The sequence below is a fragment of the Gallibacterium salpingitidis genome, assembly GCF_001678495.1.
Taxonomy (GTDB): Bacteria; Pseudomonadota; Gammaproteobacteria; order Enterobacterales; family Pasteurellaceae; genus Gallibacterium; species Gallibacterium salpingitidis.
In genome coordinates this window covers 1-48,432 of sequence record NZ_JTJL01000060.1, presented here as the reverse complement: position 1 = coordinate 48,432, position 48,432 = coordinate 1, and the positions used below count along the sequence as shown (strand labels likewise).

General features: G+C 39.5%; 38 protein-coding genes, 1 other RNA gene, 2 pseudogenes and 1 riboswitch. Of the genes and pseudogenes, 20 read left to right on the top strand and 21 right to left on the bottom strand.

Going from position 1 to position 48,432, the window contains the following annotated elements:
- Window positions 1-337: 337 nt before the first annotated feature.
- Window positions 338-430 (top strand): annotated as a pseudogene (locus tag QS62_RS12235) (ESPR domain-containing protein); the annotation flags it as partial.
- Between the two features lie 2,679 nt (window positions 431-3,109).
- On the top strand, window positions 3,110-8,944 hold the full coding sequence (locus tag QS62_RS10405) for an autotransporter outer membrane beta-barrel domain-containing protein (protein ID WP_231923708.1): 5,835 nt from the start codon (window positions 3,110-3,112) through the stop codon (window positions 8,942-8,944).
- A gap of 442 nt (window positions 8,945-9,386) precedes the next feature.
- Here QS62_RS10405 and sodC read toward each other — a convergent pair whose 3' ends face one another.
- Entirely contained in the window at window positions 9,387-9,917 is a 531-nt protein-coding gene (gene sodC, locus QS62_RS10395; protein ID WP_066109858.1) for a superoxide dismutase family protein, read from the bottom strand.
- 191 nt (window positions 9,918-10,108) lie between these two features.
- Between sodC and QS62_RS10390 the strand changes: the two genes are divergently transcribed.
- Entirely contained in the window at window positions 10,109-10,939 is an 831-nt protein-coding gene (locus QS62_RS10390) for a DNA ligase (RefSeq protein ID WP_066109855.1), read from the top strand.
- On the opposite strand, the gene yqfB is transcribed toward QS62_RS10390, so the two are convergent.
- Together yqfB and QS62_RS10380 are read right to left on the bottom strand one after the other, a co-directional pair.
- Window positions 10,906-11,232, bottom strand: a complete 327-nt coding sequence (gene yqfB / locus QS62_RS10385; RefSeq protein WP_066109853.1) for a N(4)-acetylcytidine aminohydrolase — start codon at window positions 11,230-11,232, stop codon at window positions 10,906-10,908. The two genes, QS62_RS10390 and yqfB, sit on opposite strands and share 34 nt — an antisense overlap.
- A gap of 3 nt (window positions 11,233-11,235) precedes the next feature.
- Entirely contained in the window at window positions 11,236-11,889 is a 654-nt protein-coding gene (locus QS62_RS10380) for a trimeric intracellular cation channel family protein (protein ID WP_066109850.1), read from the bottom strand.
- Between the two features lie 367 nt (window positions 11,890-12,256).
- Here QS62_RS10380 and QS62_RS10375 point away from each other — a divergent pair, with 367 nt between their 5' ends.
- The 3 genes from QS62_RS10375 to QS62_RS10365 all read left to right on the top strand — a co-directional run bounded on the left by QS62_RS10375 (window position 12,257) and on the right by QS62_RS10365 (window position 14,358).
- On the top strand, window positions 12,257-13,519 hold the full coding sequence (locus QS62_RS10375) for an NRAMP family divalent metal transporter (protein ID WP_066109847.1): 1,263 nt from the start codon (window positions 12,257-12,259) through the stop codon (window positions 13,517-13,519).
- Window positions 13,520-13,590: 71 nt separating this feature from the next.
- A complete protein-coding gene (locus tag QS62_RS10370; protein ID WP_066109844.1) occupies window positions 13,591-14,067 on the top strand; it encodes a low molecular weight protein-tyrosine-phosphatase in 477 nt (158 codons plus the stop codon).
- A gap of 69 nt (window positions 14,068-14,136) precedes the next feature.
- Window positions 14,137-14,358 (top strand): YdcH family protein, encoded by a 222-nt coding sequence (locus QS62_RS10365; RefSeq protein ID WP_066109841.1) that lies wholly within the window; start codon window positions 14,137-14,139, stop codon window positions 14,356-14,358.
- A 108-nt stretch (window positions 14,359-14,466) separates the two neighbouring features.
- Here QS62_RS10365 and dctM read toward each other — a convergent pair whose 3' ends face one another.
- The 3 genes from dctM to QS62_RS10350 all read right to left on the bottom strand — a co-directional run bounded on the left by dctM (window position 14,467) and on the right by QS62_RS10350 (window position 17,454).
- The gene (gene dctM, locus QS62_RS10360) at window positions 14,467-15,750 is read right to left on the bottom strand and encodes a C4-dicarboxylate TRAP transporter large permease protein DctM (RefSeq protein ID WP_066109838.1); all 1,284 of its coding nucleotides are present in this window, start codon (window positions 15,748-15,750) and stop codon (window positions 14,467-14,469) included.
- A 15-nt stretch (window positions 15,751-15,765) separates the two neighbouring features.
- Entirely contained in the window at window positions 15,766-16,389 is a 624-nt protein-coding gene (locus QS62_RS10355) for a TRAP transporter small permease (protein ID WP_066109835.1), read from the bottom strand.
- A 66-nt stretch (window positions 16,390-16,455) separates the two neighbouring features.
- On the bottom strand, window positions 16,456-17,454 hold the full coding sequence (locus QS62_RS10350; RefSeq protein ID WP_066109833.1) for a TRAP transporter substrate-binding protein: 999 nt from the start codon (window positions 17,452-17,454) through the stop codon (window positions 16,456-16,458).
- Between the two features lie 302 nt (window positions 17,455-17,756).
- Here QS62_RS10350 and QS62_RS10345 point away from each other — a divergent pair, with 302 nt between their 5' ends.
- Entirely contained in the window at window positions 17,757-18,224 is a 468-nt protein-coding gene (locus tag QS62_RS10345; RefSeq protein ID WP_066109830.1) for a nucleoside deaminase, read from the top strand.
- 58 nt (window positions 18,225-18,282) lie between these two features.
- Here QS62_RS10345 and QS62_RS11900 read toward each other — a convergent pair whose 3' ends face one another.
- From QS62_RS11900 to metJ, 4 genes are all read right to left on the bottom strand, one after another.
- Window positions 18,283-18,429: a FeoB-associated Cys-rich membrane protein gene (locus QS62_RS11900; RefSeq protein ID WP_082966186.1), complete on the bottom strand. Its 147-nt coding sequence runs from the start codon at window positions 18,427-18,429 to the stop codon at window positions 18,283-18,285.
- Window positions 18,426-20,297 carry a ferrous iron transport protein B gene (gene feoB / locus QS62_RS10340; RefSeq protein ID WP_066109824.1) on the bottom strand — a complete coding sequence of 624 codons (1,872 nt, stop codon included), beginning with the start codon at window positions 20,295-20,297 and terminating at the stop codon, window positions 18,426-18,428. Before feoB ends, QS62_RS11900 begins: the two co-directional genes overlap by 4 nt.
- A 9-nt stretch (window positions 20,298-20,306) precedes the next feature.
- Window positions 20,307-20,567 (bottom strand): FeoA family protein, encoded by a 261-nt coding sequence (locus tag QS62_RS10335; protein ID WP_066109821.1) that lies wholly within the window; start codon window positions 20,565-20,567, stop codon window positions 20,307-20,309.
- A 227-nt stretch (window positions 20,568-20,794) separates the two neighbouring features.
- Complete coding sequence (metJ, locus tag QS62_RS10330) at window positions 20,795-21,112, bottom strand: met regulon transcriptional regulator MetJ (RefSeq protein WP_066109817.1); 318 nt, start codon at window positions 21,110-21,112, stop codon at window positions 20,795-20,797.
- A 179-nt stretch (window positions 21,113-21,291) separates the two neighbouring features.
- Between metJ and metL the strand changes: the two genes are divergently transcribed.
- A complete protein-coding gene (gene metL, locus QS62_RS10325; RefSeq protein WP_156550121.1) occupies window positions 21,292-23,721 on the top strand; it encodes a bifunctional aspartate kinase/homoserine dehydrogenase II in 2,430 nt (809 codons plus the stop codon).
- A gap of 173 nt (window positions 23,722-23,894) precedes the next feature.
- Window positions 23,895-23,993, top strand: a riboswitch (glycine riboswitch).
- A gap of 91 nt (window positions 23,994-24,084) precedes the next feature.
- Window positions 24,085-25,479, top strand: coding sequence for an alanine/glycine:cation symporter family protein (locus QS62_RS10320; protein WP_066109810.1), 1,395 nt, complete (start codon window positions 24,085-24,087; stop codon window positions 25,477-25,479).
- Window positions 25,480-25,529: 50 nt separating this feature from the next.
- Here QS62_RS10320 and mnmE read toward each other — a convergent pair whose 3' ends face one another.
- The 5 genes from mnmE to rpmH form a co-directional block, all read right to left on the bottom strand.
- On the bottom strand, window positions 25,530-26,894 hold the full coding sequence (mnmE, locus tag QS62_RS10315; protein WP_066109869.1) for a tRNA uridine-5-carboxymethylaminomethyl(34) synthesis GTPase MnmE: 1,365 nt from the start codon (window positions 26,892-26,894) through the stop codon (window positions 25,530-25,532).
- Window positions 26,895-26,962: 68 nt separating this feature from the next.
- Complete coding sequence (yidC, locus tag QS62_RS10310; RefSeq protein ID WP_066109807.1) at window positions 26,963-28,588, bottom strand: membrane protein insertase YidC; 1,626 nt, start codon at window positions 28,586-28,588, stop codon at window positions 26,963-26,965.
- Complete coding sequence (yidD, locus tag QS62_RS10305; RefSeq protein WP_066109804.1) at window positions 28,588-28,854, bottom strand: membrane protein insertion efficiency factor YidD; 267 nt, start codon at window positions 28,852-28,854, stop codon at window positions 28,588-28,590. The genes yidC and yidD overlap by 1 nt, the downstream gene beginning before the upstream one ends.
- The gene (gene rnpA, locus QS62_RS10300) at window positions 28,818-29,177 is read right to left on the bottom strand and encodes a ribonuclease P protein component (RefSeq protein WP_082966185.1); all 360 of its coding nucleotides are present in this window, start codon (window positions 29,175-29,177) and stop codon (window positions 28,818-28,820) included. Before rnpA ends, yidD begins: the two co-directional genes overlap by 37 nt.
- 15 nt (window positions 29,178-29,192) lie before the next feature.
- Window positions 29,193-29,327 (bottom strand): 50S ribosomal protein L34, encoded by a 135-nt coding sequence (gene rpmH / locus QS62_RS10295; RefSeq protein WP_013745661.1) that lies wholly within the window; start codon window positions 29,325-29,327, stop codon window positions 29,193-29,195.
- A gap of 338 nt (window positions 29,328-29,665) precedes the next feature.
- On the opposite strand from rpmH, the gene dnaA reads away from it, so the two are divergent.
- The 3 genes from dnaA to recF are packed head-to-tail and all read left to right on the top strand — an operon-like array spanning window position 29,666 to window position 33,219.
- Window positions 29,666-31,027, top strand: coding sequence for a chromosomal replication initiator protein DnaA (gene dnaA / locus QS62_RS10290; protein ID WP_066109799.1), 1,362 nt, complete (start codon window positions 29,666-29,668; stop codon window positions 31,025-31,027).
- A gap of 9 nt (window positions 31,028-31,036) precedes the next feature.
- On the top strand, window positions 31,037-32,137 hold the full coding sequence (gene dnaN / locus QS62_RS10285) for a DNA polymerase III subunit beta (protein WP_066109796.1): 1,101 nt from the start codon (window positions 31,037-31,039) through the stop codon (window positions 32,135-32,137).
- Window positions 32,138-32,139: 2 nt separating this feature from the next.
- On the top strand, window positions 32,140-33,219 hold the full coding sequence (gene recF / locus QS62_RS10280) for a DNA replication/repair protein RecF (RefSeq protein WP_066109792.1): 1,080 nt from the start codon (window positions 32,140-32,142) through the stop codon (window positions 33,217-33,219).
- Window positions 33,220-33,263: 44 nt separating this feature from the next.
- On the opposite strand, the gene rluC is transcribed toward recF, so the two are convergent.
- Window positions 33,264-34,244 carry a 23S rRNA pseudouridine(955/2504/2580) synthase RluC gene (gene rluC / locus QS62_RS10275; protein ID WP_066109788.1) on the bottom strand — a complete coding sequence of 327 codons (981 nt, stop codon included), beginning with the start codon at window positions 34,242-34,244 and terminating at the stop codon, window positions 33,264-33,266.
- A gap of 465 nt (window positions 34,245-34,709) precedes the next feature.
- Between rluC and rne the strand changes: the two genes are divergently transcribed.
- Window positions 34,710-37,700 (top strand): ribonuclease E, encoded by a 2,991-nt coding sequence (gene rne, locus QS62_RS10270; protein WP_066109786.1) that lies wholly within the window; start codon window positions 34,710-34,712, stop codon window positions 37,698-37,700.
- A gap of 48 nt (window positions 37,701-37,748) precedes the next feature.
- Here the strand turns inward: rne and QS62_RS10265 are convergent, their stop codons facing one another.
- The 3 genes from QS62_RS10265 to QS62_RS10255 all read right to left on the bottom strand — a co-directional run bounded on the left by QS62_RS10265 (window position 37,749) and on the right by QS62_RS10255 (window position 38,933).
- Complete coding sequence (locus QS62_RS10265) at window positions 37,749-38,366, bottom strand: 5-formyltetrahydrofolate cyclo-ligase (protein ID WP_082966184.1); 618 nt, start codon at window positions 38,364-38,366, stop codon at window positions 37,749-37,751.
- Between the two features lie 14 nt (window positions 38,367-38,380).
- Window positions 38,381-38,561, bottom strand: a non-coding RNA gene (ssrS, locus tag QS62_RS10260) — 6S RNA.
- Window positions 38,562-38,630: 69 nt separating this feature from the next.
- Window positions 38,631-38,933 carry a cell division protein ZapA gene (locus QS62_RS10255; protein WP_066109783.1) on the bottom strand — a complete coding sequence of 101 codons (303 nt, stop codon included), beginning with the start codon at window positions 38,931-38,933 and terminating at the stop codon, window positions 38,631-38,633.
- 140 nt (window positions 38,934-39,073) lie between these two features.
- On the opposite strand from QS62_RS10255, the gene QS62_RS10250 reads away from it, so the two are divergent.
- The 6 genes and pseudogenes from QS62_RS10250 (at window position 39,074) to udp (ending at window position 44,791) form a co-directional block, all read left to right on the top strand.
- Window positions 39,074-39,622 (top strand): UPF0149 family protein, encoded by a 549-nt coding sequence (locus tag QS62_RS10250; protein WP_066109780.1) that lies wholly within the window; start codon window positions 39,074-39,076, stop codon window positions 39,620-39,622.
- 15 nt (window positions 39,623-39,637) lie between these two features.
- Window positions 39,638-40,972: a Xaa-Pro aminopeptidase gene (gene pepP / locus QS62_RS10245; RefSeq protein WP_066109776.1), complete on the top strand. Its 1,335-nt coding sequence runs from the start codon at window positions 39,638-39,640 to the stop codon at window positions 40,970-40,972.
- 2 nt (window positions 40,973-40,974) lie between these two features.
- A complete protein-coding gene (gene ubiH / locus QS62_RS10240; protein WP_066109773.1) occupies window positions 40,975-42,165 on the top strand; it encodes a 2-octaprenyl-6-methoxyphenyl hydroxylase in 1,191 nt (396 codons plus the stop codon).
- A complete protein-coding gene (locus QS62_RS10235) occupies window positions 42,165-43,388 on the top strand; it encodes an FAD-dependent monooxygenase (protein WP_066109769.1) in 1,224 nt (407 codons plus the stop codon). The genes ubiH and QS62_RS10235 overlap by 1 nt, the downstream gene beginning before the upstream one ends.
- A gap of 177 nt (window positions 43,389-43,565) precedes the next feature.
- Window positions 43,566-44,018: a transcriptional regulator AsnC gene (asnC, locus tag QS62_RS10230; RefSeq protein WP_156536760.1), complete on the top strand. Its 453-nt coding sequence runs from the start codon at window positions 43,566-43,568 to the stop codon at window positions 44,016-44,018.
- Between the two features lie 16 nt (window positions 44,019-44,034).
- Window positions 44,035-44,791 (top strand): annotated as a pseudogene (udp, locus tag QS62_RS10225) (uridine phosphorylase).
- A gap of 75 nt (window positions 44,792-44,866) precedes the next feature.
- Here udp and QS62_RS10220 read toward each other — a convergent pair.
- Complete coding sequence (locus QS62_RS10220; RefSeq protein WP_066109761.1) at window positions 44,867-46,039, bottom strand: MFS transporter; 1,173 nt, start codon at window positions 46,037-46,039, stop codon at window positions 44,867-44,869.
- A 110-nt stretch (window positions 46,040-46,149) separates the two neighbouring features.
- On the opposite strand from QS62_RS10220, the gene yafC reads away from it, so the two are divergent.
- Window positions 46,150-47,040 (top strand): DNA-binding transcriptional regulator YafC, encoded by an 891-nt coding sequence (gene yafC, locus QS62_RS10215; protein WP_066109758.1) that lies wholly within the window; start codon window positions 46,150-46,152, stop codon window positions 47,038-47,040.
- A 22-nt stretch (window positions 47,041-47,062) separates the two neighbouring features.
- On the opposite strand, the gene dkgB is transcribed toward yafC, so the two are convergent.
- Window positions 47,063-47,866 (bottom strand): 2,5-didehydrogluconate reductase DkgB, encoded by an 804-nt coding sequence (dkgB, locus tag QS62_RS10210; protein ID WP_066109755.1) that lies wholly within the window; start codon window positions 47,864-47,866, stop codon window positions 47,063-47,065.
- Between the last annotated feature and the right edge of the window lie 566 nt (window positions 47,867-48,432).

Sequence of the window (48,432 nt, the reverse complement as noted above, 5' to 3'; positions counted from 1 at the left end):
TATTCTGGGCTAAATGTTCTTCTCATTAAATTGTCCTCTTTTTGTGATAGTTTACTACCTATTGAGGACTGCGGAATTAGTCTACCACTACACTCATATTTTTCATCATTTCGAGATAAATCGTTCATCAATACCATTCTTTTGGTTTCAAATTATTTGTATTTATTAATAATTACCTCATCTTCTTTGTCTTATCTTTTTGGGTGAAGCAACAAAGACAATAGCTATGTTACAAAATATAGTTGAGATTTTTGTAATAACTCACAGTTTTTTTGATTAGATTAGGATATTATGAAAAATTGTATTAAATGTGTAAACTAACTATGAGGATATAACCATGAACCACGCCTACAAACTCATCTGGAACACGACTTTAAACCTCTGGCAATGCGCCTCAGAAATCACGCGTTCACGCGGTAAATCAGGCTCTGCTAAGGGCTTAGTTGACCAAAAAGTTACCCCCCCCCCCCGCATTGCGCTAAACCGCACCAGTAAACGCTTACGGGCAATCTCGCTTATTCTCGCCACCCTCTTCCCTCTCCCCCTTTGGGCAGCTTGTACCGATGGTGCAGATTACACCGTCTCATCTGATGCAGGCACCACGACTTACACTTTCACACGAGACTGCAAGGGTGATAATGAGGCCCCAGTGCTATCACTATCGAGTGATACAACTATTAATGCAGAAAATCGTACTATTACTGGTGGGACGAAACCAGAGGATGCAAATCCGTGGTTTAATGAGGAGGTTGGCGGTGGCAATGCCATCCAAGTATCTGGCGGCACTATCCGCATCACAGGGAATCTGCAAGGAGGAAAAGGGCAAGGTATCTGGTCTGGGGTGATAGGCAATATTGGAGGCAGTGCCTTAGTCATATCAGCTGGCAGCGTTCAACTGACAGGGAATCTCAAAGGAGGGACTGGTGGGGATTGTACCCGTCTCTACTGTCGCTTAGGTGAGGGAGGCAGAGGAGGTACAGCGCTTGTCATGACAGGAGGGTCACTGACAATTAATGGAAATATCTGGCGTGGTGATGGTGGGGCGAACGGATACACTGGCTCCGCCATGTCCCTAAACAACAGTCAAGTAACCGTACAAGGCAATATTGAGGGTTCTATTAATGCTACGAATAGCTCTATCACTCTAAAAAGCGATAGTTCTTTCAGGGAAGGAGATGTTTTCATCGATGGCGGTTCATTTACATCAGAGGGAAATACCTCCATCGACACCAATCTCGTACTCAACAATGGGGGTAGTTTTACGCTTAATGCAGGTGATACCTTTACGGGCAATCTTGTCGTTAATACGGACACCACATTCACGGCCAATGAAGGCTCTACCCTTAATTTTAATGTGTTGACCGTTAAGGACGGAGGAAATTTCATTCAATCAACATCTAACCCTGTCACCATTAGAGGTCATATTGACCTCACCGATACCGACTTTACTTTAAAAAAAGGTAGCCGAGCCACTGACAACAGAAATCTTTCCGTTAATGGCAAAACATTTACTATCGAAGATGGTGTAGAACTTACATTCAATGACATTACGCTAGCTAACACTACCTTTACAAATCCCAATCCCATTATTATTAACGGCAATATTAACCTCACCAACACCGCTTTCATCTTAAAAAATGTTGACACATGGGCAATTAATAAAAATCTTTCCGTTGATGGCAAAACATTTACCATAGAAAACGATGTAAATGGACTGACATTCAATGACCTTACACTAGCCAACACCATCTTTACGAACCCTAACCCTGTCACCATTAATGGCAATATCAACCTCACCAATACCGACTTTGCGTTAAAAAATGTTGACACATGGGCTAACAATAAAAATCTCACACTAAACGGCGGATCATTTACCAACGAAGCAGGAAATCCTCTTACCGTTAACAATCTTACGCTAGTCAATAACCCAACAGTCACGAATATGCGTCCCCTGACCATCAATGGTGATATTGACCTCACCAACACCGATTTCACCTTAAAAAATGTTGACACATGGGCAACTAATAAAAATCTCTCCGTTAATGGTGGAACTTTTACCATTGAAAACGGTGTCAATGGACTGACATTCAATGACCTCACACTAATCGACACAACCTTTACAACCCCTAATACCATCGTCGCCGATTATATTCATCTGATTAATACTAACTTTACCTTAAAAGAAGGTAGTCAAATCAAAGACCGAATCGTCAGTAATGGAGGTCAAGTTCATCTATCAGGTAATTTAACGCGGACAAACCAAAAGGGCGAGTTTCACTGGGATGAACAAACTCCCTTTATTGATTTAACCAATGCCTCTGGCTCTACCATAGCAGGGACAATAACTGGCTATAGCGCTGGGAATCATCAAGAATCACGGCCTGCTATCCAGTTAACAGACAGTGATAATGTCGTTATTAAAGCGACTATCCATGCTGGCGATGGTAAAGAGTACGCGGATGGCCCCAACAGATACGGAAGTAAAGGCAATGATGGATTAAACATTATCCATAGTTCTGGTATTCAATTCTCGGGCTCTATTAATGCAGGTAATGGAGGAAGTGCTTGGCACAGACTAGGTCTCGGTGGGCATGGCATTATCTTAGACCAAAGCCAAATCACTATTGATGGTCTCATACAAGCAGGCAACTCTGGAAACAACCCTCGATCCGATAGAAATAGAACTTACGGTGACGGAGGAAGTGGTGTTCTTCTTAAAAATGGCAGTACTCTCGTCATAGGAAAACCTTCAACCATTATTGGAGGAAAAAGAGCCACTGGATATAATATTCAGCCTAATGTTGTTGACGGTTCAGCGCTCAAATTCGAAGGCAGTGGTAATACATTAGAACTGCATACAAGCAGCAACAATATTACGCTAAGCAGTCCAAGGGATGACATTATCTACGGTGATAGCACTGAAAACACCCTCGTACTCGGAGGTGATGATAATAACGAGACATTTGACCTCAATCTATTAGGCACAGGTAAGCTATACGATGTCTTTAATACCGTCAATAAAACAGGCTCTGGTATTTGGACGCTTAGTAATAACTTCGAGGGTGAACGCGGCATTACAGCGATTAACCTTAACCAAGGTACGCTAGCATTGGATAATACGGCTCAGATGAATGCTTCTTTAACCCTTAAAGTCGCTGCTAATACGATATTAGGCTTGGATAAAGAGGCGGTGATTGGGGATAACGTCGTACTAGACTTAGCCGACTCTTTTACCCTAAAAACCAATGCCCCTACCCTAGATGCTGCTGGTGCAGCTGGATGGTGGGACAAGGTATTTACTCAAATCGGCGACAAAAGTAATATCAACCTCTATACTGTAGGCACTTTTGATGCCAATACAGATGACGATGCACACAATATCGCTGTCTTCAAAAGCTGGCGTGTTGGCGAGAACAGTACGGCGGATAGCCTAGACAGTTTAGGCGCAAGCACTCATATTGATGCGGATAAGTCTCTAACGATTAATAATTTTGACATCAATGCGCTAGGTGATAAGACTATTGATGGCGAAGGTACTGTGAAACTCGGTGGAGAACTGGATCTTAGCAACCAGACTGTGGACAAGTGGTCGAAGATTTCTGCTCAAGCAGCGTTGACAAAAACTTCTCGCTTAGTCACTAGTGACAGCAATTTACAGTCACTCAATAAATTGGCTACCGCGTTGAACTTCTCTGACAAAGAAAACGCCACTGTAAAAACCACAGCAGAAAACTTTGCGGCTAATAATAGCGATTCCAAAGTCTCTGACTTTAGCACATGGGAAGTAGGTGGTACTGGCAGTACCGTCACAGGCGCTGACTTAGGCAAAAACACCAAGGTACTTGAGGGTGGTGGTTTAACCGTAACCAATTTAACCCTAGGTGCCAACGATGACGAACAGACCATCATCAATACCGCAGGTGGTACGCTAACGCTTGCTGGCGAGGTCAATTTAGATAAAGGGGTGTTAAAAACGACTGCTGATGATAATACCTCTTTTGCAGCAAACACTACCCTCACCACAGAGGCGAGTGATACCGAGGCTGTCACTGCATTAGCCAATAAGATTGCTCATATCGCAAATAAGAGTGGCGCAACATTAATCACTAGCCATGCCGTTGATGCAGGTCATCTTGCCGATGGTTTTGGGTCATGGAATATTAACGGTGCTGGCAATACAACAGCCACTGCCCTTGCCGATGAGAACACCATCGCATCAGGAGCTAATCTGATTGCCAATGTTGATGAAATCACCACTGGGCAGTCTATTACCAATAACGGTACATTAACCTTGGGTGGAAAAGACACCGAGGTTAACGGCATTATCTCTGCTGGCGAAAGCGATACGAATAAACTCGTTAAAACTGGTAGTGACACCACCGTCACCATTAACAGTGCCAATAACTTCAGCGCCGTAAACATTAACGCAGGCACACTTAAACTCACCGATGACGGCAGTCTCAATAGTGGTGCAACCTCCAATACGCTCGATGTCGTTGTTGCCCAAGATGCTGCTCTTGAGATGAATGTTACTGATTCTCCTCGTACTCTCGACTTCCAAGTCTCAGGTAAGGGTGGACTTACTAAGTCTGGTGCAGGCACACTGGTGGTCGTGGGCGAAGCAAAACACTACGAAGGCACTACCGATGTGCAAGCAGGTACGCTACAAATTGGTCAAGATGAAAGCACCACTGGCGCTATCGGTAAAGGTAACCTCAATATCGCTAATGGTGCACAGGTAAATGTGAAAAAAGGCTCTAGCTTTGTTCTCAATGACAATTCTACGCTTCAAATCGATGGAACTGGGGTATTAAGCTTTGAGGCAGGCTCTCGTCTAGAGATGAACAGCACGCTCAGTAAAATGGGTAAGTTCAGCGATGCTAATGTCCAAGGTCTCGACCAAGCCACCCTCTTCTCGCGTAAAGATGTACAAGCATCCGATTTCGATACCGTCAAACGTATGGGTACTTGGGAAATTGAGACAGATATTGATTTACCGCAATCACTCAATGGGTTTGACAACTACGGCGATGTGCTTGACACCATTGTCGTGACCAAGGATTCCAAAGCCTACTTAGATCAAGGCAATGCACTAGAAGTGGGTGCTGGTAAAACCTTAACCATCAATGGTAAGTTTGATAATGCAGGTGACATCACCAATCAGGGAATACTCACTATCGGTGAAGTAGGCAATGCAGATGCACAGTGGACAAATAGCGGCACGCTTACCCTTGCCGATGGCTCTGCAATGACGGTAAATGGTGTACTCAACAACAGTGGAACATTGACTTTAGGCACTGGAGCAAACACTACCATTGCTGGTACCGTGGTTAATAGTCATGTCACCACCTTTGGTGCAGGTTCTAGTGCGGTATTTAACGGTACACTAGAAAACAGTGGCACTTTATCATTGGATAAAGACGCTAACTTCACTAAAGGCAATAATGCTACGCTAACTTTCAAGCAAGGCAGTGTCCTCGAAACCAATGCGAGTAACGATAACACTGCTCTCACTACCCTACTCGGTGCGATTACCGATACTGACAAGATGAACACTACCCTACTCACCACGGGTACGGCAGACGATAGCTTTAACGGTAGTGAAGAAACCGCTAAATTCGGTACATGGCAAGTCGGTGGTACCACCACAGTCGATAGAAATGAGTATCTTTCGCATAATACCGAAGTTTTAGCCAACGCAAAACTCACAGCGAACAGTCTCACCCTAAACGGAAAAGAACTTAAAAATACTGATGGCGCACTCGTCTTTACTGGCGATACCAACCTTGATAATGGAGTATTAAAGCTTTTAGGTGGCACTACACGTTTTGATGATGGAGCTATCCTCACCACTGAGAAAGCCAGTGGTACGGCCTTATTAGGTAATCCAGAAAGCATTAACAAGATTGCCAACAGTGATAAAGCCATACTAAGCACAGAGGGTACTTCGTTTGATGCTAATGATGGCTTTGCGGCGAAGTTCGGTGCATGGGAAGTGGCGAGTAAAGATAGTCAGGTTAGTGGCGAAGATAACCTAGCCAACATCACCAAAGTGGTGAAAGATGGTGAGTTAACGGTCACTGATCTTCAATTGGAAAATAAAACACTGGAAAACACAGGTGGTCAATTAACGTTTGCGGGCAATATTAATCTTGACAACGGTACGGTGAATTTAAGCGGTGGTACAACATCTTTCGGTACAGCCGTATTAACGACGGCAGCAGAAAGCGGTACTGCCTTATTGGGTAAAAACAGTCTGCTAAGTACAATTGAGGCTAGTAATACGGCTACATTGCGTACTACAGGCGCGTTTAAGGCCGATGATGGCAGTGCTAGTACTGAGGGATTTGTCACGAAATTCGATAAATGGCAAGTGGCTGGTCAAGATAGCACCGCCGATGGCATTGCGAATCTAGCTAATACGACAGAGGTGCTTGATAATGGTAAGTTGACGGTGACTGGGCTTACGTTAGTGGATAAACACCTGAAGAATAGCGGTGGTAAGCTCGTCTTCGCGGGTGAAACTAACTTAGATAACGGTACCCTAGAAGCTAGTAGCGGCGTTATTCAATTCGCCAGCGATGTCATCTTAAGCACCGCCAAAGGTAGTGGCAGCGAGATTCAAAACGGGCTTATCGCCAGTGATAAAGTGGGCGGAAAAGAGGCAGTAACCCTACGCACCACAGGTTCATTTACCGCCAACGACGGTTTTACCCATCAGTTCAAGCACTGGGCTATCGCAGGTGACGCACTGGCGGTAGGGGCTGAAAACTTAGCATTAAGTGATACACTAGTGGAAGGTGTATTGGAAGCAGCCGACTTGGCGCTAGGTGCTGAACAGTCTTTAACGACGAAAGGCGATGCAATGCTTATCTTAAGTGGTACGACAAACCTTGATAAAGGCACGTTGAACCTAGCCAAAGAGACCGCGAATTTCTCTAGTGCACCTGGTACCGTCTTAGAGACAGAACAAACTTCTGGTGATGCCCTCTTCGCCCGTGTTGCTGATATTGGCTTAAAAGACCAAATCACCTTGCACTCACTTAAGGCGATAGCGGCGAATAAACTTGCAGGTGAGTTTAAACAGTGGGAAGTCAAAGGCGCTGGTGAGAATACTGCATCAGCCCTCGCCATTGAGAAAACCACGATTGATGCGGGTGCTAAACTCACTACCGATGTCGCAGCAATTAAATCTACTCAACGTGTTGAAAATAATGGTGAATTACAGCTAACCGCCTTAACCCGCTTATTAGCTAACACTATTACTGGCACAGGTAATGTGATTAAACAAGGCGCCAATACCTTGACTTACGCCACTGGTGCGCATACCTATACAGGTAATACTGAGGTAGCCACAGGTACACTTGCTCTAGAGAAAGGCGTAGGGATGAGCGGTGCGGTACATGTACAAAGTGGGGCTACGCTTGGTTTAAGTTTAGTAGAGTCTGAACAAGTAAACGCTCAACCTAGCACTACCCCTCAGCCACGTTTCCGCGCCTTATTGCGTGCCGCTGAGCCAGCACCTGTCACTGCGCCACAACCTCTTGTACTTCCTGCTGGGGTGACTCAACAAGTCGCAGGTTTAACGGTGGATAATGGCGGTACCGTTTCTGTGGTGGTCAATGGTCTAGACAACCATTCACACTTACATAGCACGGGCGATATTACCCTTGCCCCAGATAGTCGCTTAGTGATTAATGCCGCTGATTATGTGGATAATGCAGGAACAGTGGAAAATGTGTTCACGACTGACACCCAGATTAACGGTCAGTTTGGTCAGTATGAGGATAACAGTGCATTATTCCTCTTTAAACCAGAGTACAGCGCCAAAGCGATACATTTAGCTGTTTCACCGAATGTGAAAGTAGAACAAATCGTTGAGGCAGCAGGTGACAATCTCGTAGTACCAATTGCCAAGATATTGGATCAGGCATTTACCAAAGACGCTGAGAGTGCATTAGCCCGCCGTTTCTATGCGTTACAGATGAATGGGCAAGTGGCGCGCACCGTGGTGGATATGCAGCCACTCCTCGCAGGTACAGGTAATCGAGTATTAGCCGAAGCCAGTGATTTGATGCAACGTTATGTCCCAACCGACCGTTGTAGCGCTGGTGAGGGTGATCGCTCTGCTTGGGTACATGGTCTTGGTAACTGGAGTATGCAAAAAGGTGATAAAGGCTTATCAGGCTATAAAGCTTCTCACTATGGTATCGCTTTAGGCGGTGATGTTTGCGTTAATAACAGCACCAAGGTGGGCTTAAGCGCCGCCTATGTGAATACCAAAGCGAATGAACGCAGCACCTCTGCTTCACAAACACTCAAAGCCGATACATGGCAAGTGGGTGTTTATGCCAACCATGCGTTGAATCAACGTGTGGATGTCGATGCACAAGTGGCGGTAGGACGTGCCAATATCAAGGGTAAGCGTCAACTCAGCCAATTTGGCTTAACGGCTAAAGGTGATACCCATGCGGGTATTCTACGAACAGGTGTCGGCTTGAATCTACACTATGCAGTGGGTAATACAGCGTTAATTCCTTATGCCCGTGTGGATTATACGCAAGTCAACACCAAGGGCTATACTGAGAAAGGTGCTGAGGAGTTTAACTTGAAAGTCGATAAACAACGCACACAAGCTTTAATGGCGGGTGTGGGCTTGAAAGTGAAACATACTGTGAAAGACAGCTTGAATCTCAATGCGAAACTAGGTGTGGTGTATGATATGTTGCACAAGGGGAATGGGGTGACAGCGGCGTTGACGAGCTTGCCAGGACAAGCGTTTACTGTGAAGAATACGAAGTTAGGACGCACGGTAGGTGAAGTGGGCTTGGGAGTTGGTTATCAGGTATCTAAGAGTACGTCGCTTTCTGCGGATGTACAAGCCTTGTTCGGTAAGGGACGCACCGATACCAGTGCGCAACTTGGTGTGAAGGTGAGTTTCTAGTTCTACGTCGTGCCAGAGGCATTTCCAGAAACTGAGGCATAGGTGCGGTATCTTTCTTTGATGCCGCACCTTTACTTGTGTGCTCGGCATGAGCGCGTTCTAATGGGGGAAAGTCCCGAGTGTGGGGCACCAAGCACATAGCTAGGCGCCAACGAGCCTTGATACAACTCGGCGTGTCTAAAGAGAAGGCATGGGAATGGGCGAATATGAGAAAAGGCTACTGGCGAATAGCGGGAAGTCACGTTCTTACAACAACGTTCACCAATGGGTTCTTAAGGTCACTAGGATGGTTATGTCTTGGAGCTGCGCTAAGAGCGACTTTCAAGGGAGTTTAACTGATAACCGCCCACTACGGAACCGTACGGTGGGTGGTGTGGGAGGTCGGTCAGGAAAATAATCCCTGACCTCCTACCCGATCAAATTTCTTGTTGTATCGGTAATCTTATTTAATTACGCCACATGCCATACGTGCACCGCCACCACCAAGCGCTACAGGATGATCTGAGTGATTATCTCCGCCAGCGTGGATCATAAGCGCTTTGTTTTTAATCTCATCTAAAGATTTTAAACGCGGAGCTAATACAGGATTTGTTGCCGTACCGTCATGATTTACCGTTAATGCTGGTAAATCACCTAAATGCGCATCATCTTGCCATGGATAACCATGTTTCTTAGTTTGTTTCGGATCCCAATGTCCGCCAGCCGCCAAACCAGCGACCTTTTTACCATCCTTTTCTTTAGCATCACAGCTAGCATTTTCATGAATGTGGAATCCATGCAGACCAGGAGTTAAACCATTGAGTTTAGGAGTAAAAACTAATCCATACGGTGATTCCGTTACATCAACTGTACCGATAGCTTTGTTACCATTAACAGGATCTAACTGCTCTACATTAATTGTTAATACACTATTTGCACTGACAGCTGCGCTGAAAATACCACAGAGAGATAACATTAATAATGATTTTTTCATCTTTGATCACCTCAAATTATTTAATGAATTAGAAAGAAAACAGCTTGTTTAAGCTATCACTAAATCGTGTTTTTGGATATGTAAGGCGTTTAGTTAATTTTATTTCTTCGAGTTAGCTCACATTTTTATCTAGAAATCACAGTCAATTTCTTCTCAATTTATTATGTTGCATTGGCTTGGGGAGGAGTGTTATGCGTTATTGTTATTATCTATTATGTTATTTCATTGCGATTACTACAGTAATGGCAAAAGATACGATGATGTTATTACAGGAGTATCGGGATCAAGACGTAGCTGGTTGGGTAATGAGTGAAAAGTTGGATGGTGTAAGAGGTTATTGGACAGGTAAACAATTATTAACTCGACAAGATAACCCTTTACACCCACCAGCTTATTTTATTGAACAATTCCCACCTTTTGCGATTGATGGTGAGTTATTTAGTGAGCGTGGAAAATTTGAAGAGATTTCCAGCATTACTCGTAGTTCTGGCGATAAAGGTTGGCATAAATTGAAATTATATGTCTTTGATGTACCGCAGGCAGAAGGAAATCTATTCCAGCGTTTACAAGTGTTGCAAGATTATCTAACGACGCATCCGTCGCCCTATATTGAGATTATTACGCAATTACCGATTAAGCATAAGCAAGATATCGAACAGTTTTTAGATCAGGTAGATAAATTAGGTGGTGAAGGGATTGTAGTACGTAATCCTAATGCACGTTATGTTGTTGGTCGTAGTAGCCAAATCTTGAAATTAAAACGTTATCAAGATGAAGAGTGCACAGTTATTGCACATCATAAAGGCAAAGGGCAATTTCATAATGTAATGGGATCACTGACTTGTGAGAATCATCGCGGTACTTTTAAAATTGGTTCTGGTTTTTTGTTGGCAGATCGTGCAAATCCGCCAGCAATTGGCAGTGTCATTACCTATAAATATCGCGGGGAAACTGCCAAAGGTAAGCCTAAATTTGCCACTTATTGGCGTCAGCGTTCTGTTTCATCAGCAGTGACTAATTGATAGTGAATGACATAAAGTTGATCGGTATTTGGATAAATATTACGGATAACTTGTTGTAACTCTGGCAAGGTCATATTTTCTTGTGCCGCATGGTGTTCATTCAGTTCTTGAAACATAATCGGGGTAATCGCCAAAATTTTGATTTTGGCGAACCATTGATGTTGTTCATAGGTGAAAACATCAATGATGCTACCAATAATGAAATCTTTTTCACTGGCATCACGAATGGTAATGGTCTTACTGCCATTTAAAATATTGGTTTTAAAACATTGATAAAAAGTGATTTCGTTCATTATCTATTTTTTCCTCTTCGGTAATTTATCTACCCAAGACCAATTTTTATCCTCTTGATAGTCGAATACAGGTAAACCTAGACCAAAACGAATAGCTAGTAAGCGAGAAATAAATCCAGCAGCAAGAGTAATTAAAATCACAATATCTTGTGGAATATGAGTTTGTTGTAAACCAATATAAATTGCTGTTGCTAGAAAGGCGATACTGGCATAAAGCTCTTTTTGAAACACTAAAGGAATACGGTTACAAAGTAAATCACGCAAGACACCACCGAATGCGCCAGTGATAATTGCTGCTACGGAGGCAATAATAAAGCCATGCCCCATATCTAAAGCGACCTGGGCACCAAGAATGGAAAATACAATTAAACCTAAGGCATCAAGAATTAAGAACACTGCTTTTAGGTAACGCATGAGTGGCGCAATAATAATAGTGAGTACTGCTGCACCAGCTACAATAGCAATGTATTCAGGATGTTTTACCCAGCCTAAAGGATAGTGCCCTAATAGAACGTCACGTACTGAACCACCGCCAATAGCAGTAACGGAAGCAATAATAATAACGCCAAAAATATCCATTTTTTCGCGGCCAGCAGCAAGGGCCCCGGTAATAGCTTCAGCAGTAATACCAATTAAATAAAGAATTGTGAGTAACATAAAAATTGAGCTTAATTTGGTGAAGTGGAGATTGTACTTGAAACTTTAGCAATTAGTGAAACTTTTTTGTCTGAAATAACAAAGTGCTATCACAATATTTGTCGTCAATAGTCTAAATAATCAGCAACTAGATTTTTCTTTAGGTATTTTCATTAAAAAAATTAAACCCTAATGATAATTTTAGATGACAAACAAATCTCTTTACTATGAGATAATCCAATTTTTTTATTCTTATAAATTATAAAAAGATAGTTTTTTATAAATATTTAGTTGGAATATAGGGAATTTCATTGTGTTGATCTCTAAATTCTTTTGTGCTGTTATTTTTTCGATAACATTAATTGAGTACAAAAAAAGAGAATAAATAATGAACACAATCACTATGGGTGAACAACCATCTACTATCAAAAGTCGTCTTTCGGCGTTAGGTCCAGGTATCTTAATGGCATCAGCAGCGGTTGGTGGATCACATTTGATCGCATCAACTCAATCAGGTGCAATTTATGGATGGCAACTAGCCATTATTATTATTCTGGCTAATCTTTTTAAATATCCTTTTTTCCGATTTGGTGTGCAATACACTTTAGATACAAATAAAACGTTGTTAGAGGGGTATAAAGAGAAAGGAACATTTTATCTGTGGATTTTCTTTTTATTAAATATTTTTGCCACCATGATTAATGCAGCAGCAGTGGCGTTGTTGTCTGCGGTTATTTTATCTTTCGTATTGCCATTACCGGTGCCTACTTTAAGTTTAACGGTTTTGATCGTCAGTCTTGGTATTTTGTTATTAGGTCAATATCGCTTGCTGGATGGTTTATCTAAATTGGTTATGATCTGTCTAACAGTGGCTACAGTATTAGCAGTGGGAATTGCAGCTTTTCGAGGTGGAGTGGCGCCGGAAGGATATGTGAGTGAAAGTCCATGGCAATTGGGGGCATTAGCATTTATTGTGGCTTTAATGGGATGGATGCCTGCACCTATTGAAATTTCGGCGATCAATTCGATGTGGGTTGTTGCGAAAAAACGTATTACGCAAGTTTCTTATCGTGATGGTATTTTTGATTTTAATGTCGGTTATATTGGCACAGCAATTTTAGCGATTATTTTTTTAGCGTTAGGTGCGTTAGTACAATATGGATCTGGTGTCCCTGTAGAGATGGTTGGCGGTAAATATATTGCGCAATTGATAGGAATGTATTCTGCAACAATCGGTGAGTGGGCAAAAGGTTTAATCGCTTTAATTGCTTTCCTTTGTATGTTTGGTACTACTTTGACTGTGATTGATGGTTATTCACGTACTAATGTTGAAAGCTTACGGTTGTTATTGCACAAAAAAGGAACAAGAGCGACTTATCTAAATATTTCATTTATTTTAGCCACCGCTGCTGGCGCGATGATCATTTTCTTCTTTAATAATGCATTAGGACCAATGTTAAAATTCGCGATGATTGCTTCTTTTGTAACAACTCCTATTTTCGCTACTTTGAATTTATTGCTGGCATTAAAAGGAAAACAAGGTGAACAACGTGTGAAAGGCGCATTATATTGGCTTTCTATCATTGGGTTGTTATATCTAACAGTTTTTGCTCTATTATTTATTGTGTATGAATTAGGGTGGTTAAGCTGATTTAATACTTGCTATATTAAGGAAAAGGCAGTTTAATCTGCCTTTTTTATTGGATAGTTTTGGGATTGAAAATGAAGAAAATCAATGTGTTATTTGTTTGCTTGGGGAATATTTGTCGTTCACCAATGGCAGAGTTTATTTTTAAACATAAAGTACAACAAGCAGGTTTGAATCAATATATTAGTGTAGATAGTGCGGGTACAGCAGGATGGCATAGCGGAGAAGGTATGCATTGTGGTACTGCTGATATGCTAGAACTACATAAAATTGAAAGTAATGGTTTTCGTAGCAGGCAAATCAAAGCACAAGATGTTCAACATTTTGACTATATTCTTGGTATGGATGATAGCAATATGGAAGATCTCAATGCATTGTTTGGTTATCATCCAGAAAAGTTGTTCAAAATTACAGAACTGTGTCCGCAACTGGTGAAAGATCATATTCCAGATCCTTGGTACACCAGAAATTTCGCTGAAACTTATGCGTTGTTAGATGAATGTTGTACAGCATTACTACAGAAAATTAAGCAGGAAATAGGTAAAGTGTGATGTTGTTCACAGCAGCTATTTAGGAAAAACGCTATATTAATGGTGAGAAATTATCCAGAGGAGAAAATTATGTTTCCAGAATATCGCGACCTAATTAGTGTCTTAAAAAATCAAGATAAGCATTTTGCCAAGTTATTTGATGAGCATAATGAACTCGATCATAAAATACAAAATATGATAGATAAAATTGAATATGGTACCCAAGAGGAAATCGAAACATTAAAGAAAATGAAATTACGTTTAAAAGATGAAATGTATGTCATCTTAAAACAATATGACGAAAATAAATGATAGATAACCCAGCAGAAATGCTGGGTTATTTCGTTATAGAGTTTAGGTAAATTACTTATGAAAAAGGCGCAATAATAATTGCGCCTTTATAGTGATAGATACCTTAATTTATACCGCACCAATCCAGTTTGGTAATGCGAGCGAAATTGCTGGTATATAGGTAACTGCAATTAGGAACGCCAACATTAGTAATAACCAAGGTGTTGCTGCACGAATAACTTGCGGTAAAGATAATCCCGTAATTGCAGAAGATACGAAGAGGTTCAAACCAACTGGCGGTGTAATCATACCGATTTCCATATTTACAACCATAATGATACCGAGATGAATTGGATCGATACCAAGTTGTGTTGCAATAGGGAAAAGAATCGGTACTAAAATTAAGATAATTGCAGATGGTTCCATGAAAGCACCAGCAATTAATAACACAATATTAACCACAATTAAGAACTGCCAAGCTTGTAAATCCATTTCAGTTACAAGTTGAGTTAATTGTTGTGGAATTTGTTCTGTGGTTAATACGTGGGCAAATAGCATAGCGTTAGCAATGATAAACATCAGCATAATGCTTAACTTACCAGCTTCAAGCAATACTTTAGGACACTCTTTAAGTTTAATATCTTTATAAATAAAGACTGATACAAAGAAAGAGTAAACCGCAGCAACAGCAGCAGCTTCTGTTGGCGTAAATGCACCGCTATAAATACCACCAAGGATAATGACCATTAAGATCAATCCCCATAATGCTTTTCTTGCCGCCCTAAACCATTCTCTTACGCTAGCTCTTGGTAATGCTGGAAGATTTTTTAAACGTGCTACGATATAGATAGCAACCATTAAAACGACACCAAGGAGTAATCCAGGCACCACACCAGCCATAAATAGACGGCCCACAGAAGATTCAGTCGCAGCCGCATAAACCACCATTACCACTGATGGTGGAATTAAGATTCCTAAAGTACCTGCGTTACAGACGATACCAGTACCAAATTCTACTGGATAACCCGATCTGACCATACCAGCAATCGCAATTGAACCTACGGCAGCCACTGTTGCTGGGCTTGATCCTGAAAGTGCTGCGAACAACATACAAGACAATACGGAAGCAATGGCTAAACCACCACGAATATGCCCTACGGTTGCGTTGGCAAAATCGATCAAACGGCGCGCTACACCACCGGTAGTCATAAAGGCTCCTGCAAGTAGGAAGAATGGAATTGCTAATAAAGTGTAGTGTTCTGAAGTTTCAAATAGCTTGATAGCAACAGAGCTGATGGAATCTTGGCTAAATAATATAATGACTAGAGAACCTGATAATCCTAATGCAACGGCAATTGGTACACCGATAAACATTAAGAAGAATAAACATGCAAATAAGAAAACAACTGTCATAGATTACTCCTTAGCTCATTCTTCAGAATCTTGTAGTTTTACAGCATCTTTCGCTTCATCAGCTAAACCAAGATCATTTTGTTTACCTTGTAATAAGCGAACAAAGATTTCAACAAAGCGACCGAAGATCATGAAATATCCAATTGGAATAATCATACCAATGTGCCAGAGTTGAATACCGAAATGTTGTAAATCTTCTGCGCCGACATTGGCAATTAATAATGCTTTCACCCAATCTACGCTTGCTACCATAATGATACCTGCATAAATTAAGCAGGTAAGACAAGCAAAAATACTGATATATCGTTGCACTGGTGTGCTGAATTTTTTAACGATAGCATCGATTCCAATATGACCCGCAGTACGAACGCCATAAGAGGCGCCGAAAAAGATTAACATAGCAAAAAATAATTTTGTTAAAGCAACACTCCAAGTCATTTCTTGTGCGACTGTCATACAGAATGTTGCAATAGGAACTAAGATTGATTCTAAACTTGGGTATGCATCCGCTAGGTCATAGAAAGGAGTATAAAGATTGTTGAACATAACATAGACGAATGTGACCAAAGTCATTAAGGCTAGGGAAAATGCAATCATGAACTCCTCGAGTTTTCCCCAGAGGTAATTAAAGTGTTGCATAGATGCTCCTTACAAACTTGAGCAGAGAAAGTGCGGTATGGCTACCGCACTTTGTATTTTTACAGATTATTTTTGATTAGATTCTTCGGCTGCTTTGATTAAATCTGCACCGATTTTATCTTCAAATTTTTTCCAGACAGGACGCATTGCATCACGCCATTCTTTTCTTTGTTCAGGCGTTAAAGTAATGATTTCTGTGGTTTTTGCATCAAGGATACGTTGTTTATCAGCAAGATTAAATTCATGTGATTTTTTGTTTACGTCATCACTGACGGTAGCCATAACTTCCATTAAGCCGTTACGAACATCTTCTGGTAAACCATCCCAGAATTTACTGTTTACGATAACCATGTAAGAGAGCAAACCGTGGTTAGATTCAGTAATGTATTTTTGTACTTCATTGATTTTTTGTGAGTAGATATTTGAGTATGGGTTTTCAGCACCATTTACTACCCCAGTTTGTAAACCTTGATACATTTCACCAAATGCCATTTTACGTGGTACAGCATTAAGTTGTTTGAATTGCGCATCGAGAACTTCAGAGTTTTGTACGCGGAATTTCAAACCACGAGCATCTTTAGGTAAGACTAATTTTTTGTTAGCAGAAAGTTGTTTAAGGTCATTGTTCCAGTAACCTAAACCAATAATACCTTTATCTTTCATACTGTTAAGTAAGCTTTTACCTGCGTCACTCTTTTCAAAACGTTCTACTGCTTGGATATCATCGAAAAGGAATGGTAGATCGAATAATTGAATTTTCGGAGTATATTTATCAAATTTAGCAAGAGATGGAGCGAGCATTTGTACGTTGTTGAGCAATAATGCTTCCATTTCTTTACCATCACCATAGAGAGATGAGTTTGAATAAACTTCAACTTTTACTTTACCTGGGAATTTTTCTTCAACTAATTTTTTGAATAATAAAGCGCCTTGACCTTTTGGAGTATCATCAGCAACAACGTGAGAGAATTTAATAACAATTGGATCTGCTGCTAATGCGCTTCCTGAGAAAATAGCTCCGAATGCAGCAACAGTAGCAAGAACTTTAAACATAGTTTTTTTCATAGGCCTACCTCTATATGTGTATGAGTGAGTTGTGTTAATGCGTCAACAAGATTATTTAAATGCTAAATTTTAGTAAAGCAGATTTTTTTAAAAAGTTGATCTCATTCTCAAAAAATTAATAAAAATTTAATAAAAGTGCTTAAAAATAGCGCATTGCTACGAAAAAATATTATTTTTTCGACAAAATTTGGCAGATATTTTTTTAACTCTTTAGTGGTAAATTTTGCTACCTTTCGCTAGGTATTCCTCAATAAAAGTAGTATCTTGAAAGTGAAAGTTTCCTAATATTTAAGGAGCTAAAAATGACAAAAAATGAGTTGATGCGAAAGGTCATCGCCCTTTCTGTTGAAAATGTTAAAAATGGAGGTGGTCCTTTTGCTGCAGTTATTGTGAAAAATAACGAAATTGTTGCCACAGGAATGAATCGAGTAACCGCGAATTGTGATCCTACCGCTCATGCTGAAGTCAGTGCAATTCGTGCTGCGTGTGAAAAATTACAGACATTTGATTTAAGTGGATATGAAATTTATACCTCGTGTGAACCTTGTCCAATGTGTTTAGGGGCAATTTATTGGGCACATTTAGACCGGATGTATTATGGCAACAATAAAGATAATGCAGCGGAAATTGGTTTTGATGATGCTTTTATTTATGAAGAGTTAGCACTTAAACCTGAAAATCGCCGCTTACATGCAGAGAGAATATTGCCAAATGAAGCAATTGCCGCATTTGAATTATGGCAGAATAAAAGTGATAAAACTAAATATTAATATTTTTCAATATGATAAGAGTACATTATTTGTAGATAATGTACTCTAATAATTGATGTTAATGACAAGATTTTTGTTTTGTTGATGTTCCGCAACGGCAACAGTCGCCACATGAATTACCTTTCGCACGTTTTTGTTTAAAGTGGTAAATCAAATAGGCGATGGCACCAATAAATAATCCTGCCACAATAAGATATTGGATCATAAGCCCGTTCCTAATGCGAGATGATAAACGATATAAGCGAACAGATAAGCTAATACAGAAAGATATAGCGTAATTAGCAAAGTCTGTTTCGTTGATTTAGTTTCACGTTTAATCACCGCTAAGGTTGCCATACACATCGGTGCATACACATACCAGGCCAAGAATGAAAGCGCAGTCGGTAAACCCCAATTATTATGAATTAATGGAATCAAGAATTGTTGTGCTGCTTCTTCAGACACCGAACCCACAGCATATACTGTACCTAATGCAGCGACAACGACTTCACGCGCAGCAATTCCCGGCACCATAGCGATACACATTTCCCAAGTGAAACCAATTGGACGGAAAATAGGTTCTAAATAATGCCCTAGCATGCCGGCGAAACTGTAATCAATGGCTGGTGCTGCTGCTTGTTCTGGTGCAGTCGGAAAACTCACTAATACCCAAAGAATAATACTGAGTGCGAAAATAATAGTTCCAGCGCGTTTTAAGAAAGCGCTAACACGTTCCCAAAGAGTGATTAGAATATGTCTAAAATTTGGCATACGGTAAGTTGGTAATTCCATCAGCAATGGGAATTGCTGTACTTTACCTTTATGTTTAGCGAAGAGTTTCAAAATAAATGCAATGAAGCCAGCAGAAATTACGCCAATGGCATAAAGAGCAAATAATGTTAACCCTTGTAAATTGAAAATGCCCCAAACTTGGCGATCTGGAATTACTGCAGCAATGATCAGTGCATAAACAGGTAGTCGCGCAGAACAAGTTAACAGTGGTGCAATGGCAATAGTGACTAAGCGTTCACGCGGATCAGTAATCGTTCTTGCAGACATAATCGCAGGTACAGCACAAGCGAAACCTGAGAGTAATGGAATAAAGGAACGCCCTGATAAACCACTTTTAGCTAAGAAGCTATCTAGTAAATAAGCGCCACGTGGTAAGTAACCTGAATCTTCCAAAATAAGCAGTAACGCAAAAAGAATGGTGATTTGTGGTAAAAAGACCAATACGCTGCTGATACCAGCGATAACGCCGTCAACAAGTAAATCACGAACAATTCCTTCTGGTAGCGTAGAGGCTACCCATTCAGCAAACCAACCGAAACCGGCTTCGATTAGATCCATAAAAGGTGCTGCCCAGGTATAAACCGCTTGGAACATTAATAACATCACAATGATTAAGGTGAGTAATCCCCAAACTGGATGTAAGAAGATATGATCCAATGTTTGGTGCCAGCGTGGTAAGTCATTGCTGTTTTGCACACAGCTCGTCAGAATTTGATCGACTTGTTGGAAAAGTTGTTCGCTATCTAAATTATCAGTGATTTGTTCTAATTCAGTAGTTGTTTTTTTTGTCGGTGTAACTTGAGTAATTAAAGTTTCAACTGCAGTTTTCACTTTTGCTGCACCTTGTTTACTCACAGCAACAGTATCAATTACTGGCACACCAAGTAATTCAGACATTTTGACGGTATTGATTTTCAGGCCACGTGCTACTGCAACATCATATAAGTTTAGCGAAATGATCATTGGTAGCCCTAGAGATTTTAATTCCAATGCCATACGTAAAGTCATTCTTAAATTCGTTGCATCTGCAACGGCAATGATTGCATCGGGGATATCACCAAAATGACCAAGTAATACATTACGGGATACCTCTTCGTCCGGACTGGTAGTATGTAAACTATATGTACCAGGTAAATCAAGAATAGTAACGTGTTGATGTCCTAATAATGTACCTTCACGTCTATCTACGGTTACACCTGGGTAGTTTGCAATACGAGCATTTGATCCAGTTAAAGCATTAAATAAAACAGTTTTTCCACAATTTGGTGGACCGATTAAGGCAAAATTGAGATGAGTTGTCATAATAAATTTTTATTTTAAATAACAGATAATTTTCGCTGCTTCTGCCTTGCGTAAAGAGAATTGTGAGTGGTTATCAAGGCGTACAACATAAGGACCTTTTCCTAATAATCCTTTGGCAATAATGGTTACTGGTCGATGTGATGAAAATCCTAAGTCGGCTAAACGACGACTAACAGAACGATCTTGTGAACCAAAAACTGGATTATCAATAATATCTTTAATATAAGCTTGTTGATGTTTTGCTAATTGATGAAGAGGATAAACAGACATAATCACGACTTCCTAACTTCTGTTCGATGGTTATTTATTCTAAATCTAAATAAGAAAGATTTCTAACCCTGTTAAAAGGTTTGACATTCTAACGAATAATTGAAACTAGCTGTTTGATGTATATCAAGTTAATTTGGTGCAATGGAGAGAAATTTAGGATAAAAACAAGAGTAATTAGTGAACATTAAAGGAGATAGTTATGTTTTTATCCTAAGCATAAGAGGTGATTAATATTCCCAAGTATCAGGATCAATGCCTTTTTCACGCATTAACACTTTAGCATCTTCAGGAATTTCATCGTGTCGATCTTTTAATAAATCTTCATCAGTCGGTAGCGGTTGACCAGTAAATGCGTGGAGAAAAGCCTCACAAAGTAATTCACTATTAGTAGCATGGCGTAGATTACGAATTTGACGACGAGTGCGTTCATTAGTCAAAATTTCCAATACTTTAATTGGAATGGATACTGTAATTTTTTTTACTTGTTCGCTTTTTTTGCCATGTTCTGCATAAGGACTAATATATTTACCATCCCAATCCGCCATGATGAATTTCCTCTTAATTCCACACAATGTGTAGTATTTTAATCAAAATTAGTGGTGATGACAATCTAGCCTTAAAGACATCTAGATTTCTTTATTTCCTCTATTTTGTTGTGCGGAGTTAGCGAAGTATTGTGTTAGAATACGCAGCGTTTCTGTATATCGCCATTGGAAGGAGGTTAATGATGCAGACTGTTTCTCGTTATCAAGTTCATAAATTTGGTGGCAGTAGTTTAGCCAATGTGGATTGCATTCGAGGAGTCGCCTCGATTATTCAAAATTATAGTAGAGAAACAGATATCATCGTAATCTCGGCGATAGGAAAAACCACTAATTTATTAATTGAATGGGTGGAAGCCTCACATAAAGATACTGTTAGTGCCAACCGTATTTTGCAAAGTTTGCGTCATCAATATCTCTCTTTAGTTAATGCGTTATTAAACCATCCGGAAGAGGTCGCTCAAGCATTTGTTGATGATACACTCTATTTGTCCGCATTATTAGATAAACCTTTTAGTGAAGCCATTTATGCGGAAGTGGTGGGGCATGGTGAAATTTGGTCCACTCGTTTAGTCACTGCATATTTAAATCAACAAGGTATTCCATCAGTATTTGTTGATGCACGTGATTTTATGATGGCGGAACGTACAGTGTTACCGAAAGTACGTGTTGCACCAAGTAAAAGGCGCTTACAAACTATTTTAGATGCCTATCCTGATAAACGTTTGATTATTACTGGTTTTATCAGCCGTAATGCAGATGGAGAAACAGTGCTGTTAGGGCGTAACGGTTCTGACTATTCAGCAACACAAATTGCAGGTTTGGCGGATATTGAGAATGTTACTATTTGGAGTGATGTTGCGGGAGTTTATTCTGCTGATCCTCGTTATGTGAAAAATGCCACCTTATTACCATTATTACGTCTTGATGAAGCTAATGAATTGGCTCGTTTAGGTGCGCCAGTTTTACATAGCCGTACATTAGAACCAGTTAGAGAGTTTCAATTAAAACTGCAATTACGCAGTAGTTTAAAACCTAACGAAGGTACAACGCGTGTCGAACATGTCTATTCTTCATCGGCGCAAGGTAAGATTGTCACTTTTCATAATCATATTGGTTGGATTGAATTGGTGATTCCACAAAATCAAGTATTGCAGAGTTGGTTACAACGTTTTCGAGCTTGGTTGCAGGAGTATCAGCTTGATGCCTTAGTTGAGCAATTTGTTGAGAGCAGTCGTACTTTACGTTTGGTTTATACCAATGAATATATTGATACAGCGTTTATGCAATTTAAACAATTGCCACTAATTACAGACTCTATTTCGATTCGTTATGATTTGTCATTGTTAGGCATTGTTGGCGCAGGTGTTTGTCAGAATTCATTACAAATGTTGCGTTTTTCACAAATGTTAAAAACACAACCATTAGAATTTATGTGGCAGTCTGATGATAATATCAGTGTGGTTGCGATTATGCGCCAATCTGTAAGTCGTGAATTATTACGTAACGTTCATGATGATCTCTTTAGAGCGCATAAGACAGTAGGTTTAGTGGTATTAGGAAAGGGAGAAGTGGCGAAAACGTGGGTGAATCTGTTCCGTCAAGAACAAGAGAAGATTGCTGCGCGGAGTCATTTTGACTTTTCCTTAATTGGTATTGTATCTAGCCAAAAGGCTTGGTTGGATCATCAAGGATTGCTACCGCAGATTAAAGAAAATAATTGGGATAACCAATTTGAGCAACAAGCACGTGAATTTGTACCGGATGAATTAACGCAATGGATGAGTATGCACCCTTTTGATGAGTTAGTGATTTTGGATTTCACTAATAGTGATGAAGTGGCGGCACATTATCCTGATTACGCCAAATATGGTTTCCATGTGATCAGCGCTAATAAACGTGCAGCAGCGTTTGATCTTGATAAGTATCATCAGATTGAGGCAGCATTTTTGCAATCAGGTAGTTATTGGTTGTATAACGCAACTGTTGGTGGTGGTTTACCGATTAATACCACTATTCATGATTTAGTGGAAAGTGGCGATACGGTGTTATCAATTGAAGGTACTTTCTCGAGTACATTGGCTTGGCTGTTCTATCAATATGATGGTTCGGTACCGTTCTCAATGTTGTTGGAACAGGCATGGCAACAGGGAATGACTGAACGTGATCCGCGAGAAGATTTATGTGGTTTAGATGCGTTACGTAAATTACTGATTGTGGCGAGAACTGCCGGATATGATTTGGATCGTACCGATGTCAAAGTTGAATCATTGATCCCAGAATCAATGTTGGAATTACCGCTAACTGATTTCTTTGAGCAGTTACATGAGATCGAACCTTTTATTAATGAACATTATCATGATGCCAAAGAGGAACATGGCGTGTTGCGTTATGTGGTGCGTTTTCTAGCTAATGGGCAATCAAAAATTGGTTTAGAGATTTGCGGTAGTGATGATCCGATTGGTAGGGTATTACCAGGTGAGAATATTTTCTTAATTAGAAGCCTATGGTATCGCGATAATCCATTAGTGATTCATGGGCCAAGTGCCGGTGTGAAGATGACAGCCGGTGCAATTCAGGCAGATCTGAACCGTTTGGTAAAATTATTATAATCTTAAATAGATTGCAGCTTGAGCTGTTATCAATAACTTGTTAGAATTTCCGCCGTATTTCAACGCTATTGTTGAAATACGAGTTCGGATGAAGGTAGCTGGAGAGTGGAGAATTGACTCCACGCCGACGAGGTAAAATCTTTCAGGCGCTGTTTACAGCATGGACTGTTACTGGACGAACCCTTGGAGAGATCCGTCATAAACGGACGCCGAAGGCGCAAGAGAATAGCTTTATTCTTGAAACGCTCAGGCAAAAGGACAGGGGCAGGAAAGATTAATCACCATTTCATAATATCGATTCTCGATATTTTTCTTTATTCTTTTCTACTCCTTGTATTTAGCTTTTTTATTTACGAGGAAGTCATGAGTTTCAATGAAATATTAGCAGCTATTGATAGCTTTGTTTGGGGACCACCCTTACTTATTTTATTAGCGGGTACAGGTATTTATTTCAGTTTTCGTTTAGGTTTTCTACAAATCTGGGCGTTACCACGAGCGCTTAAATATATTTTCAAAAAAGGTAATACAGGCGAAGGAGATGTATCTGCATTTGCTGCATTATGTACGGCATTATCAGCAACGATTGGAACAGGAAATATTGTTGGGGTGGCTACTGCAATTCAAGCTGGTGGGCCAGGAGCCATTTTCTGGATGTGGATCGTGGCATTTTTTGGTATGGCAACCAAATATGCCGAGTGTTTATTGGCGGTGAAATATCGTACCAAAGATAAAAATGGTTTTATGTCTGGCGGACCAATGTATTACATTGAGTACGGTTTAGGCATTAAATGGTTAGCAAAATTGTTTGCGATTTTTGGTGTGATGGTTGCTTTCTTTGGAATTGGGACTTTCCCACAAATTAATGCGATTACCCATGCAATGAATGATACTTTTGGTATCTCAACTGTGGTTACGGCAATTGTGATGACAATTTTAGTGGCGATGATTATCTTGGGTGGCGTGAATCGCATAGCCGTAGTATCTTCATTAATCGTGCCTTTTATGGCGGTGTTATATGTCGGCACATCAGTAGTCATTTTAGTTATGAATTGGCAAGTGGTGCCAACAGCGTTAGCGTTAGTGATTCATAGTGCCTTTAATCCTGAAGCGGCTTTAGGTGGTGTGTTAGGCTTTACGGTGTTAAAAGCAATCCAATCTGGTATGGCGCGCGGTATTTTCTCAAATGAATCTGGATTAGGTAGTGCACCAATTGCAGCAGCGGCTGCGCAAACGCAAGAGCCAGTACGTCAAGGTCTAATTTCAATGACAGGTACTTTCTTTGATACCATCATCATTTGTACGATGACAGGATTGGTCATTGTGATTACTGGTGTTTGGCAATCAGATGTGGCTGGTGCGGCATTAACGAACCTCGCTTTTGCACAAGGATTAGGTAATAGTATTGGTGCAACGATAGTAACTATTGGTTTGTTATTCTTTGCGTTTACCACGATTCTTGGCTGGTGTTATTATGGCGAGCGTTGTTTTGTCTATTTAGCTGGTATTAAAGGAATTAAAGTTTTCCGCACTTGTTTCATTATTTTAATTGCAGGCGGTGCATTTATTAAGTTAGATGTGATTTGGAGCCTAGCTGATATTGTAAATGGCTTAATGGCGATTCCTAACTTAATTGCATTAATCGGCTTGCGTAAAGTGATCATTGCAGAAACTAAGGATTATTTTGCGCGTTTACGTGTTTCTGAGAAAGATCGTGATGAAGAGTTAGTGGAAGATGGGTTAAGTAAGAGTTTTAATTAATGTGGAAATTGCGTGGTATCAGCCACGCAATTTTTTTCTGTGCTAAAAGATTATTTACCGATACAGAATGAACTAAAGATATTACCGAGTAGATCATCAGAGGTAAATTCACCAGTAATCTCACTCAAGGCATTTTGCGCCATTTTCAATTCTTCTGCTAATAATTCACCTGCATAAAATTGAGTTAATTGAATATGGCCTAATTGCAAGTGTTCAGCAGCTTTGTTAAGTGCTTCTAAATGACGACGACGAGCAAGGAAACCGCCTTCAGTCACTGTTTGATAACCAATGCTTTCTTTCAAATGTTCTTTGAGTAATTGTATGCCTTGTTGCGTTTTGGCTGATAAGGTAATGGTTGTATAGTTACCATTTTGTGTAATACCTTCAGTTTCACCACTAATATCTGCTTTATTGCGAATAATGGTTACTGGAATAGAATCAGGTAATTTGGACATAAATTCTGGCCAAATTTTTTCTGGCAATGTTTCAGTAGTGGTAGTGCTATCCAACATAAAAAGCACACGATCTGCTTGTTCAATTTCTTGCCATGCACGTTCAATACCAATGCGCTCAACTTCATCAGTCGCAGCGCGTAAACCTGCAGTATCAATAATATGAAGTGGCATACCATCTAAATGGATATGTTCACGCAATACATCACGTGTAGTGCCCGCAATATCAGTAACAATTGCAGCATCTCGACCAGCTAATGCGTTTAATAAACTGGATTTTCCAGCATTTGGGCGACCAGCAATCACGACTTTCATACCTTCTCGTAGTAACGAACCTTGTTTTGTTTGTGCTTGTACTGTTGCCACTTGTTCAATGATTTGATTTAACAAGCCTTCTATTTTTCCATCAGCCAGAAAATCAATCTCTTCATCAGGGAAGTCAATTGCAGCTTCCACGTAGGTACGTAAATAAATTAATTGTTCAACTAATTGATGAACTTGAGTGGAAAATTCACCTTGTAATGATTTTAGGGCAGAACGGGCCGCTTGTTCAGAACTTGCATCAATTAAATCAGCAATCGCTTCAGCTTGGGCTAAATCAATCTTATCATTTAAAAAAGCTTGTTCTGAAAATTCACCAGGTCGAGCTAAGCGCACACCATTAATTTGTAGAATCCGTTTGAGTAATAAATCAAGAATGACTTGTCCACCATGTCCTTGTAATTCAAGCACATCTTCTCCAGTGAAAGAGTTTGGTGCTTTGAAAAACAACGCAATGCCTTGGTCAAGTGTCGTACCATCAACATCCTTAAATGGCAGATAATCAGCCATTCTTGGTTTAGGGCATTTCCCCAATACTTGTTGTGCTACTTCTGTTGCTAATGGGCCGGAAACGCGCAAAATACCAATACCACCGCGTCCCGGTGGTGTGGCTTGAGCTACAATTGTATCGTTTTCTATCATAATACTTGGATATATTTGAGTGTCATAAACTTGAGGCATCTTAGTTAAGATGCCTCAATCATTACCATTTATTTTTTACGAGAGTGTAAGCCTCTTTTCTCTAATCCTCGATAAATCAGTTGTTGCTGAACAATGGTGATAAGGTTAGATACCAACCAGTAAAGCACTAGACCTGATGGGAACCAGAGGAAGAAGAAAGTAAACATCACTGGCATAAAGGTCATTACTTTTTGTTGCATTGGATCTGCCACTGGTGTTGGGGACATCTTTTGTAATAAGAACATTGATGCACCCATTAATAACGGCAGAATGTAGTAAGGATCTTGCGCCGCTAAGTCTTGGATCCAACCAAAGAATGGTGCGTGACGTAATTCCACTGCTTCTAAGAATGTCCAGTAAAGCGCAATAAAGATTGGCATTTGTAGCAATATTGGTAAACAACCGCCAAGAGGATTTACTTTCTCTTCTTTGTAAAGCTTCATCATCTCTTGACTCATCTTTTGACGATCTTCACCGAAGCGTTCACGCAATTCTTGAATTTTTGGCTGTAACATACGCATTTTCGCCATTGAAGTGTATTGCGCTTTGGTTAAAGGATAAAGAATAGCTTTAACGACAAGAGTAACACCGATAATTGCTAGACCCCAGTTGTGTACTAAGCTTTGAATAAATTGTAGTAATTTGAATAGCGGTTTTGCAATAAACCATGCCCAGCCATAATCTACAGTCAAATCAAGATGTGGAGCAACTTGTTCCATTTGATTTTGTAATTTAGGCCCTACCCAAAGTTGGCTCTTAATGGTATCAGTTGCACCATTTGCGATAGTGGTAACAGGACCACGATAACCGATATAAGCGAAATTATCTTGTGTTGATGAATAAAGTTGATTTTCTGCATCCTGGTTAGGTACCCACGCAGATACGAAATAGTGTTGTAAAATTGCAGCCCAACCCTGTTTTGTTTTGATAGCAAGGTTGTCTTTCTTCATATCATCAAAAGAGTATTTTTTATAGTTGGTCTCTGATGAAGAGTAAGCGCCGCCTGTATAGGTTGGCATTGCAATATTACCAGAGCTTTCAACCAAAGTATGTTTCAATTGTGCATAAGGTTGTACTTGAATATTAGCGCCGCTGTTATTGGTTACTTCTACGTTTACTTTCACATCGTAGCTATCACGAGTTAAGGTGAAAATTTTACGATAAGTTACACCATCTTTGGTGAAAGTGAATGGTACGCTAATTTCATTTTGACCTTGAGCTAATGAGAAATGATCACCATCCACTTGATAATCAGCACGACCAGCAACGGTATCACTACCGTTAGCGCCAATTAAACCACTTTGCGCGATATAAACGTGTTCAGGTGTGTCTTTTAATAAAGCGAATGGGGTTTTTGAATGTAATTCTGCATCATATTTCAGTAAATCTGCACCAACCACATCACCACCAACAGTACTAATTTTAAGGCGTAAAACATCACTTTCGATTGTGATAATACGGCCTTGTTTGCTGCTGCTATCTGCTACCGCTGCTGAACTAGCAGGAGTATCATTTGCAGTCGTTGCTGATGAATCAGTTTGCGTTTGTGTTTGAGTTTGTGCAAGTTGAGGATTATTGTCGATTTCCCATTGTTGATAAATCAAGAATGAGATAAAGAGCAATGCAATTACAAGTAAACTACGTCTTGAGTCCATTATTTTTTTCTCTGTGGTTTATGGTTATCAATAGATGGCGGCACAGGATCATAGCCTGATGAACCAAAAGGATGACATTTTAATATACGCTTCACTGTAAGCCAACCCCCTTTTATTACTCCATGCGTTTGAATTGCTTCAATACCATATTGAGAGCAAGTGGGTGTGAAACGACAACGAGGACCAATTAATGGACTAATAACCAGCTGGTAAAAGCGGATAATGCCAATTAACCCTTTTTTGATAAGCGTAGATGCCGCTGCCATAATTTATCCAATGCCTTGAATAACATCGCATTATCCAACTCTTTAATGCCTTTACGTGCAATCACAATGAAATCATAATTAGGTAATTGATGCTGTTGTAAACGGAAACTTTCACGACAAATACGTTTGATACGATTGCGCTGGTTGGCACGTTTGACATATTTTTTGGCAACGGTTAGACCTAATCGAGGATGTTGCAACGTGTTTGGACGAGCAATAATTGAAATTTCAGGTAAAGAGGCTCTGAAAGGTTGTTGGAATACGAAGTTAAATTGAATGGGAGTTAACAAACGTAACTCCCTTGAAAATCCTAGCTTAGACACTCGGTAATCAGCAGATTATGCACTTAAACGCGCACGACCTTTAGCACGACGACGAGCTAAAACTTGACGACCTTTTTTAGTTGCCATACGCGCACGGAAACCGTGAGTACGACTACGTTTTAACACAGAAGGTTGGAAAGTACGTTTCATTTTCTTATCTACCTAATAAAATTGACGTTTTAATATTGAAAAAAGACATAACTCAGCGTTGACTTGAGTGCAGTCAGTGATATTAAAACAAAAAGTTACAATAAAAAGAGGACGCAATTCTAATCAGAAATTGGCAATTCGTCAAATGGATAAACAGAAAAATTCGCTTTTTCTTGTTTTAGCGAGTGCTGATAAGTATAAATCGGATAAATCATAAAAGAGAAGCGAAAGAAAAATTGATCTTTTGAGAAGATCTTATAGTGAGTTTATTGTATGATATCGGTCGGTTTGAGATGGAACATTGAAAAGTTTAGATAACAATTAATAATTACACACCTATGGAACAGCACAAATTATCTTCCCTTTGGCAAAGTTGCCTGTTACAGCTGCAAGATAAAATTAGCCAGCTTGATTTCAGTACATGGATTCGGCCATTACAAGCAGATATTACAGAAAATACAATGGTGCTTTATGCGCCAAATCGGTTTGTGCGCGATTGGGTACAAGATAAATATTTAGTACAAATAGAAGAAATTGTGCATTTTCTTACCGCAAATCCACAATTTGCTGTTCGGGTACGTGAAGGAACGCGTCCGGTGCGTGAAGTAGCACCGGTGACGGAAAATACTGCTCCGACAAATTTGGTGCAAAATACCACAAATCAAGCAAAAAAATTTAAAACTAACTTAAATCCTAAATATGAGTTTCACAATTTCGTACAAGGGAAATCGAACCAATTAGCACGTGTTGTGGCGCAGAAAGTAGCGGAAAAAATTGGTGATGAAGGTTATAACCCGCTGTTTTTATATGGTGGTACTGGACTAGGGAAAACACACTTATTGCACGCAATTGGTAATGGTATTTTAAAAAACAAACCAGATGCGAAAGTGGTGTATATCCATTCTGAACGTTTTGTCCAAGAATTAGTAAAAGCATTAAAGTCGGAAAGTATTGAACAATTTAAGAAATTCTATCGTTCGCTAGATGCGTTATTAATTGACGATATTCAATTCTTTGCCGGTAAAGAGGGATCACAAGAAGAGTTTTTCCATACTTTTAATAGCTTATTTGAAGGTGGGCGGCAAATTATTTTAACTTCAGATCGCTACCCTAAAGAGATTGATAAGATCGAAGAGCGTTTAAAATCCCGTTTTAATTGGGGATTAAGCGTAGCAATTGAGCCACCTGAATTAGAAACTCGCGTGGCGATTTTGTTGAAGAAGGCAGAAGAGAGCAATATTGTTTTACCTGAAGAGGTTGCCTTTTTTATCGGACAAAAATTGCGTACTAATGTACGTGAATTAGAAGGGGCATTAAATCGGGTCAGTGCTAACGCTAATTTTACTGGGCAGCCAATTACCATTGATTTTGTGCGTGAAACATTAAAGGATATGCTGGCGGTGCATGATCGTTCAGTAACCTTAGATAATATTCAAAAAGTGGTGGCTGAACGTTATCGCATTAAAGTGGCGGATTTAAAATCGAAAAGCAAAGCGCGTTCAGTCGTGCGTCCGCGTCAAATGGCGATGGCGCTATCAAAAGAATTAACCAATCATAGTTTGCCGGAAATTGGGCGAGCTTTTGGCGATCGCGATCATACTACAGTGTTACACGCTTGCCGTAAGATCGCAGAATTACGGGATTCAGACAATAATATCAGTGAAGATTATGCCAATCTGATCAGAACGTTATCAACTTAAGGTGGGCTTATGCAATTTATCGTAGCAAGAGAAAATTTATTGAAACCCTTACAACAGGTATGTGGTGTTTTAAGTAGTCGTCCATCTTTACCGGTGCTAAATAATATTTTAGTACAGATTGCTGGTGATCGTTTAACTTTGACTGGTTCTGATCTTGAAGTGGAGTTATCAACTTTTGTGCAATTGACTTCGGCAAGTGAAGATGGTGTTTTTACTATTCCAGCACGTAAGTTTTTAGATATTTGCCGTTCATTAAATGATGATGCTGAAATCACCGTAAATTATGAGAATGATCGAGTATTGGTAACAGCAGAACGCAGTAAATTTAATTTAGCGACTTTGCCTGCGGAAAGTTATCCAAATTTAACGCAATTAGATGTTGAGGTAGAACTAAATCTTGAACAATCAGTATTGCGTCGTGTAATGGAAGCAACGCAATTCTCAATGGCGAATCAAGATGCGCGTTATTTCCTCAATGGAATGAAATTTGAAACTGAAAATGGAGTATTGCGTACAGTAGCAACAGATGGTCACCGTTTGGCGGTATGCGGTATTCAATTAGCGCAAAATGTACCGGATTATTCAATTATCGTACCACGTAAAGGTGTGCTAGAGTTGATGCGCTTGTTAGACAGCAATAGTGAAGTGGTGCGTGTCTGTATGGGACAAAATAATATTCAAGTTCATTTAGCAAATATTATTTTCACCTGTAAATTGATTGATGGACGTTTCCCTGACTATCGTCGAGTGTTACCAAGAAATGCTGATCGTATTTTGGAAGTAGATTGGAATTCATTGAAACAGGCTTGTGTACGTGCAGCTATTTTATCCAATGAACGTTTCCGCGGAGTACGTTTAATCATTGAAGCAAATCAATTGAAGATTTTGGCGCAAAATCCGGATCAAGAAGAAGCAGAAGAAGTGATTGATGTTAGCTATACAGGTGAGCCAATGGAAGTTGGTTTTAATGTGAGTTACATTTTAGATGTCTTAAATGCCTTAAAATGCCAGTCAGTTAGAATCCGTCTTACCGATGCAACTTCAAGCTGTTTAATGGAAGATTGTGCAGAAAGTAATGCCGAGTATGTGATTATGCCAATGCGCTTATAGTTATGGCTTTATCCCAACTGAATATTCAACATTTTAGAAATCTTAAAGCTGTGAGTTTAACCTTAGACTCAGGCTTTAATTTTTTGATTGGGCATAATGGCAGCGGCAAGACTAGTCTGCTTGAAGCCATCTATTTTTTAGGGCATGGTCGTTCATTTAAAAGTTCAGTCGTTGGGCGGGTGATTCATTACGATCAGCCTGAATTTACTTTATTTGCCAAAATTGAGGATCAGCAAGCGAGTTGGTCAGTAGGTTTACAAAAAACACGTCAAGGTGAAAGCACTATTAGAATTAATGGTGAAGATGGTAATAAGATTGCAGATTTGGCGCATTTATTGCCAATGCAGTTAATTACACCAGAAGGTTTAACACTGATTAATGGCGGGCCGAGCTATCGACGGGCATTTTTAGATTGGGGGTTATTTCATCTTGAACCCAGTTTTCACGCATTATGGTCATCACTCAATCGTTTGTTAAAACAGCGCAATGCGGCTTTACAACAGGTAACTGATTACAGTCAAATCAAAATTTGGGATCAACAATTACATCATATCGCGGGACAGATTAGTGAGTGGCGGCAGCATTATGCAGAAGCGTTAAAACAAGAGATTAGCGCCACTTGTCAGTTGTTTTTACCTGAAATAGAGATTGAGGCGCAATTCTACCAAGGTTGGACTAAAGAGATTCCGTATGCGGAATTGTTAGCGAGTAATTTTGAGCGGGATCGGGCGGTTGGTTACACGATGTCGGGCCCACAGCGAGCTGATTTTAAATTTAAAGCTAATGGACTACCTGCGGAAGATATTTTGTCACGTGGACAATTAAAGTTGCTAATGTGCGCCTTGCGTTTGGCACAAGGCGAACATTTAATGCAGCAACAACAGCGCCGTTGTATTTTTTTAATTGATGATTTTGCTTCGGAATTAGATCCTAATAAACGTGCTTTATTGGCACAGCGTCTAAAAGAGAGTCAATCTCAAGTTATTATTACTGCAATTACCGCAGAACAGTTACAACAGCCACATTGGCAAGAAGGCGCCAAATTTCAATTGAAAAATGGTGAAGTGCGGCAGATAGATTAGTGTAAAGTGTTAGGTTTCACCTTTGAAAGGGCGAAACCTAATACTTAGTTCTTGTAAGTTAATGATCTTAATTGTGCAAGTAATTGCTTACAGGCTTTATCTAATGGTGCTTGTATCACCATTTCATCACCGGTTTTTGGGTGCGTGAAACGAATAGAAAAAGCGTGTAAGAACAGGCGATTTAATCCGAAAGGCGCTAATTGCTGATCAAAATCTTTACTGCCATATTTACTGTCAAAAGCAATTGGATGACCAGCGTATTGCGTATGAACACGAATTTGATGCGTTCTACCGGTAATCGGTGATGCTTTTACTAATGTCGCAAAACTAAAACGTTCTTCTACACTAAAACGAGTTTCGGAAGGTTTACCTTGCTCACTCACTTTGACAATTCTTTCACCGCTAGAAAGTTCATTTTTCAGTAATGGTGCTTTTACTGCTTTGCAATGTGATTGCCATTCACCTCTAACTAAAGCTAAATAATCTTTTTGAATTGTTTTATCGCGTAGCTGTTCATGTAAATTACGTAATGCAGAACGTTTTTTGGCTACCAATAAAATACCTGAAGTATCGCGATCTAAACGATGTACTAACTCCAGAAATTTAGCTTGTGGACGCAAAGCTCGCAGCGCTTCAATTACACCAAAACTTAAACCACTGCCACCATGAACCGCAATACCTGATGGTTTATTAATGATCAGCAACTGATCATCCTCAAACAAAATTTGTTGTTCTAGTTCACTAACTTTATTCAATTTAGTGGAAATTGGTGCAGCATTGCTTTTTTCACTCACTCTAACTGGTGGAATACGTACAACATCACCAGCTTGTAATTTATATTCTGGTTTTGTGCGCCCTTTATTTACGCGAACTTCGCCTTTGCGAATAATGCGATAGATTAGGCTTTTTGGCACACCTTTTAATTTGGCTAATAGATAATTATCAATGCGTTGTTGTTCTTCATCAGCTTCAATAGTGACGAAACGCACGTTGGCATTAATTACGTTGTCTTCAGGATTATGCATAATTTCTCTAGTGTTAAAAAATTCGGCGTATCATATCATTAAGCAAGGCGAGTTGCGAAAATTTGCGAAAGTTTTTTCACGCCAAGTTAGTGGAAAACAATGATCTTTAGCTTTGCAAAACGTCGATAAAATGGAATAATAAGGAGCATTTTTTTGTGAGTCAGTCACGCAATGGCGTACTGTCTTTTTGTTTCACAGGATAGTGCTTTTTAATTGATTTTTGGTGCGGCAATAAGGCGTAAGACACCAATTTTAGAGATGTTAATACAGGACACGAATTAGCAAATTCAATACAATCAGTTCAAAGTAACGCTATTTGGCAACACTATATGTGTGATGGTTGCCGTTTTGCGTTGCGTTTTAGCACAATGAGAATCGGGAGATTGGCATACTGCAGCAACAGAATTAAAGTGTTTGTATTATCGTCGTTTTTATAAAAGTTATAACAAGAATAGAGAAATAACGATGAAAAGAATGTTAATTAACGCCACGCAAAAAGAAGAATTGCGTGTCGCTTTAGTTGATGGTCAACGTTTATTTGACCTCGATATTGAATCTCCAGGGCATGAACAAAAGAAAGCCAACATCTATAAAGGAAAAATCACTCGCGTAGAACCAAGTTTAGAAGCTGCATTTGTTGATTATGGTGCAGAACGACATGGTTTCCTTCCTTTAAAAGAAATCGCTAGAGAATATTTCCCAGAAGGGTATGTTTATCAAGGCCGACCAAATATCCGCGATATTTTGCATGAAGGACAAGAAGTTATTGTTCAAGTTAGCAAAGAAGAGCGTGGTAACAAAGGTGCGGCATTAACTACTTTCGTTTCTTTAGCAGGCAGCTATTTAGTGATTATGCCAAATAATCCTCGTGCTGGTGGGATTTCGCGCCGTATTGAAGGAGATGAACGCTTAGAGTTGAAAGAAGCGTTAGGTTCATTAGAAGTACCAGATGGTGTTGGGCTTATTGTTCGTACTGCTGGAGTTGGACGTTCACCAGAAGAATTACAATGGGATTTACACGTTTTATTGCACCACTGGGAAGCAATTAAGAAAGCGTCAGAATCTCGTCCTGCCCCATTCTTAATTCACCAAGAAAGCGATGTTATTGTGCGTGCGATTCGTGATTATTTACGTCGTGATATTGGTGAAATTTTAATTGATAGCCGTAAAGTGTTTGATAAAGTAAAAGAGCATATCAAACTCGTGCGCCCAGACTTTATCAATCGCGTCAAACTGTATCAAGGCGAAGTGCCATTATTTAGTCATTTCCAAATTGAATCGCAAATTGAATCTGCTTTCCAACGTGAAGTGCAGCTTCCTTCAGGTGGTTCGATTGTGATTGATGTAACGGAAGCATTAACTGCAATTGATATCAACTCAGCACGTTCAACACGTGGCGGTGATATTGAAGAAACAGCATTAAATACTAACCTTGAAGCTGCGGATGAAATTGCTCGTCAATTACGTTTACGTGACCTTGGTGGTTTGATCGTAATTGACTTCATTGATATGACACCAGCACGCCATCAACGCGAAGTGGAAAACCGTATTCGTGATGCAGTGCGTCAAGATCGTGCCAGAATCCAATTTAGCCGCATTTCTCGTTTTGGGCTATTAGAGATGTCACGTCAACGTTTAAGTCCATCATTAAACGAATCGACTCACCATATCTGCCCACGTTGTCAAGGTACAGGTAAAGTGCGTGATAATGAATCTTTATCACTCTCCATTCTCCGTTTACTTGAAGAGGAAGCGTTAAAAGAGAATACCAAACAGGTTCACACTATTGTTCCTGTGAAGATTGCAACTTACTTGTTAAATGAAAAACGTCGTGCAATTACTGAAATTGAAAAACGTCACGATGTACAAGTGATTGTTGTGCCGCATGAACAAATGGAAACTCCACATTTCTCAGTATTCCGTTTGCGTGATGGTGAAGATAATCATACTTTAAGTTATAACTTAACTAAGTTGCATGATTTACAAGAAGAAATTGATGGTGAAGAGTCTTTAATTAGCCGTACGTTAGAAGCAACGACTAATGTTACTGCACCACAACCAGAGGTAGCTGCGGTTGAAATCACTATTCCTGAACCTGCGCCAGTAGTGAAGAAGAAAGAGGAAGAAAAAGTTTCTTTATTCACTCGTATTTGGCAAAAGATTAAAGGGTTCTTTGCGGAAGAAGAACGTGAAGAAAAAGGCAATAAACGCAATAACTCTCGCAATAACAATAACAAACGTTCTCGTCGTGATAACAACAATAAAGATGCTAATCGTCAGCGTGACAGACGTAATAATGATGAGTCTAAACGCAGAGAAGCGACTACCGAGAAAGAAGAGAATAAACGTACTAAACGCGCAAATCGTAAAGCAGTAGCGGAAGAAATTAATGAGTTGAATGTTACTGCACGTAAAGGTGAAGAAGAGAATAGCAAAGAACAACAGGTTGCTTCTCGTCGCCAACGTCGTGATTTGCGTAAGAAAGTCCGTTTAAATGATGCAGCGACAGTAGAAAATGAGAAATCAACTGTAGAAACAATGCAACCAGCGGTAGAGGAAACAGCGGTAGATACTGTCGAACAGGTTGTTGCCGCTGAAACAACCAATATTGCGCCAGTTGTACCGACAGTGGTTGTAGAAGAAGCAAAAACCGAAGTGAGAACCACAGTTGAAGAACAGCCAGTATCAGCACAAGTGGAAGCTGTTCAAGAAGAAACCGAAGAAATAACGGTATCTGAGCGTAATCATCGCGAAAATCGTTCACGTCGTTTACCGCGTCATTTACGTATGAATAATCGCAGACGTCGCCATGCCCAAGAAGTGGTTTCTCCAATGCCATTATTTATGGCGGTTGCTTCGCCTGAATTGGCAAGCGGTAAGATCTGTTTACCATTTGTGAATCGAGTGGAAAAAGAGAAAAATAGTAATTTTGTTTCTGTTGATGAAATGTTAGAACAACAAAAACAAGATACTAATGAAACTTTGATTCCGGTTACTTCAGCAGTGGCTAGCCAAGATAGCAGCCCTCGTCCGTTAGCGGCTGTATTGACAATGGAAGCAAATGGTAAGGAAGCAAAATCTAAGCCGAATAGCAGTCTAAACCAAGCTCGTTTGGCACAACAAGCCGTTGAAGAGCAATTAGAAGATGAGGTTGTGACTGCATCAACAGAAGAGCAAACAGTAGCACCAACGATTGTAGAAGAAGTTGCTGTAGAAAAAGTTGTTGAACCTTATCAATCTACCTACCAATTTAATGGTCGTTTAGGAACCTTTGCGGTAGTAGAGCACGTTAAGGCAGAGATGACGCTAGCGGAAGCGAGCGAATTGGTACCGATGAATCTCAATATTGTTGAATGGAAAGGTTCACGTTATACCTTTAGAGGTCGCGGTGCAGCAGGTTACCATACCGCAATTGATCATGCGGCAACTGCGCCAACACAAGCGAAAGCAGAGTAACATCTGATTCATATAGAGAGGCTATATCGAGAGATATAGCCTTTTTCATTAGACGGCAAGAATTTCAAATAGCGGAATATCCCAACTTTCACAAGGAATTTCTGCCACTTGCTGACAACGATGTGCTAAACCGATCGGTAGGAAATTTTTTTGCTGCCAGTTTTCCAACGTGCGATCGTAAAAACCACCACCCATACCTAGACGATTTTTATTGCTATCAAAAGCCACTAATGGAGTAAAGATAATATCCAGTTGCCGAATTGGTAAAACTTTCGTGACATCTAATACAGGCTCTTCAATGGCGAATTTATTCTTTTTCATCGGTGTTGCCGGAGTATATTCTAGAAATAGCAAGTTGCCATGGCTAAAAGGATGCAATACAGGCAGATAAAGCTGATAGCCTTGTTGCCAAAGTCGTTCAATCAAAACATTTGTAGAAATTTCTCCGTCGAACGAACGATAAATAGCAATATTTCTTACATTTAGCGGTTGTAAAAAATCTAATACGACATCAGCAATTTGTTGTTCAGCTTGTTTTTGTTGTTGTGCTGATAATGCTGCGCGTTGTTGACGGACGAAACGACGTAATTGCTGTCTTTGTTCAGCTTTGCTCAATGATGAATGATTGACAATGAAATGATGAGATTCTGGTAAGGTATTTGGCATATCACTAATTATATTGAGGACCCGAGGTGCCGATACGGGTGGTCGGTCCTTGAACCCTACGGTTCAAGGGAGTCAGTCTTACATTCATTAGGCTTCTTGATAAACAAGCATGCTCACCGATTGTAGGTAACCAACTCTAAAATATATCAGTATCGGCTCAGGGACGTAACCCATTGTCGAACACCCCAGGTGCTATTAATAGTACATTAATTTTCTTAATTTGCCTAGTAAGAGAAAGTCCTATTTCTTAATTTAAATCATAATTTATTTAGGTGCTGGCATATTAGACAAAATGGTGCTTAAAGAGTGTTCTATTTGTTCAATTTTATTATTAATTAAATTTTCTCGTTCAGAATTTTGCTGCTGTTGAGTGATTAAATCATGGCATAAATTTAACCCAACGATAGTTAATGCTTTATCAAGTTGAATAATACCGGTACGACTTTTTAACTCTGATACTTTCTTTTCTAAAATATCAGCAGCTTCTCTTAGTGCTTGATGCTGATCTTCTGGACAGCTTAAGCGTAGGTTTTGACCAAAAATATACAAATCAATATTTTTAGACATACAAGAACCTCTTTAGACAGAAATTATAACGTTATAAATGTAGGTATTATGCCATAGCAAATAAGTTTCGTCATAGATTATTGGTGGATATTCTGGTTGGTGTTAGAATGGCTGATATTTGAGAAGAAACGGAAATTTATATGGCAATTACAGCACAGCAACTGACACACGAATTAAAGCAAGCAGGAATTACTTTAAATGGTGTTGAATTACATGGATTATTAACAGGATTTATTTGTGGTGGTATCCGCGATGAAAGCTGGAAACCATTGTTGTATCAATTTACTAATGATGATCACGCCTATCCAGTGCAATTAATCAGCAAAATTGCAGAATTATACAAAGCATTAAACGCAAGTTTGGCAGATCTAAGTGAATTTACCTTTGAGTTAGATCTTGGAAATTTAGATGATATTTACCAAAGTATTACCTCATTAAGTGAATGGTGTAATCATTTCTTACTTGGCTTAGGTTTAGCGCAACCTAATTTACAGCAAGAGAAGCAACAAGATATTGCAGAGGCTTTAGCCGACTTACGCGAAATTTGTCAATTAGGCTATGAAGAAGGCGATGATGAAGAGAGCCTCGCGCAAGCATTAGAAGAGGTAATCGAATATTTACGCACAATTGCTATGCTGTTTTATTCACACTTTCATCAACCAGCAGTACAACAAAAAACTATCCATTGATAAGAGGTATAGATTGTGGATTTGAGTTATATGGCAGAGATGCCGATTGAAGAGTTTCAACAACGTCGAGCAAAAGTTTTTGCCCAATTACCAACCAATAGCGGTTTAATTGTTTTTTCTAATTTAGAACGTCAACGTACCGCATCTTCTAATTACCCTTTTCGTCAAGATAACTATTTCTGGTATTTAACTGGATTTAATGAACCAGATGCCATTTTGTTGTTAAAGAAAACTGAGCAACAAGGTGAACAAGCAATTTTATTTTTACGCCCGTCAGATCCATTAATGGAAACATGGAATGGTCGTCGTTTAGGTATTGAAAAAGCACCAGCAACTTTACATTTAGATCAAGCTATTGCGATTGATGAAGTACGCCAACAGTTACCACAATTGCTGAATGGTTTGGGTACACTTTATTATGCAGAAGAAGTGCAGCAATGGGGTGATGAGATTGTGCACCAAACTTTATCTTTGATGCGTACTCAACAACGTCAAGGCGTAAAAGCACCAACGACATTAGTCTGTTGGCGTGAGCTATTAGACGAAATGCGTTTATTTAAATCAGAAAATGAAATTCGTTTAATGCAACAAGCGGGACAGATTTCAGCATTAGCTCATATTCGAGCAATGAAACAAGCGCGTCCACAACGTTTTGAATATGAATTAGCCAGCGAAATGTTACACGAATTCAATCGCTTTGGTGCAAGATGGGAGTCTTATCCATCAATCATTGCCAGTGGCGAGAATGCCTGTATTTTGCACTACACAGAAAATGATCGCTTAATGCAAGATGGTGATTTAGTGCTAATTGATGCTGGTTGTGAATTCGCCATGTATGCTGGTGATATTACGAGAACTTTTCCTGTAAATGGTAAATTTAGCCCAGCGCAACGTGAGATTTATCAAATTGTCTTAGAAGCAGAAAAACGGGCGATTGAATTGTTAGTCAATGGTAATTCGATCAAACAAGCCAATGATGAAGTATTAAAAATTAAGGTCGCAGGGTTGGTGCGTTTAGGGATTTTATCCGGCGATGTGGATACATTGATTGCTGAAAAAGCTTACACCCGTTTTTATATGCACAGTTTAGGTCACTGGTTGGGTCTAGATGTGCACGATGTAGGCGCCTATGGACAAGATCGTACACGTGAATTGCAACCTGGTATGGTCGTTACTGTTGAACCAGGTTTATATATTCCGAATGCTGAAGATATTCCAGCCGCTTATCGTGGTATTGGGGTGCGGATTGAAGATGATCTATTGATTACAGAATATGGTAATAAAGTGTTGACTGCCGCCGTACCAAAAGAGATTGATGAAATTGAAGCGTTAATGGCGCAAAAGGATTAATTATGCAACAGCAGCACTACGATGTAATTATTGGCGGTGGTGCCATGAATGGGCTGACATTAGCCTTAACCTTGGACACCCTTTCTGCTTCCCGATTGAGAATTGCGGTAATTGAAAAACGTCAACGATCGCAACAGCAGGGAGTAGGCTTTGATAGTCGTTGTGTTGCTTTATCCGATGGTACTTGTCGTAAACTGAAACGTATTCGTTTTGATCAGCAACAAACTTTATGGGATCGGGTGCAAACATTTGCCGAACCGATTAAACAAGTGCATGTATCAGAGCGTGGTCATTCCGGAATAGTTGAAATTAATGCTGCAGAGATGCATTTAACTCAACTCGGTGTTGTAGTGGCGTTGCAAAATATGGGCGATACCTTTACAGCCGCACTTGCTAATAAAGCGAATATTGATTTTATTAGCCCATACTTTATTCAGCAGATTGACTATGGTACTGATCAAATTGCAGTCACTTTAGATAACCAAATGCGTTTAACCGGTAAATTATTAGTCGCTGCTGATGGTAGCGATTCACAAATAGCGCAGTTAGCCGGTATTGCTTGTAATGAAGAATTTGATTATCAGCAAAGTGCGATTATTGCTAATGTGATAACCTCAATGCCGCATCAAGGGCGTGCTTTTGAGCGGTTTACTCCTGAAGGGCCAATTGCTTTATTACCAATGGCGGACAATATGATGTCATTGGTTTTTTGTACTAAAACGCCGGAAGCATTATTAGCGTTGGATAATCAATCATTTTTACAGCAGCTACAACAACGCTTTGGCTGGCGTTTAGGAAAATTTCAATCAGTAAGTAAGCGTTATGCTTACCCGCTCAAATTAAAACGCAGTACGGCTTTAATCGGCAACCGTCTTGCTTTGGTCGGTAATGCGGCACAAACGCTGCATCCTGTAGCTGGACAAGGTTTTAATTTGGGTATTCGTGATGTTTTTGCACTAGCAGAAGCAATTATTAATGCACAAGAGATCGGCTCAGCTGAAATGTTGCAGCAATACCAACAACATCGTTTGCAAGATCAACAACGGATTATTGGTTTAACGACGAATTTAGTACAAATTTTTAGTAATGAATTATTGCCATTACAGGTATTACGTAATTTAGGTTTAACTGCATTAAGTCATTGTTCCGCCTTACGCCATACATTTGTACAACCAACATTAGGACGAATTTAATGAAAGAGTTTGATATTGCCATTATTGGTGGCGGTATGGTGGGATTGGCATTGGCACAAGCCCTCAAAGATACGGATTGTTCGATTGCGGTGATTGAAGCGCATATTCCAGCATTTCAGTTAGAAACAGTAATGAATCGGGTGAGTGCGTTAAATCTTTCATCAGAAACTATGCTGCGCCAGTTTGGTGTATGGCAACAACTTCAAGCGTGGCGGGCGACAGCATACGAAAAAATGCAAGTATGGGAGAAGGATAGCTTTGCTCATATTCAGTTAGATACGCAAAACCTAGGGGTTGATCATCTTGGGCATATCGTCGAAAACCAATTAATTCGTCAAGCATTGTATCAAGCAGTATTGCAGCAAGAGAATGCAGAGTTATTGGTGGCAACCCCAACTTCATTAGGCGTCAATGAAAATAATGCGGTGTTAAGTTTAGCTAACGGTGAAATCATTGTGGCGAAATTGGTTGTTGGTGCAGATGGTGCTAACTCTTGGTTACGCGAACAAATGCATATGCCGATTAATTTTCGTGATTACCAACATTCTGCCTTAGTTTGCAATGTCGAAACCGTAGAACCACATCAACAAATTTGTCGGCAAATTTTCTCTCCTGATGCGATTTTAGCATTCTTACCTTTGCATCAACCGCATTTAAGTTCGATTGTTTGGTCGCAAGATCCTGTAAAAGCGAAACAATTGATGAATTGTGATGAAGAGAGTTTTAATCGCCAATTAACGACTGCATTTGATGGTAGATTAGGTTTATGTCGTGTTGTTAGTGCAAGACATAGTTATCCACTCTGCGCAAGATTTGCTCGTCATTTTATTCAACATCATGTCGCCTTAATGGGAGATGCAGCACATACTATTCACCCTTTAGCTGGATTAGGTGTGAATTTAGGTTTTATGGATGCACTGGCTTTGGCTGAAGAGATCCAGAAAAATCTAGCGAAAAATCAAGATATTGGCGCTTATCGTCATTTACGTCATTATGAGCGTTGGCGTAAAACAGAAGCGATGAAAATGTTAGTGGCAATGCAAGGATTTAGAGATCTATTTGCTGGCGATCAACCAATCAAAAAATTGTTGCGTGGCATTGGTATGTCAGTCACCGATAAATTGCAACCGTTAAAACAGCAATTTATTTTGCAAGCCACTGGCTTAAGTGGTGATTTACCGCAGCGAGTAAAAAAGATCGATTTATTTACCTTGGATAGTTAAGTTTTATCGAAAAATCTTGATCAGCTTCACATTTTTGTTGGAATCCCTGTGAGAACGCGCATTTTGCCTTGAAACTGCTGCGTAAGCTCTTTATTATTAGAAAAAATTTATTTTTTGTCTGTATAAATTATATAATATCTAATAATTCCACCGTCTAGAAGGACAAGTATGCAACCAATCAGTAATATTGATCATCTTGATCAACAAATTTTGCGCGTGTTAACACAGGATGCACGCACACCTTACGCTGAAATGGCAAAAAGTTTTGGGGTCAGTCCGGGAACGATCCATGTTCGTGTTGAGAAAATGCGGCAATCGGGCATTATTGAAGGTACAAAAGTCAAAATCAATGAAAGACGCCTAGGCTATGATGTTTGCTGTTTTATCGGCATTATTTTAAAAAGTGCGAAAGATTATGAAAAAGTAATTGCCAAGCTACAAGAATTTGATGAAGTAGTAGAAGCCTATTACACCACAGGTAACTACTCTATTTTTATTAAAGTGATGACACATACTATAGAAGAATTGCATCATGTGTTAGCCACTAAAATTCAGTTAATTGATGAGATTCAATCGACTGAAACTTTAATTTCGATGCAAAATCCTATTCTCCGAGATATAAAACCATAATAAAAGGAGGGCTATTATGTCGGATGTTTTTCATTTAGGACTTAAAAAAAGTGATTTAGATGGTGCTACTTTAGCAATTGTTCCTGGTGCGCCTGAGCGTGTGCCGGTAATTGCAAAACTATTGGAAAATCCAAAGTTTTTAGCAGCAACCAGAGAATTCACTTCTTGGTTAGGTTACATAAATGGTAAAGCTGTTGTTGTGTGTTCAACTGGTATCGGTGGACCGTCTGTATCTATTGCAGTAGAAGAGTTAGCGCAATTAGGCGTGCGCACTTTCTTACGTATTGGTACAACAGGCGCAATCCAACCTCATATCAATGTTGGTGACGTATTAATTACTACTGGTGCAGTGCGTTTAGATGGCGCAAGTCAGCATTTTGCGCCGTTAGAGTCCAGCGGTAGCAAACTTTGAATGTACTACTGCGCTTTATCGTGCGGCACAAGAAATTAACCCAAATAAAACTTATGTTGGTATCACCGCTTCATCAGATACATTCTATCCAGGACAAGAACGCTATGATACTTACAGCGGTAAAGTTTGGCGTCGTTTCCAAGGTTCATTAAAACAATGGCAAGAACTAAATGTAATGAACTTTGAAATGGAATCAGCAACCTTATTTACAATGTGTGCTGCGCTAGGTTTGCGTGCAGGTATGGTGGCTGGCGCGATTGTTAATCGTACGCAACAAGAGATTCCAAATGAATCAACAATGAAAGCAACAGAAGAAAATGCGGTAAAAATTGTTGTTAAAGCAGCAAGCTACTTATTGTAATTAATGCTCTTAATTGAAATAGCTTTAGGTTTCGCCCTTTGTTAGGACGAAACCTATTTTTTTATCTTGATAAGATTAAGCTAGCTGTAAGGTTCTTTGTTCCATTCTTCCACTAAAAATAACAAGTAATAGTGCCATAGCCACAATAATTGCGCCGATCCAAGGTGTTTGTGCTAAACCTGCGACAGAAACAGTTTGCCCGCCAATAATTGAACCTAAAGCAATACCAATATTAAAGGCAGCAATATTTAATCCTGAAGCAACATCAACAGCGTTCGGAGTATATTGTTCTGCTTTTTGTACCACATATACTTGTAACGGTGGTACGTTACCAAACATAAATGCGCCGATAACTAAGATAATAGCAAGTGCGATATATTTGATTTCAGTAGTAAATTGAAATAGCAATAACAGTAACGCTAAAATCGCAAAAATCACTTTCAATGCAAAAATAGCACCATGACGATCCGCCAGTTTTCCACCCCAAATATTCCCAATGGTGACGGAAACGCCGTAGCCGAGTAATATCCAGCTTACACTTTGCGGAGCAAAGCCTGCTAAGTTTTCCATAATCGGACTAATAAAGGTGAAAGTGGTAAAGACGCCGCCATAGCCAAAGATCGTAATTAGATAGATTAACAACAATCTTGGTTGGGTGAGGACTTGTAATTGTTCTTTAATAGTAGCAACTTGTCGTGTTGGCAGATTGTTTGGAATAAAAAATGCAATGCCGGAAAAGGCGATAATACCAAGCAACGATACTACTAAGAAAGTGGCTCGCCAGCTAAAATATTGACCAATAAAAGTCCCTAATGGTACACCGGTTACCAAGGCGACAGTTAAACCGCCGAACATTAATGCGATTGCAGAGGCAGCTTTTTCACGTGGTACTAAGCTGGTCGCAATAGTTGAACCAATCGAAAAAAAGACGCCATGTGCTAAGCCGGTAATAAAACGCGCAATAATCAGTGTAGAATAGTTTGGTGCTTGCCAAGCAATCAGATTACCAATGGTAAACAACAGCATTAGCGCTAATAGCAAGGTTTTACGCGACATTTTAGCGGTAAATGCAGTAAGAAAGATGGCGCTGATAGCGGTACCTAAAGCGTAAATGGATACCAATAAACCGGCAGAAGGTAAAGAAACTTGTAATTGCTGCGCAATAATTGGTACTAGTCCTGCAATCACAAATTCAGTGGTTCCAATAGCGAATGCACTGATACTTAATGCAAATAAAGCAATTGGCATAAATTCTCCTTAATAAAAAATAGATGTTTTTAAGTGGCGGAGATTATGACAAAATACTTTAATGCTAAAAATATACAAAATTTCAAAAAATTTTTGCTTTAGGAGCAATAATGAAAACCAATTCAGATGAGTTAAGTATTTTTGTTAATGTTGTGGAAAGCGGTAGTTTTAGCCGAGCGGCAGAAAATCTAAATATGGCAAATTCGGTGATTAGTCGTTCGATTAAGCGATTGGAGCACAAGCTAGGCGTCAATCTATTAAATCGTACCACTCGCCATTTAAGTTTAACTGCCGAAGGCGAACGTTATTTTGCGAAAGTTCGTAATATCTTACAAGATATGGCTGATGCAGAAGCGGAGATGTTGGAAACACATCAAACGCCGCAAGGCATTTTACGCGTTGATGCAGCAACACCGGTGATCTTGCATCTTATTTCTCCTTGGATTGAAGAATTTCGCCAACGCTATCCGCAAATAACCTTATCGTTAGTATCATCAGAAACCTATATCAATTTGATTGAACGTAAAGTCGATGTGGCAATTCGTATTGGTGAACTGAAAGATTCTAGTTTACGTAGTAAATTGCTGTTTAATAGCTATCGTAAAGTGGTGGCAGCACCGAGTTATTTGCAGAAATATGGTGTACCGCAACAAATTAGCGCATTAGCGCAACATCAATGTTTAGGTTTTACGGAACCGGAAACGTTAAATATTTGGACGATTGCTGAAGATCATCAGCCTTATCAGATTACACCAACGATTACAGCAAGCAGTGGAGAAACTTTGCGTCAGCTTTGTTTGGTCGGCAGCGGTATTGCTTGTTTATCAGATTTTCAAGTAGATCAAGATCTGGCAGCAGGAGCATTAATTGAATTGTTTGCCGATAAACGGATTGCAGTGCCGATGCCGGTTAATGCGGTTTATTATAGTGATCGAGCGGTAAGTACACGTATTCGTGCTTTTATTGATTTTATGGCGGAGAAATGTCGGCAGCCGCTCTGAACAGCTGCCGTTCAGTGATGAATTAATCCCAGTTTGGCGCTAAGCCTTCAGGGTTAACTAAACGATCTTGACGATCTAATGCAGCAATCATTGCCATATCGTCAGCATCTAATTGCAGTTTTAATGCAGCTAAATTGCTACGTAAGTTTTCGCGTTTAGTAGATGATGGAATGACGGAATAACCTAACGCCATTGCCCAAGCCAAAATCACTTGCGCTGGTGTTGCCTGATGTTTAGCAGCAATTTTACCAATCACTTCATCAGTTAATGCCTTGCCATACGCTAAAGTCATATAAGAGGTGATATGAATGCCATTTTGTTTTGCCCAATCGACCACTTTACGATTTTGTAAGTAAGGCGAAAGTTCGATTTGATTGGTAGCAATATTATCTGCGCCGGCTGCTTGAATAGCTTGTTGCATCAAGTCGATAGTAAAATTGGATACACCGATTTCCTTTGTCAAACCAAGCTGTTTTGCTTCCATTAATGCTTGAATAGTTTCTGCCACGCTAATTTCTTGATTTGGTGATGGCCAATGGATCAAAGTTAAATCAACATAGTCGGTATTTAATTTACGCAAACTCTCTTTTAGGCTAGGAATTAATTTCTCTTTGCTTAAATTTTCTGTCCAAATTTTGGTAGTGAGATAAAGATCTTTGCGAGCAATATTGATTGCTTGTAACACTTCACCAATAGCCGCTTCATTATCATAAATTTGTGCAGTGTCAATAGCGCGATATCCTTCTTCTAATGCCATTTTGACGGAAGATTTAACAACTTCATCTTTTAAACGAAAGGTACCTAATCCAAATACAGGTACTGACATAACTAAACTCCTTGTTGATTAAATTGTGCTAATTTTCAAGTGCGGCAGATTATAGACAAGGTTTTCTATTAGAAAAATAGCAATAACATCAAAAGTTTTTTGCTGATAGAGGAATAATCGGTTTTTTGTAAAATGTTAACTTTATCCTAATGAATAACATTATTTTCCTTTAGTTAATTCATCTAATTATTTAATCTCATTTTTGGTATTTTCTAAAATATACACATGTTATCTATTTGATTTTAAATATATAATTATTGTATTCAATTGAATTTATTAAGAAAATTTAAATTTATTAATAGAGTGTTAATTGTTGACTAAAGTGATTTTATTTTTATAAAAAAATACTCGAATAAAGCTAGCTTTTTTGCATGTTTACAGATATATTGAAAAAGATTTACTAAGGAAGTTAGGCTGATAATGGATGTCAATCAGTGCAAATTTTTATATTCTACCTATAAAAAGGATGATTTTATGAACAACATCAATCAATTAACACACGTTATTAATACGTCGCGTGATTTGACAAGCTGCTCAGCAGATGAGCATAATTTATCAGTCAGTCA

What these genes read in the sequence shown, in the direction of transcription:
- sodC (WP_066109858.1), bottom strand. Translation starts at nt 9,917, where the DNA reads ATGAAAAAATCATTATTAATGTTATCTCTCTGTGGTATTTTCAGCGCA.
- QS62_RS10390 (WP_066109855.1), top strand. Translation starts at nt 10,109, where the DNA reads ATGCGTTATTGTTATTATCTATTATGTTATTTCATTGCGATTACTACA.
- yqfB (WP_066109853.1), bottom strand. Translation starts at nt 11,232, where the DNA reads ATGAACGAAATCACTTTTTATCAATGTTTTAAAACCAATATTTTAAAT.
- QS62_RS10380 (WP_066109850.1), bottom strand. Translation starts at nt 11,889, where the DNA reads ATGTTACTCACAATTCTTTATTTAATTGGTATTACTGCTGAAGCTATT.
- QS62_RS10375 (WP_066109847.1), top strand. Translation starts at nt 12,257, where the DNA reads ATGAACACAATCACTATGGGTGAACAACCATCTACTATCAAAAGTCGT.
- QS62_RS10370 (WP_066109844.1), top strand. Translation starts at nt 13,591, where the DNA reads ATGAAGAAAATCAATGTGTTATTTGTTTGCTTGGGGAATATTTGTCGT.
- QS62_RS10365 (WP_066109841.1), top strand. Translation starts at nt 14,137, where the DNA reads ATGTTTCCAGAATATCGCGACCTAATTAGTGTCTTAAAAAATCAAGAT.
- dctM (WP_066109838.1), bottom strand. Translation starts at nt 15,750, where the DNA reads ATGACAGTTGTTTTCTTATTTGCATGTTTATTCTTCTTAATGTTTATC.
- QS62_RS10355 (WP_066109835.1), bottom strand. Translation starts at nt 16,389, where the DNA reads ATGCAACACTTTAATTACCTCTGGGGAAAACTCGAGGAGTTCATGATT.
- QS62_RS10350 (WP_066109833.1), bottom strand. Translation starts at nt 17,454, where the DNA reads ATGAAAAAAACTATGTTTAAAGTTCTTGCTACTGTTGCTGCATTCGGA.
- QS62_RS10345 (WP_066109830.1), top strand. Translation starts at nt 17,757, where the DNA reads ATGACAAAAAATGAGTTGATGCGAAAGGTCATCGCCCTTTCTGTTGAA.
- QS62_RS11900 (WP_082966186.1), bottom strand. Translation starts at nt 18,429, where the DNA reads ATGATCCAATATCTTATTGTGGCAGGATTATTTATTGGTGCCATCGCC.
- feoB (WP_066109824.1), bottom strand. Translation starts at nt 20,297, where the DNA reads ATGACAACTCATCTCAATTTTGCCTTAATCGGTCCACCAAATTGTGGA.
- QS62_RS10335 (WP_066109821.1), bottom strand. Translation starts at nt 20,567, where the DNA reads ATGTCTGTTTATCCTCTTCATCAATTAGCAAAACATCAACAAGCTTAT.
- metJ (WP_066109817.1), bottom strand. Translation starts at nt 21,112, where the DNA reads ATGGCGGATTGGGATGGTAAATATATTAGTCCTTATGCAGAACATGGC.
- metL (WP_156550121.1), top strand. Translation starts at nt 21,292, where the DNA reads ATGATGCAGACTGTTTCTCGTTATCAAGTTCATAAATTTGGTGGCAGT.
- QS62_RS10320 (WP_066109810.1), top strand. Translation starts at nt 24,085, where the DNA reads ATGAGTTTCAATGAAATATTAGCAGCTATTGATAGCTTTGTTTGGGGA.
- mnmE (WP_066109869.1), bottom strand. Translation starts at nt 26,894, where the DNA reads ATGATAGAAAACGATACAATTGTAGCTCAAGCCACACCACCGGGACGC.
- yidC (WP_066109807.1), bottom strand. Translation starts at nt 28,588, where the DNA reads ATGGACTCAAGACGTAGTTTACTTGTAATTGCATTGCTCTTTATCTCA.
- yidD (WP_066109804.1), bottom strand. Translation starts at nt 28,854, where the DNA reads ATGGCAGCGGCATCTACGCTTATCAAAAAAGGGTTAATTGGCATTATC.
- rpmH (WP_013745661.1), bottom strand. Translation starts at nt 29,327, where the DNA reads ATGAAACGTACTTTCCAACCTTCTGTGTTAAAACGTAGTCGTACTCAC.
- dnaA (WP_066109799.1), top strand. Translation starts at nt 29,666, where the DNA reads ATGGAACAGCACAAATTATCTTCCCTTTGGCAAAGTTGCCTGTTACAG.
- dnaN (WP_066109796.1), top strand. Translation starts at nt 31,037, where the DNA reads ATGCAATTTATCGTAGCAAGAGAAAATTTATTGAAACCCTTACAACAG.
- recF (WP_066109792.1), top strand. Translation starts at nt 32,140, where the DNA reads ATGGCTTTATCCCAACTGAATATTCAACATTTTAGAAATCTTAAAGCT.
- rluC (WP_066109788.1), bottom strand. Translation starts at nt 34,244, where the DNA reads ATGCATAATCCTGAAGACAACGTAATTAATGCCAACGTGCGTTTCGTC.
- rne (WP_066109786.1), top strand. Translation starts at nt 34,710, where the DNA reads ATGAAAAGAATGTTAATTAACGCCACGCAAAAAGAAGAATTGCGTGTC.
- QS62_RS10265 (WP_082966184.1), bottom strand. Translation starts at nt 38,366, where the DNA reads ATGCCAAATACCTTACCAGAATCTCATCATTTCATTGTCAATCATTCA.
- QS62_RS10255 (WP_066109783.1), bottom strand. Translation starts at nt 38,933, where the DNA reads ATGTCTAAAAATATTGATTTGTATATTTTTGGTCAAAACCTACGCTTA.
- QS62_RS10250 (WP_066109780.1), top strand. Translation starts at nt 39,074, where the DNA reads ATGGCAATTACAGCACAGCAACTGACACACGAATTAAAGCAAGCAGGA.
- ubiH (WP_066109773.1), top strand. Translation starts at nt 40,975, where the DNA reads ATGCAACAGCAGCACTACGATGTAATTATTGGCGGTGGTGCCATGAAT.
- QS62_RS10235 (WP_066109769.1), top strand. Translation starts at nt 42,165, where the DNA reads ATGAAAGAGTTTGATATTGCCATTATTGGTGGCGGTATGGTGGGATTG.
- QS62_RS10220 (WP_066109761.1), bottom strand. Translation starts at nt 46,039, where the DNA reads ATGCCAATTGCTTTATTTGCATTAAGTATCAGTGCATTCGCTATTGGA.
- yafC (WP_066109758.1), top strand. Translation starts at nt 46,150, where the DNA reads ATGAAAACCAATTCAGATGAGTTAAGTATTTTTGTTAATGTTGTGGAA.
- dkgB (WP_066109755.1), bottom strand. Translation starts at nt 47,866, where the DNA reads ATGTCAGTACCTGTATTTGGATTAGGTACCTTTCGTTTAAAAGATGAA.